The sequence below is a fragment of the Bacillus sp. DU-106 genome (genome assembly GCF_004799705.1).
In the GTDB taxonomy this organism is placed as follows: Bacteria; Bacillota; Bacilli; order Bacillales; family Bacillaceae_G; genus Bacillus_A; species Bacillus_A cereus.
Window position 1 is genome coordinate 3385390 of sequence record NZ_CP026607.1, and the last position, 57671, is coordinate 3443060.

Below are 57671 nucleotides of genomic sequence, written 5' to 3' on the forward strand. Positions count from 1 at the left end.
TATTTTCGCTGGTAATGCACTCCCAGAAGGAGCTCATCCATTAGCTCAGGCATATGCTGGCCATCAATTCGGACATTTTAATATGTTAGGCGACGGTCGTGCTCTTTTAATTGGCGAACAAATTACTCCTTCAGGTGAGCGTTTCGATATTCAACTGAAAGGTTCTGGCCCTACTCCCTATTCACGCCGAGGAGATGGTCGTGCTGCACTCGGTCCGATGCTACGTGAATATATTATTAGCGAAGCAATGTATGCACTCGATATTCCAACTACCCGCAGTTTAGCAGTTGTCACAACCGGTGAACCAACCTATCGTGAAACAAAGTTACCTGGAGCAATTTTAACTAGAGTAGCTAGTAGCCATATTCGCGTCGGTACATTTCAATATGCTGCAGCTCGTGGCTCAATCGAGGATCTTCAATCGCTAGCTGACTATACGATAAAAAGGCATTATCCAGAAATTGAAGCTCATGAAAACCGATATACTGCATTACTACAAGAAGTCATTAAAAGACAAGCCAGTCTTATCGCAAAATGGCAACTTGTTGGATTTATTCACGGCGTAATGAACACTGACAATATAACAATCAGTGGCGAAACAATTGATTACGGTCCTTGTGCATTTATGGACAATTACGACCAAGGAACTGTATTTAGCTCTATTGACACACAAGGTCGTTATGCATATGGAAATCAACCATATATGGCCGCATGGGATCTCGCACGACTAGCTGAATCTTTAATACCAATTCTGCACGAAGATGAAGAAGAAGCATTAAAAATCGCTCAAGACGAAATTTCGAAATTTAGCGTACAGTATGAAAAACAGTGGTTCCTTGGAATGAAAAAGAAATTAGGACTATTTAGCAACGAAGAACAAGAACAAGATCACTCACTTATTGAGCAACTTTTAAAAATGATGGAGAAATATAAAGCGGATTACACAAATACATTCCGTTCATTAACTCTTGATGCTATCGAAAATACAGCTCTATTTGAAAGTCCTGAATTTAAAGAATGGTACAAACTGTGGCAATCTCGATTAGAAAGACAAGAACAATCGAAAGAAAACGCCTACGAGATGATGAAAAATAATAACCCATCAATCATCCCGAGGAACCACCGTGTAGAAGAAGCACTAGAAGCAGCTGTTACAAATGACGACTATAGCGTAATGGAGCAACTTCTTGAAGCTTTATCAAACCCTTATGCGTATTCTACAGATCAAGAAGAATACTGCATTCCGCCTGCGCCTACGAATCGTCCTTATCGTACTTTTTGTGGGACTTGATTGTTTAATATGTAAAAAGGTGCGTTCATATAATTTGTGTGAACGCACCCTTTTTATATCCCCCCACTCAACTAAAACTTTAAAATACACATCCCCCGATGCCATTTCTTTAATCCAAAACAAATTCTACACTATTCCAATAGACTTACTCGTAAGCTTGTTAAACAAATATTGAGAAATATAAAACATTATTTCTAAATATTTTTATTTTTGATACTATATTTTATAAGAATATTCAAAAAGTGAGGGGATTTCATGAACGTTCAACTACAAGGTAATGAACAAATTACAAAATTATTTAATGACTGGTATAGAGCTATGTTACAGCATCAAACTACCCATGCAACAAAAATAAAAAAAGATATTGAAAATACCATCTCTAATTCAGAAGAAGATACAAACCTACAATTGTATTATTCACTTTTTAATTTCAGATACAAAATCTTAACAGATGGTTTAAATATTAATAAAGATGATTTTAATAAAATTGATTCTTTCCCACTTCCAGAGAATGGGCTATTTTCTTATTATTATCATTTTTTTAAGGCTATTCACAATACAATTATTGGAAACTACAATGCAGCAAAACACCTTTTCGAGAACGCTAAAAAGCTGCTAATACACGTATCTGACGAACTAGAGAATGCTGAATTTAACTACCGCTTAGCTGCCTATTATTATCAAACATATCAACCACTAGTAGCAATCCAATCTGCAAATGAAGCTAAAGCGATTTTTTCAAAACATATAAACTGTGAAATTAATGTTGCTTTGTGTGATAACATCTTTGGTTTATCTTGTATTGATTTAAAACAGTTTGAACAAGCTGAAATTAGACTTGATTCAGCATTAAATATTCTACAGAAGTATTCAGAGGAGACTTTATCATTAAGAGTACGACATAATTTAGCTTGGTTATATGCAAGTCAAAACCTTTCAGAGTTAGCAATGCGTCATATTTCAGAGGTTACAACTAAGCAACCAAATCACTTTAAAGCACTTTTTGTTGAAGCACGTGAATACTACAAGCTTGGAGAATATACCCAGGCTAAAGAACTTATAAAAAAAGGATTAAACATCTCAAATAAACTAGAAAACAAAGAGTTTCAATATCGTTTCATGATTTTAAGAGAACTAAATAATAAAACTTCTATAAATGATTTAGAAATGATAATTTTGGAAGGAATTTCTTACTTTAAAACAGAAAACCTTTGGGAATGTATACAAGAGTACACTGATGTTCTAGCAAATATGTTTTATGAAAAAGAAGACCATATAAAAGCTAGTCAATACTTTTACATGGCCAATCAAGCAAGAAAAAAACATGAAGAAAAGGGAGCTTTGATATAATGAAAAAGATTAAATTGAGCATCATTGGCTTAGCTGTTATTAGCATCACAACTCTTGGGTTAAGCTTCACCTCAGAAACACCGAAAACACAGTTAGGATATGTAGCATTAAACATTGGGGACACCCCTGCACCACAAAGACCTGACCTTGTTCAATCTATTGACGTAAGTAAAGACTACAACTCAACAACAACTGAAAAAGCACTTTAAAAAATGAAAGACCTTCAATTAAGAAGGTCTTTTTAAATACGCTTATTTAGAATATTTCCCTTTCATGTAGGCTTTATTTTCTCATCAACTCCGCAATCCTCTTACTCTCCTCACTACCAACTTTCTCAAGTTTCTCCACAACTAAATTCCGTCTCTCTACAGAATGATTTTGACTTAACTTCGCTTTTCCTTCTATTTTATTTATCTTTATTTTGAATCCAACTATTCCCTTACTTAATCCTCCCATATAATTTGGATCTACATCATTAAGTGAGTAGGTGCTCTCTGGATCTTCATATTTATTTACTAAATCTTGAAGAGAATCTACTAATGTCTTCTCATCCTCAACAATTTCTAATTCACCATATACATGCACTGCAACGTAATTCCATGTTGGTACTGCATTGTTTGTTTCATACCATAACGGAGAGATGTAACTATGTGGTCCTTGAAATATAGCTAGTACTTGCTGAGTCCCAATATCTTTCCACTGTTCATTCGGCCGTGCGAAGTGACCATGTAAAGTAAGGGTCTCCCTATTTAATAACAACGGCAAGTGCGTTGCATATGGTTCTCCGTTATGTTGAGAAAATAATGTCCCAAAGCTATTTTGTTCCATTATTTCGTACTTCATCTCTTCATCTTGTATTACGAAATATTTTGGTATGTACATAAGCTCCCTCTTTTCCGCTCTTTTCTATTTTATTTCCTATTATATTTAGTAACCGCATCAATCAACAGGGCCAGTTTGTATTTGTTTTATAATGGCAGCTTTCTATTTCAAAACAATAGGCAGCATGTATTCCATGCTACCTTAGTTTATTTTTTCTAATATATTTGTAATAAATACGGTCTTACCCTCAATATAACTAGATCGTTTTTTCGACTCTCTTGCTAACTCTTCCTTCAAGTTTCCATACTCATTAGCTACTTCAGTATGTTCACGAAGGTAATCTTGAAACGCTATATGCCTTCTCAATTCTTCACTATTTTTATCACACACATATAAATGATGTTCCATCCAAACTGTATTTCCCTCGTTCCATGGAACGAACGTATCCTTTCTTCCAAACGCCTCTCTTCCTTTAAAGCTCCATTCTAACTGATGATAGTATCCTATCGCTTCAAACTTTGTTACTACTTCAGGAAAGATTTCATAATCTTCTATTACGATATCAATATCTAATATTGGTTTTGCTACAAGTCCTTTAATAGATGTACTCCCAACATGTTCAATGGATAAAATGCGGTCTTCCATTACATCGTTAATGAAAGTGTGTAGCTTATTAAATTCACTTTCCCATTGGATGTTATACCCTTCGATAGTAATTCTCTGTTTCAAAGTATCCCTCTCCTCAAAAGCAACTATAACCTCTGAATATGAGTATCCTTAAAATCCGTCTCATATTTCAATCCATATCCAAACATTCGATCCATTCCAATATGTGCTGTCCATATTAAGCCAATCATTATAACGGTATCTATCTTAAAATAGACACCTATTAGAACAATTAATATGGATATGATATATGTATGACATACGTTATATATTTTCGCACCAACGTGATTATTGATCCCATACGCTAACATGGAGAAATCCGGCGCTAAAAGGAATACAAAAAATATAATCCAACTAAACTCATATATTGAATACATATAAATCGTGGCTAAAAATACAACCGTTCCTTCAAAATGTACAATACGTTTTTGCATTATTTATCATTCCTATTTTTCTATATTTATTAATACATTTTCATCGCTGAAAGTATTCTTTGCATTTTTTGACCAGATGGTTGCTAATATTGGCCCTGCAATGTTATGCCATACTGCCGCTAATACACTTGGGAGTGCAGCAGCCGGTCCAAAATGCAAAATACTTTCCAGCTATATTACTTATCGCTTCTAGTACTTTCATCCACTCAGCCCCTATCTTTTAATTGAAACACCTTATTCGGATTCAAAATATTTTGCGGATCAAGAGCTTTCTTTATTTTCTCCATTACAAATAATGCCGCCCCATGTTCTTCTTCTTGATACTTTCGTTTTCCGATTCCAACGCCATGTTCTCCTGTACACGTTCCTCCTCGTTTAAGAGCATACAAAACGATACTTTCGTTTATTTCGTCTGCCTTCTTTACTTCCTCTTTATCATTTGTGTCAATCATTAAGAGTACATGGAAATTCCCATCTCCAACATGACCTAGAATACCGCCAATAAGCCCTACTTTATCTAATACCTCTTTCGCATGTTGAATCGCTCCAGCTAATTCCGAAATTGGCACACATACGTCTGTACTCATTAGCTTTTTACCAGGATAACTATGCACGTAAGAGTACGCTAAGTTATGTCTTGCATCCCACAGTTTATTTCTCGCTGCTGTTTCCATCTCAAATGCAATTTCTATACATTTATGATCAAGAACGATTTCTTTCGTAAATTCAATATCTTGCTTTAACCCTGCTTCATTACCGTGAAACTCTAAAAACAGTGTCGGTTCTTCTCTGTAACTTGTTTCATTGTAATGATTTACTTGTTTCATAGATAATTCATCAACGAGTTCAATTCTCGCGATTGGAATACCTGCCTGTAATATGTTAATTACAGCTTCTACTGCATCATTTATAGTTGGAAACGATGCCCTCGCAGCCATAACATGTTCTGGTATACCGTATACTTTTAAAGTTAACTCCGTGAAACATCCAAGTGTTCCTTCTGAGCCTACGAAAATACCATTTAAATGATAACCTGATGATGACTTCGCCGCTAAATTCCCGGTATGTATTACTTCTCCATCAGCAAGAACGACTTCTAAATCTCGGACTTGATCACGCATTACTCCATACTTTACCGCTGTCGTTCCGCTCGCATTTGTAGCAGCCATTCCTCCTAACGTTGCATCAGCTCCTGGGTCTACACTAAAAAATAATCCATACTTTTTCAATTCTTTATTAAGCTGAGAGCGCGTCACCCCTGGCTGTACTCTCACAAGAAAATCCTTTCCTCTTATTTCAAGTATTTTGTTCATAAGAGAAAAGTCCATTGTAATTCCTTTTTCGTAAGGAATTACATGTCCCTCTAAACTGGACCCTACTCCAAATGGAACGACAGCTGTTCCGTGCTGACTCGCTATTTTCATTATCGCGCTAACTTCTTCGGTCGTTTTTGGAAAAACAACTACATCAGGTAAACTACTAACATGGTAAGATTCATCTTTACTATGTAACTCTCGTACTGTCATATTTATTACTACTCGATCTTCAGGAAGTATGCCTTTTAATTCATTTACTACATGTTCAATTGTTATTTCCATAATCAACTCTCCTTTTTAAATTTAAAACAAGTATACCATCTTTATACAAAATAATTAGAAAAATGAGATTTTTAAACCTAAACATACAAAAAAGAACCTGCAGCACACGCTACAAGTTCTTTTCCACTACATTTTAAACGATTTCTTTATTAACAACATAAACCAAATTAAAGTAACTGCCATCAACGAATGAGAAAATCCTACAATATAAGTTAACCCTTTAAAGTCAGCTCCATTTAACTGAAGAAGCCCTCTCGCTGCTAGCGAACCTAACATTAATGTTAATGCAATGTTATGTAAAACAAACCACTTATTAAACCCTTGCACTTCATGAAACGCGAATACTTTTGCTAATCCTAAAGCAATTAAAAAGAAGAAAAAGCCAAGTACAAGTGTATGTGTATGCAAAAGATTTAACAAAGTAGATCCTAAAATCCCTTTATACTTACCATACTCCCTAGCGAAAATCCCTGATAATAAACCGATAATCAAATACGTAAACGATGCATTATATAATTTCTTCATTATGTACCTCCTTGAGTAGAATGTGTAGTGTGTCATATTTAGTAATAATGATAGTTATATAGTAAAAACTCCTAGTCACCTAGGAGTCATTGTATAAGCATCTCACTCTTTACAATCAATCCTAATTATAAAATATCTCTCTATACAAAACAAACGAACTTTATGTGAACAAACAAAGCTCCATTAAAATATGTTGCACTTTTGTTTTACACAATCCATACTAATTGTTATAACTTTTTAAAGGTGGTGTAATAATTGATAGTTCTTGAAACCGAACGTCTTAACCTTCGTTGGTTTGATATAAAAGACGCTCCTTTTATTCTTGAGTTAGTAAACGATCCTGCATGGATTCAGTTTATCGGTGACAAAGGAGTTAGAAACTTAGAAGATGCAAAAAATTATATTGTAAACGGTCCCATCGATATGTATAACAAACTCGGATTTGGCCTTTACTTAGTAGAACGAAAAGAAGATCTCACTCCACTTGGTATGTGTGGCCTTATTAAAAGAGATTCATTAGAAGATGTTGATATCGGATTTGCCTTTTTAGAGACATTCCGTTCACAAGGATACGGCTACGAGTCAGCTTCTGCGATAATCGAATACGGTGTACAAAAGCTCAACATGAAACGAATTGTAGCAATTACTTCTATAGATAACATCGCCTCAGGAAAGCTTTTAGAAAAAGTAGGATTACGATTTGAGAAAATCATTTCAGATTCAGGAGAAGATTTAAAATTATTTGGGTATAACGCATAGTAAAGAAGGTCGCCGTGAATGGTGACCTTCTTTACTATTTTACTGATCTCGTCATAATACTTTTAGTTCCATTATAGTTTTGCAGTAATTCTTGTGATTACTACTATGCCTTTCATATCACATTTTTTGGAAATTCATAGAAATAAAACTTTCACATTTAAATAAATTATATTAATATATCAAATAAAGGAAGTGAGAATAAATGGAACAACCTCTATTTTTATTAGTTCTTCAATTCATTGCATTCATATTAATCATTTGTATCGTATATGGAATGTTGTACAATACCGTATTAAATTTAAATATGCCTAAATGGACTGCACATATAGTAGCTACGGTCTTTTCCCTTGGTATTACCTATCAAGCTTTTATAAATTTTATTTGAAAAACTTTTGTAGCAATTACTTCTATTGTTGATGCAGTAAAGCTTTTAGAAAAAGCAGGATTGCAATTTGAGAGGGTTATTTCAAGATCAGAAAACGTAACCATTTTTTATAAAGTCTTTCCAGCGCAAAATAGTGAAGAAGTTAGTTCCGCTGAAAGTGTGTTTGCATAAAAAGAAATGAATTTAATTGATGCTACAAAAATTTTATTTTAATTCTGGTTCTATTGTTTGGAATCGTTCTAGGGTACCATTTGTGTGGACTTTAAAAATTTTCATTTGCGCACCAAAATGTTGCGTTAAGTAACATGTATCACCAGTTATTAAATTTCCAATCTTCCAATCAGGTTGATATGTACTTTCCATGGAACTTTCTAAATCCCCAATCATTATTAAATTGATATATAATGAAGATGAACTACTCAACATTTTCGTTAAAGATAGTCTATCAACCTCTAACTACCTAATGAACTCAAGTAAACACATCTTCAGTCATTATAAGAGGTACAAAAGGCACCCTTTCGGGTGATTTTTGTATAAAAATTCTATTTTTTTATATTCGATACCAACCACGAACCTTTTTAAAATAATAATATCATTATGTCTCCTTTTTAGAGATTATTTTTAATTACCTTGAATTTTTTGCACCAGAACCGGAAAATCCCTGACTACTCGAAATATCAACTATCAGGTGCTAATATTCAATAACGCGTACTGAAAATGATTAAACATTTTTATAAACCAGTGGAACATTTAAGAAATCAATTTTTCTCTTATCGAAATTTAATTAGCTTACAGTAATACAGTGGTCATATATTTTTAAGAATAACGGAAGAATATATAGAAATTGCTACAGAAATGTGAAGTTTAATTAATTTAGGAGGAACAAACTTGTTTAATCAGCTTGTAAAAGTTATACCGAATTTATTTACGATTGGAAATTTATTGTGCGGTGTTTTCTCAATCACCTTGAATATGAGTGAATATTTAGGAGCAGCCTCCATTCTCATTTTCTTTTCAGCTGTTTTAGATTTTCTTGATGGAAGAATTGCAAGAAAATTAAAAGTGAACAGTGAGTTTGGCGTAGAATTGGATTCCTTAGCTGATATTGTTAGTTTCGGCGTCGCTCCTGCGCTTTTATTTCATACGATAGCAACACCTTCTATTTTAACTTCTTTGGCATTTATTCTATTCCCAACAATGGGTGCTTTAAGATTAGCTAAATTTAGTATTAAACCAACTATTGGATATTTTAAGGGATTACCTATTCCAGCTGCAGGATTATCATTGGCTGGTATGGCATTGTTTTCATATAGTAATGCATGGATTACTTTAATCCTCGCCCTCTTAATGGTAAGTCCCATTAGGTTTAAAAAATTTTAATGAAGATCACGCCCAACGCCATTAAGGAGCATTTTAAATGGATTTAACGCGTCAATAAGTATAAAAAAGCGGGACAATAATATTAAATTAGATGCCCTTCGAAAAATTAAAACCTTGTATTTATGGCTATTGGGTTAATCCATCGATATGTTATTCTGAAACGTCAGTCCACTTTTAACAGGAGCCCCCTTTATCAAGAGAGCTCCTGTTCTTATTTCTTCTTCTTTTCTGTCGGCTGGCTTTGTTTAGCAAAATTAGATGAATCATCAAAATTCGGTTGCTTTTTACCAGCATTATTACTTCTACCTTTTCCCATATGTAATGCACCTCCCCTCCCCCTTACTATTCCCAATAAAAAAATTCTCTTGCATCCAAGAGAATTTTAAATTGGGTTCTTATTGATAATACCTAAGTACTTCCAACACTGCCATTCCATAAAAGATGGATCCAATGTTAAATTATTTAATGCTAAAACAAATATTACATTTTCATATTTAACTGGATAATCAATTAATAATCCTAATGTATTTCCTGAATCTGCGACAATTATGATTCCCTTTTCTAACACGTCATCTATAACTTCTTTTAATTATTCTTACCTAGCATATAATATTTTCCTACACATTGAGATTGCATGTTGTATAAGGAAGCCCTTCTTCTTTCCATGCAAGAAATCCTCCCTTTAAATTCACTACTTCCTTTATACCAGCTCTTTGTAAAATACTAGCTGCTATAGCGGAACGTAATCCGGTTCGACATTGCAAAACTATTGGAAAATTTTTCGGTATATAATCTAGTTGTTCAAATAGATTACCTAAAGTGATATGTATTGCATCATGAAGGTGTCCTTCCTCCCACTCTTTTTTACTATGCACATCGATAACCTTAACGCTTCTACCTTTTATATGCGGATATAATTCAATCGATGTTTTTTCTTTGTAACTTTCAAATCTATCAAGTCTTTGTATTACTTTTAAGGGTGCAAAAGCAATAATATTATCTAACCCAATAGATTCAAATTCTCTAATAACTGCCTCTACTTTAACCTTTTCCTCATCTAGAATTATTAAAGTTTCTTTTTTATAATCTAATAACCATCCACACCAAGTTGTGAAAGAATTGTTATAAGGTATGTTAATTGACTTCTCGATATGACCTGCAGCAAAACTCTCTACATCCCTTATATCAACTATTTGATAAACGCTCTTCAAAATTTCTTGAAGTTCTTCTACTGTATTAATAGCAGTACTTTTTCTCTTCTTACGAATTGGCGGACCATACTTATTTAAATTCTTCATTAATGAAAAATACTTTGGAGGCTCTGGCTGTGCCGTCAATAAAGTCGATATAAAATCACTTTCTTCATTACACCGAAATGCCCAATTGAACATCTTTTCATAACCTAATGTAGAAGTTGGAATTGCTCCTAATGCTTTTCCACATGCGCTTCCCGCACCATGTGATGGCCATATTTGCAAATAATCAGGAAGTATTTTTATTTTTTGTATAGAATCAAATAATTGTTTCGCTCCTATTTTTGCAGTATCTTTAATACCGACTGCAGTTTCTAATAAATCCGGTCTTCCTATATCTCCTACAAATATAAAATCACCTGTGAATATTCCTATCGGTTTATCATTCGTATAATTATTTTGACTTGTATCAGTTACTAAAAAAGAAATACTTTCAGGCGTATGCCCTGGGGTGTGAATTACATTAAATTTTATATGACCTACTTTAAACTCTGTGCCTTCTCTAACCAATTTGTATCGACCTTCGTTAAGATATTGATATTTCCAATCACAATCTCCTTCATCAGATACATATAAATTTGCATGGTAAAGATTAGAAAGTTCTCTAGACCCAGAAAGAAAATCAGCATGAATATGAGTCTCAGCCGCAGCAATTACTTCCATCCCCTCTTTCTTAGCAAATTCTATATATTGTTCTATATAGCGACTAGGATCAATAACGATTGCTACGCCTTCTTTCTGACAACCGACTAAATAGGAAGCATGTGCTAATTTTTCATCATAAAAATATTTTAAAAGCATAGCTATTCCCTCCAATTAGTTATTTCAAATTAATTTTCAATTTTTGTAACCACTTTTTATCTTCTCCTATAGAATCCCTTTCAACATTAAATTCCAATACATATATGGCAACATATATCTTTTAAGTAAAAACATACTATACCGTTCTTTCGCTTGATTAAATGGAAACGTTTCTTGAGGCTCATGTTCATAGTTAAATTCAGCAAGTATAAGACTTTTATATCCTGTAACAATCGGACATGATGTATATCCATCATATTTAGCCTGTAAATCTCTTCCGCTAAGTACGTCCATAATATTTTGTTTTAAGACGGGTATTTGTTTTCGAATTGCTGCTCCAGTTTTAGAGGTAGGTAAATTGGTACAATCTCCAAGTCCAAAAATATTTTTATATTGCACATGCTGCAAAGTATAAGGGCTTATATCTACCCACCCCTGATGATCACTTATCTCACTCTCTTTAATAAAATTAGGTGGCCCCATTGGCGGAACAACATGTATCATACTATATGGTACGGTTTCTCTTTTTAGTGTTTGCGTATCTTCAAAAATTGCCTCTCTCTTTTCGGCGATAATTTCCACTAGATTTTTATTATAATTCGTTATAATTTGCTTTCTTTCTAGTACTTGTTCTAAAGTATTTGCATATCGTGGAACCTGAAATATGTTATTGTTTGCAGAATAAAATATTACTTTACTTCTGTTTCTTACACCACTATTACAAAAATACTCCTCTGCTAGGTACATAATTTTTTGTGGAGCACCACCGCATTTAATAGGAGTATTAGGGTGGGTAAAAAGCGCATTTCCTCCTTTAAATTTTTCGATTTCTCTCCAAGTAGAATCAACATATGTATAAGAATAATTGCTACATACCCCATTAGTGCCAATAGACTCTTTTAAGCCTTTAATACTGTCCCAATTTATTTGGATACCAGCTGCTACAATAAGAATTTCATACTCAAGTAGCAGTCCGTCATCTAAAAGTATCTTATTTTCAGATGGAAATAACTCAACAACACTTTTAGGGATCCACGTTGCCCCTTTTGGAATAAGCGATTCCTGATTACGCATCGTACTTTCCTTTGAAACAATTCCTCCCCCCACTAAACTCCATAGTGGCTGAAAGTAATGTTTTTTTGATGGATCAATAATTGCTATACTTTCTTTCAATAGGGGTACATTTCGTAATAAATGTGCAGTAGAAGATAGTCCTGCTGTCCCAGCACCAATTACAATAATTTTATAACTATCTCTGGTCTTCATTATCCTCTTCCTATCTAAAATTGATTTTTAAATTAACTAATTAGTAGCCATTTTTTCATCGTAGTAACATGATTATAAGTTAAAAACATCATAATTTTATCTGATTTAAATGAAAATTTTGTTAATTTTACCATCAACATTACTATATGCGTAAATCCCCTATGTTACTTCCATATTTTAGTTTTAATATTAAAACTAAATATTATTATATAAAATAAAAATAATGCATTAAAATACTTTTCATGAATCCGGATAAGTAATGTTTAAAAAACAACATCTAACATCTTAGATGTTAAAATAAACAAATTCACATACTTCACAAATATGAAAAGTATTAAATATCGCTTAAGTTTCGTTACCTTTTTCTGTATATATTGATAAAAATTGTGAAATTTTATCGCATTATGCAAGACATTTAATATTAAATATATTACTTTTACTATGAACTAAATGGTTTATAGGGCTTTTCTAAATAAACAAGGTGCTAAATTAATTCTTAAGAAGCCATTATCATTGCATTTATCTAAAAATTTTAAAAAATACACGCAGATGGATATCATCTTAAATACATATATAATTACCTTTAATTTTTTGACACGATTTCACATAATTCTTAAACTGATTTTTTTGCGTGCATTATGAAAAAAATGCACCGTGTCAGTCTTTAAAAGATTATATATCATAACTTTAAGAGAGGCAGGAAAACTATGAAGATGAAAAGAAAAATCTACTGGTTAAATGCTAGCCAATAGATTTTTCTTTTTTATCTAAGGATTCTTTTAAAAGAACAACAATTTTACTACAGTAATCAAGAACAGGTTTCTAAATTAAGTTACTGGAGAATATATAACTCTGGCGCAATATCCCTACCAGCTTTCATTCCAATAATAACTCCATGATATAACGTCAAAGATGAAATCCCTCAACTTAGGTATTTGACTTTTTAAATTTATACAAATGTCTTAGCTCTATGTACTGTGATATATAGGTCCACATCAATATGTTATTGCATCATATACTGAACAGATAATTTAAATTACTTTTATAAAGGATGATGAGGATGAACCTAGAAGATATACAAAAATCCTATGGCGTAATTGTAAGTTTAGGAGGATTGTGTCAAGTCACCAACCAAATCAAAAGACACAATTTAAGAACATTTTCTGGACCTTTAGATTGGTTTTATTATCCATCACTTTCAGATGTAAACAGATTACTTCAAAATCGATTTAAAAAATTCATGAAGTTGGAAAATATGGTTATAGAAGGTTCAGAAAGTTACGGTCTTATTGAATCAGAATTTGATAATCAAATTAAATGGGCAGAACGAATTACCTACTGTATAAAGGACACTTATTATAATTGTTTTTCAATGCATGATTTTCCTATTAATTCCGAAAAGGATTTGAAATCAACCTATCCTTCTTTTAAAGCTAAATTAGACACTAGAATTAATCGATTCCTTGAAAAAATAAATAGTAGTGAATCCATTTTATTCATTAGAATTTGGGGAAATCGAGATGAAGCGGTTGAATTACAAAACGTATTATCTAAAATTACAAATAAGGATTTTAATATTCTTATTGTTAATTTCAAGGAGGGTATATCTAATATTGTTGAACAAAATTGGGGAATATCGAGGGTTTGTTCAATTGAACTCCCACGTTATCAGGATAGATGGGAAGGTGATGATTCCGATTGGGATGTTATTTTAAACAAAATAACATTAACTTAATAATTTTCTTCTTACTTTTAACATGATTTGGCCCGTAAAATCAAATAGGTGTAGAAAAATAAAATTCCTGTCTAATTGATACACACTTAATTAACAAAACGTTCATATAATAATTCGTAAGTCCTTCTTTATTGAATAAATAGTTCTTTACAAAATTAGTTCCATCACTAGAGCACCTTTATGCGGTGCTCTTTTTTGAATTTATAAAATGTAAAAATAGTTGTTCCATTTTCCTTTAAATGGCTAATTTCCTTTGTTATTCTTCTATTGATTTCTGTATAATCATTTATGCGATCAGCATATTCTGCTTATGTAGTGCATTCACGACTACTTACTTCCATACTTTATCTTATATTTTGTCTTCTTGGATATTTCATTATAAGCTTCTTCAATTCCCTTGATTTCCTTCCCCTTCTTTTATCTTAAGAACAAGCAATTTCTTTCATTAATATTAAATAAACTAAAGCATAGATTTTAAAAGAACCTAATTTACATATAATTCATGATAAACTACAGTGTGTATTCTCCACGTTTAATCAGCATCTGAATTATAAATCTAACATATTTTTTTTAGTTGATTGTCATTATGGTACAACCGTGTATACATTTACCAAACAAACTACATAGTTTAAATTAGTAAAATATATAGAGAGGAAGGAAATAAATCTATGAAAGTCATAATTTTGTGTGGCGGAAAAGGGCTTCGGATGCAAGGAATTTTAGAGGACATTCCCAAACCATTAGTTCGAGTTCAAGGAAAGCCTCTCCTCTTGCATATAATGAATTGGTATAGAAAATATGGACATTCTGATTTCATTTTACCCTTAGGATATAAAGGTGAGAAAATTAAGGAATATTTTATGGACTTTAGCTGGAAAGAGAATGACTTTAGTTTGAATTTTAAAACCAGTCAATATACGCTACTTCAGAAATTAGAAAATTGGAATATACACTTTATAGATACAGGAATTGATACAATGACCGGGGCAAGACTAAAAAAACTTGAATCCTTTGTACAGGGTGAAACCTTTTTATTAACTTATGGTGACGGATTAGCCAATATAGATATTGATCAACTAATAGCATTCCATAAAGAAAAAGGAAAAATTGCTACATTAACTGGAATTAAAAAAAATAGTCAATACGGCCTATTGGCGGTCGAAGATGGAATTGCTATTGATTTTAAAGAAAAACCATTACTTGATGAAGTAATTAATGGCGGTTTTTTTGTATTTAACAAAGAAATATTCAATTATTTAAGTAATAATGATGATTGTGTTCTAGAAGAAGATCCTCTTCGAAATTTAATAAAAGACAATGAGCTCGCCGTCTATGAACACAATGACTTTTGGGCTAGTGTCGATACACCTAAAGATTTAAAAACTGTAAATGAAAGTTGGAATCCAAATAAATTTTAGTGGAGAGGACTGAATAAGCATTGAACTCTAATGATAAAAAAATAAGTTTACCTCGATTGTACATCCCCTCTAATGAGAAAATAGTTAACCCACTTTCAACAGGAATTAAAGCTTCAAATCTCTCCAAAAAAAATACTCAAAAAAGAATTAATCCCCAATTCTATAATCAACAACATGATCTAAATAATCATTTCTGCGTCATTGTAGGTAGTGAGTATGTCTTGAAAATTATTGCTTTACAGCAATCATTAATGCAGTACTCAGAAAAATTCACATTGTGGATTTGTTGTATAGATCCTTTTGCATATTCACTATTAAAAGAAATGAGTTTAATTAATGTAAACCTTTTACAAGTTGAAGAATTAGAAGATCGTGAACTAAAAGCAATTAAGAGAAAAAGAAAAGTAAATGAATATTGTTGGACTTTAAAATCTGTCTTGATAGAATATTTATTGGTCAATTATGATTTACCATCTATTCTATATTGTGATGGTGATTTATGCTTTTTCTCTGACCCTAATATTATTTTTGAGGAATGGGGTGACCATTCTATCTTCCTAACCCCCCAAAGAGATCGTGATTGGGTAGAAAAAATGTACGGAAAATATCAGGCTGGTCTAATTGGATTTAAGAATGATCTCTATGGACTAAAAAGTGTAAGATGGTGGAAAAATAAATGTATAGATTGGTGCAGTGCCGAGGCTGAAGAGGGGAAATTTGGAGACCAAAAGTATTTAGATTATATCCCTATATATTTTCCAAAAGTAAAAATTTCAAATAACTTAGGTATAAATGCTGCGCCTTGGAACTGTATATATAATAACGATTATAAAATTGACAAGACTAAAAATGATATATTTATTGAAAACGACAAACTAGTTGTTTACCATTTTGCATGTATTACTATCTTTACTGAAAATGATTTTGATCTTTGGTCTTTGGGAGAAATTTCAATACCCAATAATATATTAAACCATATTTACACTCCGTATTTAGAGAGAATTCAATTTGTTTTAAAGCAATTAAAGGATAAATTCAATAAAGATACTAAACAATTTTTAAGTAAAAAAGATATAAATAAAGCTCAAACTTTATATAAAGATTCACAATTAAGAAGAAAAATGAATCAATCCAATCATTTTATGAACTTTTCCATGATTATAAGTAAAGAACGATTAATTCAAGGATTGACCTCTTATTATTCCTTAGAAAATTTCAACGCTAAATTTACTGTATGGATCTGTTGTATGGATGATCTAACTTATCAAATATTAGAGAAATTAAAATTAAAGCACGCCATACTAATTCCGGTAAAAGAAATTGAAAATCATGAACTCCTCAGTATAAAAAATGATAGAAGTTTACAAGAGTATTGTTGGACATTAAAAGCGCCCCTATGTCTACATGTCCTAAGTCTTTATCCGGAAGTTGATCACATTATATATTGTGATGCTGATATGTATTTCTTTACAGCACCTAATATCATTCTTGATGAGTGGTGGAAATACTCTGTATTCCTTTGCCCTCAAAGAAGCTCTACTGAAATTGAAAGCATACACGGTATATACCAAGCTGGTTTAGTAGGCTTCAAAAACGATCAAAATAGTAAAGAAATTTTAACATGGTGGAAAGATAAATGCCTAGAATATTGTAATAATCATTATGATGTTGAAATGGATAGATGGGGTGATCAAAAATATTTAAATCACATTCCTAACATCTTTTCTAATATAAAAATCATGACTCATAGAGGTATTGATGCAGCACCTTGGAATGTCATTTTAAATAGCAGTTCTATATCCAAAACAGATAATAAAGTTTTTATTGATCAAGATGAATTAATAGCTTTTCATTTTGGAAGTATGCAAATTATTAATCCAAATGAGTTCGATTTATGGAAACACGAAACTTTAGAATTACCTCCAGCAGTTTTAGATTATATATACATTCCTTATATTGAACAATTGAATAAGACATGTCATACCCTTCATAATACTTTTCAAAAACCTTCCTCCTCTTTATTTGCTGATCAAATTGATACAACAACAATAAAAAATTATTTTAAATACCCCTCCCCTCATCACAATTAAGACTGATACTTTCCTTATTTAAAAATAAATCTATTTATTTCAGCAACTAAAAATACATCTTAATAAAGGATAGATTATCACTATGATTGCTTCATTTAAAAATAAAACTTTCCTTATTACTGGTGGATACGGTTTTATTGGTTCTCACTTGGCACGAAGACTTTTAAATTTACAAGCAAAAATTGTTCTTTTCATAAGAACACCATCAAACTCTTGGAGACTAAAGGATATTCTAAAATATATTGAAACCTATGAAATAGATATACGAGATAAAAAACAAGTACAAGATGCAATAAAGAAAATTAATCCCGATTATATCTTTCACCTGGCAGCCTATGGTGTAAATTCTGCCCATACAGATTACATCCATGCTATAGAAACAAATGTTATAGGGACTTGTAACATTATTCAAGCAGCAAAATTGGTGAATTGTAAAAAAATCATCAATTTTGGGAGTAGTTCTGAATACGGTAACAAGATGGAACCTATTCATGAAAATATGTTACTAACTCCTGTGGATATCTATGGAAGTACCAAAGCTGCTGCTACTATACTCGCCCATCAAATTGCTAGCGAAAACAATATTAATCTTATAACATTAAGACCTTTTGGCATATTCGGAGAAGGCGAAGAGCCGCATAAAATTTTTAGCTATATAATCTTGCGAGTATTACAAAACAAAGATGTAAATTTAACTTTATGTAATCAATTAAGAGATTATTGTTATATAGAAAATGTAATAGATGCCTGTATCCTAGCAGTAGAAAATACTACTGTACAAAATGAAATTTTTAATATTGGGAGCGGCACTATTCACCCCTTGAAACATTATGTAGAATTATTATTCAAACATTTGAAAACCAATTCCAGACCAAATTACGGTGCAATTTCCTCTAGAACAAATGAAAGATGGGTTCCTGAAGCGGATGTGCAAAAAATAAAAAACTCTCTTTCCTGGGAACCTAGAATTAATATTGAAGAAGGAATTATAAAAACTGTTAATTGGTATAAAAATAATAAACATTTATACCTAACCCCCTAAAAATAGGGTACTAAAGGAGGTGGACTAATTGTTAAACCAAAACTTTAATAATGCTTTTTACGGAAAAACAATTTTAATTACTGGACATACTGGTTTTAAAGGTTCTTGGTTATCCCTATGGTTGAATGAATTAGGTGCTACTGTAATCGGATATTCATTAGATCCTAAAAATAAGAATGATAACTTTAACATTACTAACCTTCAAAATAATATAATTGATATTCGTGGAGACATTAGAGATTTTAATAAATTAAATAAGGTTTTTACAGATTATAAACCTGAAATTGTATTCCATTTAGCTGCCCAACCTCTAGTTAATTATTCATATGAATATCCTAGAGAAACATACGAGGTAAACGTTGTAGGAACTATGAATGTACTAGAGGCAATTCGATTACATGAATCAGCTAAAATAGGAATTATGGTGACAAGTGACAAGTGCTATGAAAATAAAGAATGGCCTTGGGGTTATCGTGAAATTGACCCTATGGGCGGCCATGACATATATAGCTCAAGCAAAGGATGCTGTGAACTTTTAATTTCTTCCTATCGAAATTCTTACTTTTCAGAAGAAAACTTTTCTCAACACAAGAAAATAATTGCAAGCGTTCGAGCTGGTAATGTAATTGGTGGTGGTGATTGGTCAATAGATAGAATTATTCCTGATTGTATACGAGCATTAGAATCAAACAAAAACATTATTATTAGAAACCCTACTGCTATTAGACCCTGGCAACATGTACTAGAACCTTTAAGCGGGTATTTACTCCTTACAGAAAAAATTATAAATAATGGTATCCTTTATTCAGGAGCATGGAACTTCGGGCCATCCCTAAGCAATATTGTTCCAGTAGAAAAATTAGTGACCAGTTTACTAGATATTTGGGGCTGCGGGGATTGGACAGCAGAAAATATAGGTCCAATAAATTTTCATGAAGCAAATTTACTAAATCTTGACATTAGCAAAGCAAAATTCAATCTTAATTGGCAGCCAAAATGGTCCCTACAACAGACTTTAGAAAATACAATAGAATGGTATAAACATTATAATTCTTACACCAGTTCTGAGATGATAAATCTATGTATTAGCCAAATCAAACAATATTGTATGCTTTGAACTACTCCCACTTCCCCATACTTGCTGTGAGTTCCTTATGGAGGGAGTCTTCTTGGTTAAAATAATAAAAGATACATTAATTTTTATAGTCTAAATTATAAACCTACTATACCTAAAATTATGTGATTGTCCATTAACAAAGATTTTATTTCTTCGGTTATTTCAAATCAACTATTGACATTATACTTAAGCATAAAGGAATCACATATTTTTCTAGTGATTCCCTTGTTCTGAGAAAATAATGTCTTGCTTTAACGACAATACAGTATATGCGATTATTAATTTATTTGTTCTAGTTATGAAAAAATCTATTCCTGTCAAAAGAGCTTTCTTCAAAGAAAAACTTCCTATTTTCTTCTACTTATCCTACCCGAAAAGTAACTAAGATGAAAATTTTGATAATTATATCTACTATTATAGAATTATCCCCTTCTTGTAGCTATTCCACTAAAGTTCATGCTTATATATTGATTCTCTGATTTATTATCACCAATGTTGATGAATTCATGCATTGCTTATTCTATACACAAATTGCTTTTTGAATTATCTTTTCAGAATAAGTAAAGAAGGCTTTCTCTTTTATGCACTTCCTCCCTACCAGTCTTTAATTTGCCTTTAATCAACAATAAGAACAAATCTTCTATATAGTACATCTTCTATAAAACAAAACCATAAGTAAGATAATTTCACTATTACAAATAATGAGATGTTCTGTTTCACCTTTTTACATTATCTAAAAAAGAACTTGTAGGAATTCTTACAAGTTCTTTTTTGTTTTCTTTATTGTCTTCTTATTTACATACGCAAGATTTATATATTTTATCGGATACATACTATATGTATCCGATAAAATAATTTAAAAATTAATATGTAATTGATCCGTTTTAAGAAAAGGAAATTTCATAAATCTTCAATCACAGTTTCTAAGTTCACCTGATAGAACGTATAAAGACTCATATCATCTTTTGATAATTTTTGGATGTTTTATTCTAAGTATATTCGACACAAATTGATTGTTTTTTATGAATTTTCTTGAAAAATATTGTAATATCACTCCATTTTTTCTTCTATTTTGTTATGATGTTTATAATTAAATTGGATTAGGATTTTTTTAGAAAATGGGGGCGTATATTATGAGTGTTTCAGTAAAGGGAAATGAGCAATTAACCTCTCTATTGAACGACTGGTATCGAGCTATGCTATCTCAACAAGTTATAAAAGCTACTAATCTAAAAAAGAAAATTGATGAAAAAATTAATAAGTTAAGCATTGAGCCGGATCAAGAACATCAGGATCAAAATTTGTTACTATACTATTCACTACTCGAATTTCGTTACAAGGTCTTAACAGATAGCCTTGGTATTCAACAAAATAGTTTTGATACTATTAGCGATTATGATATGCCTACAGATCAATTTCTACAATTCTATTATCATTTTTTCAAATCCATTCATTCCACTTTTATATCTAATTATACTGAGGCAGAGGAACATTATAAACTAGCAGAAAAAATATTGGTAGCTATACCAGATGAAATTGAACATGCTGAATTTTACTATAGAATTGCTACTTTCTATCACCATACCTATAACAATCTCGCTTCTATCGAGTACGCAAATAAATCGAGAGCAATCTTTTCAAAGTACGAAGGTTATGAAGTAAAAACAGCCTTTTGTAATAGTTTGCTAGGTGGTTGCTGCATCTATTTAAAACAGTACGAACAAGCAGAAGAATATCTACATTGCGCAATTGATTTACTACAAAAAAATAGGGAAGAAGATTCCTTGTTATACGTAAAAAATACTATGGGGTGGCTGTATTCTGATCAAAGTATGTCTACTTTAGCTATTCGTCACCTTTCAGAAGTAACAGAGAAAATCCCTACACACTTCAAGGCCATCTTCCTACAAGCTAAGGAACATTATAAGTTAGGAGAACAATCAACGGCCAGCCAACTCATTGATAAGGGACTACAGATTTGTAGAGAAATTCATAACGAAGAATACACACACCACTTCTCTATTTTAAAAAAATTAAACGAAAATATTCCATTGGAAGAATTAGAAAAAATCATTCAAGAAGGAATCTTATACTTTGAGGAAGAAGAATTATGGGAATATGTTGTCGAATACGCCGAATTATTTGCCACAAAATGTAGACAATTAGAGAACCACCAAAAAGTAAGTGACTATTTCCATATTTGTTATCAAGCAAGACAAAAATCAATCGCAAAAGGAGTGTTAAAATAATGAAAAAAATTAGCTTATTATTATCAGGCATTGCTTTTATTGGGGTATTAACGGTGGGAATTTTTCAGTTTTCTAAAACAGATCAGCTTGCTACTCATGGGCATTATCCTGCTCCTTCATATAGTGTTGGCGATTATGGTGGTGCACCACCACAAATTTAATGTAAATGTATTTAAAAACCCTCCAAATGGAGGGTTTTTAAATGGCTTATCTGCCTGTTCAATACGCATAGAGAGTACATATTATACTTATTTACTATGTTATAAGATTTTTCATTTCCACTCTGTAACAAGATTCTAGCATTCTCTCCTAGAATCTCAACTTAAATCTTAAATCCACCAATTAACTCTTGAAGTTCTTCCGCCATCTGTGCTAATTGTATTGCTGAAGAATTTATCTCTTCCATAGAAGCATGTTGTTCCTCAGATGAACCAGCTATCGTTTGCATACTTGAAGAATTTTCTTTTACAGCCATAGCTATTTGATCAATCGATGTATCAACTTTCATTGCATCAGTTGTCATTTTATTTGATAGTTCTACCATACCATGCACTTTTGATACAATATCATTTGCAGATTTTGAAATCTCATAAAAACTTTGTTTTGTATCATTCGCAACCTTAATTCCCGACTGTACTTCTACGCCTACTTCATTCATAGCTTTTACAGTCTCATGTACGTCTGCTTGTATTTCCTTAATTAAACTGCCAATTTCCATTGAAGATTCGGATGATTGCTCCGCCAACTTTCTAACTTCATCAGCAACAATTGCAAACCCTCTCCCCTGTTCCCCAGCTCTAGCTGCTTCAATCGCTGCATTTAATGCTAATAAATTTGTTTGTTCCGCAATATTTTGAATCGCTTCTAATATACTGCCAATTTGCTGTGATTTCTTATCTAATAATTTTATGACATTATCGGATTGAGAAACAGAGTGATGGATAGACTGCATTTGTGTTACAGTTTGTTCTACTAATTGTTCACCTTCATTGGCTTTTTGTTTAGTGTATATGGATGAAGCCGATACTTCAGAAGCATTCTCAGCTACGTATTGAATATTTCGTGTTACCTCACCAATTAATTCAGCTCCAGACTCAACTTCATTATTTTGAACCTCTGCACTGTTCGAGATTTCTTCCATCTCTTTTGTAATTTGTTCTGTCGCAACACTTGCTTGCTCTACACTAGCAGTTAGTTCCTCAGAAGACGCAGCTACATGTCCTGCAGATGTGTTAATTTGAGAAATAATATTACGTAACGACTCTGCCATTGTATTGAAACTACCACCTAATTGACCAAGTTCATCCTTTGAACGAATATCTATTTTCTCGGTTAAATCTCCTTGACTAATTCTTTGAGCTGAAATGACTAATTGTCTTAGTGGAGTAATTATAGATTTGAGTATGAATAGAATTACAATTCCACCTAACAATAATGAAGCACCTATTATAGTGAGCGTTTTATAAAAAATAGGATTGGTAGCTTCTTCAATTTCTTTCGTAGGCATTACGCCAGCTATTTTCCAACCTGTTTTTTTATTTGTCTTAAAGCTTATGTTTCGATCTTCACCATTGAGGCTATAAGTAATTACTCCATCTTCTGTCTTGTACAATTCATCCACTAAAGTTTTATCTAATTTCTCTCCAGGTTTTAGTGATGGATGAACAACTATAGTTTTATCTTGACTAACTATAGATACAAATCCTTGCTTCCCAATTTTTATCATTTTGGATGTTTTTACGATATCTTTAATATTCAAATCTACGCCAATGACACCACTTTTATCTGCATTCTGCTTTGCAATTGCAATTACCATATTTCCTGTAGACTTTGATTTATATGGAGATGAAACAATAATCTCTCCATCTGCTTTTACTGCATCCTTATACCAACTGCTTTCTAGCGGATTAAACCCTTCTGGTATTTTTCCAACAGGTGCATGAATAAATTGATTGTTACTGGATGCCGTATAAATCGTTTCTATCTCTGGATGTAACTGTATATATTGATCAAATTTATTCTGTACATTTTGCGATTGTTCAGGATTATAATCCCCTTGTGTGAGTACCTTTGCAAAATGAGTGATATCTGTATGCTTATTTTCTAATTCATCATCAACAATCTTATCTAAAATACTTATATTATCTTTTGCTGATTGTAGAATTGTTTCATTAAGATCTGTTTTTGATTTATTATAAGATGATACTCCTACGATAAGGCTTGGTATAATTAATATTGCTATAAATGCCATAGACAACTTCGTTTTAAGCTTTATTTGCCCCAATCTTTCTTTTATATTAAACACTAGCTACTTCTCCTTTTCATTTTTACTACTTATATAGTTTATTTAAATTTTTCTCCTTTACTTTTCCACATTCATTTATGGTACCATTCGAAATGAAACCACAATTACATCCTATTATCCATACTTTATAATTTAGAGATTTAATTTTCACAGACAGAGTTTTATCTGTCCTCCTTTCGAATATGTTATTTTTCTAGATTCAGCAATTATTAGACTACGAATTATTCCAAATAAACTTGATGCAACATATACTTCATTTAAAAAATAATTATTGGATTTGTTTGGATAAAAATCTAGTTTAGCGCTAATCCAATCGGATGAAATTCTTACCATAATACATTCACTAAACATAAATAAGTAAATTTATTTCTTTTAATACTTATATTTAACTGCCTTTTAACCATTCTAACTGTATTATTTCATCGTTTTATCTATTTATTACAACCACTTTTGTTTTATTGAATCACTAAACTATAAATTCTAAATAGGAGAATAAAATAAATTAGAGAATTACATTGTAACACATATATATAAGTTGTTAATATTAAAATTTAAAACTTTACTATTTTTCATATGCAATATTACATGCGAAAAGCCATAATTTTTTTGTTATACTATGCATGTGGATTTTTCATCCAAAATCCACCCAAACGCATATTTATGTATATGCCACCCTAATTGATGAAAGTGAGAAGAGTGTTTATCATTTTTCTCACTTTTTTATTTAGGCTCTGTTAATATTGATTATTGATAAAAAGTATTAAATAAGGGAAGACACCTTAGAGTTGGTGCTTCCCTTATTTGTTGATTATTCAAATCTAAAATAGGTATTTTCTAAACCTATTCTTTGCTTTAATGTTCTGCCCAAAGCATAATTATTTGGTAATTCTTTTTCAATGACACAAATAATATAACCTGCTTTTCCTGTTGTTAAATTAGTTAGTTGTAAGTAGTTAGTGTTGTCGTAGATATAAGAAATAATATATTCATAGAAATTATTTTCTTTATCTTCTCTATTCATACCAACATTGTACAACCTAACTCTTGCTCCTACCCAAATTTCCTCATCATCATCAACATTACTTAAAGGCATCCATTTCGAGTTATCCAATATTTCACCCTTTTCTTAATTCATTCGTTTATACACGAATGTTGCTAGACACAAACTATCATAAGCATCCGTCATTTCATTGATTAGACGACCACCAACAGAGAAAAAAGACTCAACATAGCTTTTTACCCATTGAAACACTTGCTCTTTTAGTTATTTTTACATTTTGAATCTACGAAAATGAATTCCCTTATAAAAACTCTAACAGAGAATGTTCCCTCCAAATTTCACCTAGGGAATTATTTGTTTTCCAAAAAACCTACCAACATCTTTATCAACTCATTTTAGAATATTTAAACAATAATTCCATATACATTACCTGCATAAATTATTCATTTTCTTTTATATAAGACCTACCTTTTTACTTTTGGTAGATTATTAGACATTGGATTATTATACATAAACCCCAAAAACATGCGGTATTTTGTAGAATTTTGTCTATCAATATGTATGTACACCCTTTTGTAGTGGATATAGACTGTGAGGTGTAAGGAGATACCTTACAAAATAATAAAAAGGAGATTATAGAATGAGTAGATTAACAAAATTCTCAAAGTTAGTATTTGCAACTTTAATCGCGGGAAGTAGTCTAAGCACCTTTGTTTCGTCACACAGTGTACAAGCTGACACCTTAGATCCTAATTACCAAGACAATGTAAAATTCATACCACCTTCTAGTGCTAGGCCAAAATTGGAACAAAAAACACTATTGTTCCAGAAGCAAAAGTTGTTAAAAACCATTATGTAAAGTACTCTAAAGCACATTTCCAAACTAAAGAAAGTATACCAAAAGAGATTTATTATTCTTCAGAAGGCTTTAAGGGCTATATACAGGCAAGTACCGTTTGGGATATGGGAGATCATTTCGCAACACTATATTCCGGAACCGTTATTCGATGTTAGACTTTTAATCCATTCTCCCCTAATGCTTAAAATGATTAATAACTCACTGCCAATACTGTAATATCTATTGTTCATAAAATAAACCACAAAATCTTTCGATTTCATGGTTTATCAAATATAAAGATAATGCTAAACGAATACTCTAACATTACCTTCCCCAAAGTTAATTATAGAGTATTTTCAAAAAAAAGACACTCTTGTAGTGTCTTTTTTATAGTATTTTAAAAAGAATTCCACCTACTAACACCTTTTTGTTGCGCCTATTCGTTTATTTCAATATGATACTTTTCCATCTCGTATATGCAATAGACAATGATAGCTAAACTCCAACTGACACTATAATAATTATGTGTGTAGAAGTCATAGCCCGCTTTAATACCTTTCTCTATTACAACTAATGTAAATCCTAAAGCCACCCATCTGTTAATTTTCATCTTTATAAACGTTAAAGAGATAATTATTAAAAATAAAATATTTGTAAGATGATTTATCATTAGCTCATATTTTTGAATGGATACTGCCATTATACAAGCAACGATATTAGTCGCAATGCCAAAGGCAATCACCGCTCCCCAAACCCTGTCCGAAAGTCCCACTCCTGAGTCAGTCCCTTCCTAAACAAATATCCCTTTCTTTAATTCGTTCCTACACCCTATTCAAGATATGCTAAATTATCCTTGTCTGATGAATATCTATTTATCTTTTCATATAGAGCAAACAAAATTTCTACTCATAATTTTTTCTTTATTAGACAAACTATGTCTAAGCCGTTTGAACTAGCGGCTTCACTCTTCTGGTAATGGGATAGCACAATTTATTGAATTGACTAACTCATTCAACCCACTGGCACCGGCAGGCAACAAAATAGTTGTCTGCCATTTTCATGTATACTTTTTCTAATTTCATTTCAAACCAAGTGTGTGCTGTACTGATTTCAAAAGGACAGAATTTCATTTTTTAAAATGTAAAAAAGATAAGGTCCTGTCTACTTTTGGTATAGGACTTTTTCTTTTCACACATACTATTTTTGAACCTGTTTACCAATACGTGTCCTAATGGTGTCTTGAATTCCTCCTAAAAAGGGTTGCAGATACGACTGCATGCCCTTTTATTTACGTTGCTTCTCTATATTGAATAAAATAATTAAAAACTAAAAATGTAATATTACATATTTTTTCTGTTCAGATTATGTTAGGATTTACTTCGTAGTCGAATTATAGTTTCGTATCTAATTCAGCAATATGTGAACTGTTTACTTAAAGAAAAGACACCCAAAAGGTGTCTTTTCTTTTAATCTAAAAAACATTTTTTCTTTTCAGTAAGATCCAATTATCCCTCTAACCTAAACCTCATAATTAAAGGGAATTTAATCATGGTACTCAAGAGTTTTCATACATTTCAATATACCTATAACTTAATTTAAAATCACATTTCCAGCACTATATTTGCTTTCCTACAGATTTTCTGTCTTGTTCTTAATTCTGTCAAAATCCTCATGTAGCTATACAAAGAATATATGCTACTATGATATTAAGAAACTATGCGTTCCCTTAACCCTGTATCCGGCCCTGTATTTATTACAGGGTCTTTGTTTATTTTATTTACTTTTATTGGCTTATAAGGGTTAATACACAACCAATTTCAATTAAAATTGTTTAAATGTTAGTTAGAATTTGAAATAATATATCTATTAACTTTTTTAACAAATGTAATCTAATATTAAATTTCTAAATCTATACTGTACTATACACCAGTTAACACTATATAAATAGTATTAACTATCTTAATTGAATATTAGTAATAGTAAGTATAAATATTATCAATTTACTACATCTTACATTTATGTAAAAATAAATACATGTTAAGCTTTTTCAAAATCTTTCCCCTAATAAAGATTTGAAGTAGCATTTCATGATTCTCCTTACTGTTAATATGCCTTGAAAAAGAACCCTATAGGGTTCTTTTTCTTCTCATTATAACCTCAGTAAGTCCATGCAAAAAGGACTGCTAATTATTTGCAGCCCTTTTACACGTTAATATACACTTGTATTACATGCTTAAAACTTTATTGTATTAGGTATTTATACCAACTAAACATGCCATTATCATTTAGATATATAACACTTCAAAGTTTAGAAGTATACAATAACAAAGCTTTCCCAACTTCCAGCTACATAACTAGTAGCTGTTAATTCTCTATCACCATTTGCTGATATATATCTACCATTACTTAGTGCTTGTAATACATATATCCTATTGTCTCCACCATTATATAAGATAAACTTTTCCCATGCACCAATTGATGTACGATCTGCTACTACTCTACCATTTGGCTCAAACAAAACATACTTCCCATTACTTTTAGTTTTTAAAGCGTACGTATATAATTCCCCAGTCGGAATTAATTCGAATTTCTCCCATTCATTAACTGCATTACGATTTGCTATTATATTTCCCGAAGGCTCAGCCGAAACATATTGTAAATTTGCTGCCTGTATAGTAACTGTCCAACTTCCATTTTACTTTAAAGGTTTAAACAATTGTGACCACATTTGTTTGAACCTCCACATTTTTTTCTAAGCTATTCTCTAAAAATCTTATTTTTCGTTGTAAATAAACCTGATTGGTACTCTTTATGCAAAAGAAAAGATGGAATCTTCTATTCAACTCCACCTTTTTTCGAAATAAAAAGCATCTAATTCTATTTGAATTAGATGCTTACATTTAGTCCTTAGGCCTAATATTCTAAACTATTTACGCGTTTGTAAATCTTTTTTATTACATCCCAGAGTGAATTATCTTGACGCATCGGTTTACCCTCTTCATCCCATTTTATTTTTCCTGTTCCCAATTCATAATTCATCCCTGTCCATGTGTCTTCACGGAATGCATAGAATGATTTATGCCACCCTTTTTGGTTAAAGATAGAAATAAGATTTTGCATGTATTGGGTAGCACCTGGAACAGTACGGTTAATTCCAAACTCCTCTGCAATAATTCGATTAGATGGTACATGATTTTTCTTAGACCATTGTTGGATTGGCTTCAAAAACTTCTCTAATCCCTGCTTATTCCACATTACAGGTTTCTCTAAGTCTCCTACTTTTACTAATCCTGGATATTGATATTCTTTATTTTTCTTTTCACCTTGACTCGTTAATTCATATGGTTCATACATATGAAATGCGTAAAGCGTTTTTTTATCTTTTACTGGCTTTAAGTATTTAAAGGCCCATGGAGTAGCATATAAACCTGAATCTAAAATAACCGGTGTTTCTTGGTCTACTTCACGAATGGAGTTAATCACCTTTTCATAAAATCTGTTTAAATCCGCTGTCGTTCCCTCCACTTTTGCATACCATTTCTCGTAATCTTCCGTCCAAAAATCATTATATCTATTATTTTTAGCTGTTTCTGGATGTGGTTCATTTATAATATTATAACCAACCACCGCGGCGTTATCTTTTAGTTCCAGAGCGAGGTCCTTCCAAAATTGACTTGCTTGTTCTTGATACTTCTCTTCTTCCCATATTCTGTCGTCATTCTTATTATTATTAAATTGGCGCCATCGATCACCAGGTAAGGATAACATTGTAAGAACGACTTTCATTCCTTGTGATTGTGCGGCATCTAAATCCGCCTTTAATTTTTCTAGATCTTCCTTTACTAATCCCTGGTAGTTATCTGCATTACCTATCAGAAAATCCTTTCCAGAAGTATCTGGTTTATCCTCAAATAGAAAATCTTTATCTTTTTCCCATTTATCAGGTGCTAAACGTACATATTCAATATTAGCTTCTTTTGCACTTTTATAGTTTTCAGGTAATGACGTACTATTCATGAAATTAGTACCCTTTCTTTTCGAATCCCAAAAACTAATTTTTGAATCGCCCTTGTGGTATGTATCAGCTCTTACATTCATTTCCTGTACTCCAAAACTCATCATGCCTAATAACGCAACAATTGGCAAAACTTTTTTCACAACTTTTCCTTCTTTCTCTTTATATTTAACACACATAACATACCTTTGTTTTGTTACAGGAATATGGCAATTCCCCCAAAAAACCTTTTATGTTTATAAAGTAGAAGTTCATTTATACTAAAAAAAGAAGGAGATACTTACAAAGTTGTTTCATTGTCTAATAAACAAAAAAGGAATCCTTTACGGATTCCTTTTTGCCTTGCACTCTTTTTCAAATAGTGCATCTTTGCACCCAATTTTATTATAACCTATGATTCACATAAGATAAATAAGATTAATTGAAATTCACTTCTATATTTTCATAAAACATCATAATTACTTATAATTTTACAGATAAAATAGCATGTTTTTAATACTCATCCCTTGAACATTCCTTTAGTTGTTCCATAGCAATCTTTTGCGCATGTTCCTTACTATCTATCAAAGTCAATCCTTGTGATATATAACTCCAAAATTCATATCCACAATCCTCCATCCACCTATACGCTTCTGTTGTGTAAAGACCATCCTTCCTTTTAGAGATTTGAACCTTATAGTTTTTACTTGGAGAAAAAAACTCTTGTATAACCCGCTCCATTTATGCAATATCCCCCTAAAATAAGAGCTAGGCTTTTTCACCTAACCCTACTAATATATTTACCCTTGTTTAATCAATCTCATACGAACATCTTCGTCTGCACTATAAAGTTGTAACATATTTAAATCATAATTTTGTACCTGATATTTAAAACTCTCAGTTCTTTGAGTCTTATGACCATTCTCAGTTACGCTTGTTAGTTTTAATGTTAATTGTAAAGAAGGTACGTCTAACTCGTATGTTCCTTTCATTAGACTATCTCTACTTGAGAAATCCCCATACTTATAAAAAGCAAATGTCATATCATCTTTTAAATCGAGTATTGTTTTGACTCCTTCTCCTAAATCAATACCATACTTACCTACAATAGACCTTTCATTTTTAATATACCTAGATGTATTAGAATCGTTTATTCCTAACTCTTCATCAGTACCAACTATCCCTTTGAACATACCTGTTTCAGCTTGGCTCTTGTCTAATTCTAATTGACTTGAGTTATGTGAAGATGATTTTGGAACAAAAATTGATGAAACGTCTTCACTAGACGAATCAGAAGAACTTTCTACTTTTTTTGATTCATTCTTTAGTTTTTCAAACACTGGTATCCAAATACGATTACCTTCTGATAGCTTACTGTCTGCCTTTTCAAGTACTTCCTTATCAGCTTCCATTGAGAAGTCTGTTTTCTTGAATACCTTTTCTACTTCTTCAAAAGATTCCCTATACTTACTGACTGCTTTAAGAACTTCTTTGTGATCTTCCTTGTATTTAGAAGAGGCATCTATAGACTCTATCTTATCCAGTACTTTCATATAGTCTTTAATGGAAACTAAGACTTCTTTCCTTGATTTACTACCTTTTTGGTAGTATTTTATTGAATCTTTATAAAAACTTAACCGCTTCACTAAATCTTTCTCCATGTCTAACATGTATTGTGGGTATTCCTCTTCTAAAACTCGAATCCTTTAAATATCTTTCTCGTTATCTTTTAAGCTAGCAGACTTTTTATCTTGTTCAGTAGCTTTTGCTTTGCTTCTATCTTTGGTGAACCTTGAGTCGTAGCACAACCACCTAATAATATAACCGGAATCGCTAACTTCATTATTTTCTTCGATTTCATACGTCATACCCCTTTAGTAATCGTTGTTATTTTCTTCTTTGCTTACCTTTTTAGGATTTAATTTATGAATATGGAATTCACCTTCTGTATCATCATTTAAATTCCTTTCTACTTCTTATCTGCTTTACGTTTCGCATCGGGGAAATCTTTGTCTATTTCATCAAAAATTGGTTTCCATGTACTCAGTACGTCTATAATTATATTATTTGCTTTCTCGAATTCTTCAGATAGTTTATTATCATTATATAAAGAATATAAGATTCCACAAGACCAGATAAGCAGAGCAGAAAGCAATAATGGAACCTTCTCATCCTTTTGAATCGCAAGTATTTTTGGTGCCCATTCACCAACTACAACATATAAGAAATTTGCAACTATATATTAACGATTTCGGAAAGATTACTAAATAACGTTATTATTTTTTACTTATGAGTTTTCTCATAGTTTTATTTTTCCGGCAATCTTTCAACTAAATTCATATTACATTGAAAGACATAGAAATTAGCTTTAATCCTTCTCTCCCTAAACTTTCCAAAATAGAAGGTTGCATATTCACGGTGAAAAGGTTTTATTAAGAATGTAAGTTACCTCGCAAGTTTGTATTTTCACATCTCCCGTGAATTTGGACTTGTTTAATCCTATCTATCTTACCTAATTATTTAAATTCCTCCCTAAAAGAAAAAGGCAGCCGCCCCAGGCTGTCTTTTTCTTTTATAAAATACAATAGAATAACAACAAATGTATTTATTGAATAGTAAACAATTATATTGGAGTATTAATCCCAAAATCCGTGTAGTTAAAAATACAAGGGCAAAGGTCCTTACTCTAGTAAAAATTTAAAAATTAAACTTTAAGAAGGATATAATATTTAAATTAAATTTTGTTACTTTAAATTGTTCTAACTGGTATAATTTATAAGATCATTTAAATTAAGGAGGAACATAAGTAATGATAGAGCTCGTCACTGCATTTTTCTTACTAATTATTCATTCTATTGTTTATCTTTTTTCAAGTGGAGAAACTAAGAAAATTGCAAAAAAACACATAAAAGAGATTATGAATAGCCCTGATGGAGTAATAATATTAATCCTAGCTCTGATACTTCTAAGCGGTGGGTTATATTTAATATTCGTATGATTATAGGCTCTGGTAATAAAGTTGACCCAACAAAAACACCTAATTGTGAAGAAACTAGATTACAGGAAGAGAAAAATGATTCTGAAAGAAAACGTTTAAGAAAATTTGCAATTTAAATAGGAAACAAGTTTCCAAAATTCGAAAACTTAGTTTATGATACTGGTAATCCGAATTGTGATAAAAGTAAAAGGTCTGTAAGCCCACATTAAATAATACAAACCTAATAAAAATGAAAAAATTAAATGCATAAAATCCGTTTCTAAAATAGAAACGGATTTTTAAATTCATAAATCTTTAAGACAATATTTTGGTTATGCTCCCTTCTCTTTTTAAAGCACTTCTAATTCTTCATGTCGGTAAGGCAATTCAATCTCGCGTAAGATTGGTACCTGATCCCCTGCTGTTTTTAAAAGTGTTTTTACATATACAGTTTGAATTGGTTGGAAAATATCTGTTGAAAAATCAAACTTCTCCGTTAGTCCTTCATCAAAGTACAATTCATGTTTTACAGTGTAATCATTAAATGATGGACATCCAACGGGTACTGTTACCTTTGGCGTGTTTACATTTGTAAAACGACGATCTGTTCCTTCTAAAGAGAACTTTGTTGTGAATTCCGCAGTATCTTGGGAATATTCACGGTATTCAACAACGATGTCTTGGAATCCATACATAAAAATTCGTTTGTTATCATGCTTAAACCAGTAAGGTTGTTTTACTTTAATTTGTAATTCTGTTACTTGTCTTCTTGGGAATGAGAATACTAACTTACCAGATTCAACAATCTCTTCTGGAATTTCTGTATTGTTTACCTTTTTAATTGGGTAGGTTTCAATACGCCTCCACTCTCCATTTTGATTCTTATATTGAATATCAAGAATACTCATAGAGTACTCCGGAGATGGATGAATAGTAATTGTGTTTGTATAAATGTTATTAGAAATATTTTGTGGAATTTTCACATGAATTAATCCATACACTTCTGTTACGCATTTGTTTTCATTAGATTCAGATTGACGAACCCAAAATGAGTTCTTATCTCCATCAAATGCTTTAGTAATACCACTAGAATCTACTGCATAGAACTTGCGTTGTTTTGTTTCTTCATCAATTGGCTCTACATCTGAGGACTCAAATACACTTACTTCTAGGTTGCTAGGTAATATGTATTCCCCTAAGTCATTCTTATAAGCAATCTTATCATGAGATCTAACAACAACTGGGGTAACAATTCCGTGAAGTGTATCTATATTAATGGGATTATTTGCATTTGAGGAAATAATATTGCTTGCATGATAGAAGGACCGAGTTAGGATACTCTCTCCGTCTACACTATTATTTTGGTAATCCTTTTCTAGCTCATACACCCGTCCTTCTAACTTCTTTAGACGGTTTTGTAAGAAGTAATTTTCACGTAAAATATGATCCATATTTTCAGAGATTATGCCATCATGACTATTAACAATATCAAACAAATTTGTAATATCAGTCTGGATGTCATTACGTAGTTTATTAAACTCTTCAGAAGAGCTAGGCCCCTTGTTTAGATTCGGATTTCTTAATGTAATCGGGCGCATGTACTCACCTTCCCTATCGTATCGAATTAATTTTTTCTTCTAGTTCATCAACATTTGGTTTAATAACCATGTCGATAGATGAAGCTTGAATTGGTGTTTCATTAAAGTAATATATCTCAAGATCTTTTATTTCAACATTTTCCGCCTTTAACTCTTTCGGTTTTTCATGAACGTTTATATTAATTGATACCGATTCAGCATATTGGAAACGTAACACGTAATCGATAGTGATAAATTCATTACTTTTCGCTAAAGGAACCTTCCTTGTGTCACCATTCTTATCTGGTCCCATACGCATATTGTTCGAACCAAAGGAAAAGTCTGAAGCACCACCTGTACTTCTTACCTTCATTCGAATATAAAGCTTGTCTCCTGGTTCTACATAAAGAGTACTAAACATTCCTACTGGATCTAGCAATCCATTTGAAGAGAGCTTAATTGCGTCACTCACTGCTGTTTTTGTACAGCCATTTAAAGGGCTCCAACTATCTAATTCAGGAATAGGAACTGTTCGTGAGTAATCAATTTTTTGAAGTGTGGAAGCCGTAAATAAACTCGACTTTCCTACTTCCTGATCACCTGTCATGATAGAAATGAAATTATTGTACATTTCTTTTTTGTGTCCATCTTTATGTGTTGCTTCATTTCCTTCTGTAATGTTTCCTAATAATAAAAGGTCGTGGGCAGATTCAAGAACAAAATTCGTATATTGGGAAAGCTCAGTAACACCACGGTAACGAGAATTGGCTTTATGGAAAGAAGGTTTATATTTCTTTTCTATTTTCATCTCTTTGCCATCCCTTTCATTTATTTAAGCTTTAGATAGGTATTTTTCTTTAATACAGTTGTGTAAATTACCAACACATACGTTTTGTCATTTCTAATTGGGACAGTACTTACCTATTTTTATTCTGAGACTTGTAACAAGTATGTCTTAGCATTTCTTTACCCATTGATAACTCTTCACTAACTAAATTGTAATGTATATCGACGTAATACAGGTGTTGTATACTGCCCTACTGAGAATTGTTTCATAACGATTTTTAATTGAATATTTCGGTGCTCTACTTCATCCACATAGTCATAGTAAAAATCATATGTTACACCCGGTAGTGAATGATTAACCACAATATAAACCTTTCCATCTTTCTCATAAAGGGCGTACTTAGACCAATCGTTGTTCTTTGTGTTATATCGTAAGTCGAATACAGATACCTTTTCCAGGAACTGACTTGAAGAATAACAATGAGTACTTACACGAATCGGATCAAATCCTAAATCAATCGTACAGTCCTTATTCAAATTCTGTACATACACCAACACAGTTAGATCATTCCATCCCTGTTTAAATTTGTAGTTTACATTAGTTTGAGAAGAAGGGATTCCTTCAAATAACTTTTCTCCATTTAAGAAGATGGCAATCGGTTCTGTAGATGATGGGATTGTAGAAAGCACTTGTTCTTTTCCTTCATAGAAAATACCCATTCCATAATACAGTTGCGTATGTTGTGTGAATTGTTCATCTTGTAAAATCAGTCCTCGATTCCCTTCCTTGATTGGTATTACATTTCGAACGATATCATTTGATGGCTTCTTCCAATCATCGAGAGAAGGGATATGGGTTTCACCAAAATTCTCGACTGTCTTCTGAACACTCCAAGCATCTTTACCCATATATAAACGCTCTGTTCGCGGAACGATTTTACGCTTCTCAATAGAACCTAATGAGTAGAATGCGACTCCATTTGCTTGCAGTTCAATAATCTCAGATTCTTGGCCACCGACATTCTTTCTAATGCCCAAGTTTGTTGGACTAGCATGAACAACATATTTAAAATCAATTAGGTTAGGTGCTTGTGCAGTATCCCTGTTAACAGGCGAAATCTGTTTCCAGCTCTCTTCCCTATCATCTACTCGTACAAAGTACTCGATATCCGTACCGTCCGGAATCTCTTCTTCTGTAACCAATGATACTTTCCCAATAGAGAATGTCTCATCTGTTTTTGGCGTAAGAAATTTTGTAACAACCTCTCCTCTTTCTGGATAACTTAATTGGAAAAATTGAATTTTTTTAACTCCAAACAAGTACTGATATGAATAACCTTCAGGATGGACAATTTCTTTATCACTTTCCTGTTTGCGAATCCAAATTCGCATATTCTTCATTTCTGTTGTCGGGAAATAAAAAGATACATTATTCCCCGTCTGCTTACCATCTGGATAATATGGTAAGTGGAAATAATTCAGTTCATCTAGCGTGAATTCAATATACACAGTAGCACTTTTAATTGTATGTAGGCTTAAATCAATTCGATTCAATACCTGTTTATCATTAAATTTGATATCTATATATCCATCAGCTGGCCCTTCCGTTTTAGACAACCATACTTCTTGGAATGTTTCATTTGTATTTACATTTAATGCTTGTTCAATCTTCCCTGAAATGGGAATCTTCTTAAATGTACTTACAGAACTCTTTGGCATAACGAACTTAATTTCACTAGCAGGATTAATTAAAAATGAGGTATTCTCCTGTTTTTTAAGTGTTATTTGATGATTTTTTATATCGATAGATACATTGTCTTCTGAATCAATTTTAGATAGGTCATCCAATGTATCAAAGATACTAGCTAAGTAACCTGTCTTTCCATATAGCAAAATTTTCTCTTTTAATTCCGACTCTAATCTTCTAGCTTCATACTCTAATCGATTCTTTTCTACTTCAAACCAATGAAACTTTCCCTTTAGCTGGTTATGAACAGCAATTGTATTTTCGTAAAGAATCATCAAATCTTTTTGAATTTTTTCAACAACTTCATTAAAAAAATCAGACTCAGCTAATTCACCATTACGAATACGCTTAAATGTATACTCAGGAGCACTTAATTCTTGATCTCTTAATAGTTTATTTAAACGAGAAGCGAATTCCTTGGATGTAGGAAGATTTCCCTTTCTCAGTTCTTCTTGAAGGATTTGGTTTACCGCTACAGTAAAACGTTTTTGACGAATATTGATAGACATCCCCTACACCCCTTTCTGTTCGGTAAGAATTTTTAAAGCGAAGTCTTCAACGAGTGGTGTTGTATGAAGAAGAGGTATTTCATCTTCTGTTGTTTTCTCCGGTCTCTTCATAATGATTTTTAACCTTACTTGCTTTGGAAGTTCTTTTAATTGAAGGTTTTGTTTGTAAAGAGCAAACGCATTTTCAATATCAGATTCGTTATCATTAACTGAAAGCACCTTTGCAGGGAACTTATCGTTTACTGGTTGCTGATGTTGTGGGGAGATTCTATGCCAGTCTATATCATCGAAAGAAACAAAGTATTGAATCCAATCATTGGATTCACTTACCTTCTCTTTGTATATAGCAGGAACTTTTTCATTTGCATATAGAAGTACTTTCTTAATACCATCTTCAAATAGAAATGGTTTGCTAATATATTCACTCGTGTCAGCGAATTCGAAACTCATAATGTCGATGTCTCGAACTCCTATAGCGTAACGCCAACCTTCAACAGCTTCTAATACCTTTTTAATCTCATAGTCGCTATTAATAGTATGGATGCCGTATTTTTCATCAACAATGTTACTAGGCACCTCCTGTTTGCGAATACGTGTAAATGAAGTAGAATCTTTTTTTCTTCTATAGAATGCTTCTTGTCCTAATAATTCTTTATAAGAATTTGGTTGTTCTAGTACGAATTCAATATATTTTGCTTCTCTTGATGGGAAGCTCCAAACACCTTGGCCAGAAAATTTTGTTTTAGCAAAGTTTTCACTACCATCGAATAAATCCTCAGCTCGATAGCTTTGAGGTGTTTTATTGATTTCTTGGTTTAATACAAATTGGTCTTTTTCGAAAAGACCTTGGTATTCAATACCGTCATTAGACGTTCGAATAGAATATACATTAACTGTACCTGGGCTACCTGCAGCATGATAAGGATTTAAATTAATCCAGTTGATTGTCTCGTTCTTAGGTAATTGAACAACAATCTTTACACGTAGTAAGTCACCATGTTCCTTTCCCTTTGCCCATTCAACGTCGTAATAGAATGATTGTTTCTTATAACTTTCTGGGATATTTACCATTTCATATTCAAATACAGTATCCGGGTTTCCGTCGATTAATGCTTTTGGATCATCATTCTTAATTTGAGAAGAAACATACTGGTAATTTTCGAAATCTGAATCTGATTGAACTTTACGAGATAGAAAATAAGTTCCTGCAATTCCATTACCTTGAATAGCTCGAACTTTACTTCCTATGCTTCTATTTAAAGCATTTGTACGACGCAGTGTTAATACGCCTTCTTGTGTATGAATCATGCTTCTGTTCTCTACTGGAGTTAAAGCAGAATCCACATTATCGTAATTCGTAAACGATTCTTTTAAATAAACCGTGTTAGGGGTTGTTTCTTCAGTTAACATTTGAAGGTCTGATACGACCCCATTAATACTGCGCACGATAGATAAGATTCTATCTTTCTCACTCTGAGAATAATTAAAATAATCTACCAGGTATGTAGCAATGGTATTTAGTTCTGAGAATAAGATACCTAAGTCTTTCTCCATTTCCTTGTTGTTATCATAGTAATCCTCAAGAAAAGGTAGTTCTCCATACACAACTTTACGTGCCTGGAATAAAGGCTTACCTATACAAGATTGATACCTGTAAAAGATTTCATCTGCTAATTGAGATACTTCTTCTTTTGTAGCAGAACTACTTAATCGTATTTTCGCTTGCTCCAAAAGATATTCTCTTTGTTTCTCTAATATTTTAGATTCAATAACAGGGGCATTCATTCTTGCACCTCCCTACTTCATGACTTTAAATTTTAATTGGTAACTATCGACCATTGGCGTTACTACTAGTTCATCACCAACGTTTTTACGCAAAATAACTTTTAATCGAAAGTTTGTCACTAAGTAATCGTAGTGTACAACCACTGTAGCATTACCATGATTTGTTGCTTCATTATAATAAAGGTCCGATCGATTAAAGCTTTCTGTAAAAATAAGTTTATTCTTCTCTTGCTTATACTCAAATGTATTGTAAACAGAATCCGGAACAATGCTGTACTTATTTAAAAACACATCTTTGTTAGTTTTATAATCTGTAAGGTTTTTTGTTGTAAATTCATTTTTGCTTGAATAAGAGATTGGGAAGAACTCTTTTTGTGTCTTTCCCCCTTCTACTACAATTGAACCATTCGTTAAAAATACATCAATTGGTCTGTAATCACTTGTATTCGGATCATAACTCTCTTCACTGTTCACTTGTTTATAATCAACATATGGATACTTAGACAGCTTAATTGTATTGTTATAATCAGTTCCATTTGGGAAAGACTCCACTTTACGAACCCTTTTAGAAAATCGATCTCCTACCTTAACTGTCCAGGGGTCAAATAGGTTTGCGTTTGGTACATAATCAATAGTGTAAATTGAACTATTATCATGAGGCACAGCCAACTGAATAGCAGCTCCTCTTTCTGTAAAGTACCAGTCACTCCTATTCATTAAAATATTATTGCGGTATACTCTTGTATTATCTTCATCACTAATGTTTGCATGGAATCGAAGTCCCGCACTTGAGCCACGGAAGAATAGCTTTTCACACTTCACATTCCTTGTACCTTCAGGAAGGATTGAAACCCAATCATTAAGTGAAGGATTTTCTTCTAATGAGATGTAGTATTCAATAGAAGTGACTCGATCTGTTGCCATCCCATTTAGCTCATTAAACAGCGGATGGTCTTCAAAGGTAGATAATGAAACCTCTACAATATTCCCCTCTACTTCAATTGGTTTTGTAACAAAAATTCCAGCTTGTTCATACAGAGAATGATTTAATTGAATGTTCTTTATTCCATACTGGTAAACATATTCTGTTGAACTATTTGTACGATTACTTGAACCAATCCCTTCTACGATTGGAGGAAGCGGTCCAGGTGTTGTGCTACTTGTAGTACTTTGACTTTGTAGTAAAGTTGTTTTTGGTTTACTTGCACTTTCAAAACTGTTAACCATCTAAATCCTCCTTTCTATCGTTGTTGGCTATCTAAAGATTTTTTTGCTTGTTCAAAATCACTACGGTATAAATTCATAGGGTCCGATGAAATAGATGAGTGACTTACATTAATGTTTTGGTAACTATCTAAGATTTCTTGATGCAGCTGAATACCAGATTTATAAGAGAATAATTGGTCTACATATTCTCCAACTGCAGACTCATAAATAGATTGGCTTCTTGTTGAAGCTTGATCCCATAGCTCTGCTTTCATTACTTCTTCTTCCTTCATTGTTTGGTCTAGTAATGTGTAAGACTCTTGCTTAATGATTAAATAGAATGTCTTTGCAAATACAGGAGAGAAATGGAGATAGATCGATTCATTTGTTTGAACTGCTCTTGAAAGAGGAATTTCGTAAGTAGTCGATTCTTCATTCTGGTCAACTTGATACATCAATGAAAGTAACTCGATTGGATACTCTGTAAAGAAATCAATGAACAAATGATTTACGGTTTTAGGCTTGTCTAACGTGATTTTTAGCTTGGCCATAACACCTTTTCCGCTGACCTTTTCTGTTTCATCTACTACATCTGTTTCTAACGCGGAGAAGAAATTATAAAACTCATTTACTTCTTTAAGGGCGATTTCCGTTAAATCAATATAGGTCAAGCTAGTACCTGTAAAGTCTGTTTCAAAATCATACCCATATGAAACAATTTTCTTTCCCGCGAATTCCCAAGAATAAGGATAGTATTCGATTTTATAAAGTAATCGTTTTAATACTTCCGTTAATCTTGGTCCAGCTTCTACAATCGGGCGATCATCAAGCTCAGCATGTTCATAATCACTATTAGGAGCAACTAGATAGATACTAAAATGCTCTTGTCGATTGTATGGGTGCATAAATGTCATTTCCCATAGTCCTTCAAATTCAGATATGGATAATGAATAATGTTGTTCAATATAAATGGGAGTAGGCATTCTCTTTCCTCCTTTCTATAGTTTTTTTATTTCCGTATAAGCAGGTGCATTCGTTTTAACTGCTTGCGCCCAATACGTTTCAAGTGAATCATCTATTGCATGTTCCAATGGATGGTTTTTATCTGAAATGCTATTTGGTGCTTGATACATAACTTCAATCTTTGCAGTTGTCGCCCCATTTGAATTTTGCATTGTGTTCTCCACTTCTCTGATAGGTAGTGATAAATAGTGTTGATGAAAACTACGATTCAATGATGCGCTTTGTAAAGATTTACCGTCGCGGTCTAAGAATAAATGTGCATATTGATCATGATCTGTTTCCATGTACAAACTCTTTTCTTTTTCTTCAAAACCGTATGTCTTTACGACTAAACCATCTTCTCCTTTTGCTTTTAGGTTTAATTCCTCAACACGAATAGAAAGTGAGTCCACTTCTCTTTTTACATCATCTAATGTTCCTCGAAGAATTCTGTCGTAATTCGCAATTACTTTCTCAATAATAAGATGTGAGTTATAAAGTCTCTTTAAATCCAAAGCTACATTCGAGTGAATTTGGTTAAAATGTTCGGCATCTACTTTTTCACCCGTTGTCGTAAGAGTCGTAACCTTTTCTTTTCTTTTTGCAAGTTGTTGAATAAGTGCTTCGAACTCTTCTTTTGTTATGACTTTTACATCAAACAAATCCATATTTTCTTGTAATAGCTGCTCTACTTCTTTACGATCATAATTAGGTAGAACAGATAAATAATTATTCAAATATTCCATACCTACACCTCCTTATGTTGGATATAAACCCAAGGACCTGCCTGTTCACTATATCGATTTCGTATCCGAATAGCAGGACAAGCACTATCGATGGCTGTTTGTTGAATATAAATCCATTCTCCTTTTTCGTTTCTTATTCTCATAGGAGATTTACCTATCTCTAAAGCAGAAGCTAAGATTTCTTCAATTCTTCCATATTGCTTTTCGCTGTAATGAAAATGTCCATATTGATTTGTCTTAGTGGTTCGTTTCATAACAGGTTCCGCTTTCACTTGGAATGCATTTGCTTTTGGAGTTTCCTGTCTGGTCTCTTCTTGAATATAAACCCAAGGGGATTTTTCGTCTGTTGTAATAGAACGAATTCGGATTCGTACCTGTGTCATTCAGAAACACCTCCAAAATATAATAAGAGGGAGCTATTGCTCCCTCATGAACGTAACCATTCGTATATGACCAGTCAATATATAAGTTATTGTTATGCTACGACTTCAGCTTCTACTATTTCTTTTGTCGGAACCGCAGGTGGCGCAGGGGGTGCTGCATGTCGCATCATTTCTTCCTGAAGCTGCTGCTCTTCGATAGCTTTTTGTTTTAGAAGTGTTTTGTATTTAACATTTTCACTGATTAACGTAGTAATTGTTGTTTCATATTCTTTGATTAGTAGATTTACATCTAAATTTGTTGTATTCCCTTGTTGATTCATTTTGTCTTTCCTCCTATTGAATATTTGGAACATATTATTTTCTGAACAAATCATAAGGACTACTTATTAAAATATCAAGCTAGTTGTGTTGGTTTTTCGTCCCACTGAATAGCATTTACTTCTTCAATAGTTGTACATGCCTCTATTCGTGGCTGAAGTACATTTCTTAGTTTAGATATTTTCGCATCCTTTTCTTGGTACGCTACAAATGCAACACTCATAAACTGCTCTCTATTTAAAGTAACTCTATGGGGTGTATCACCTTTCCATGCAGTCCACTCAACTTCTGTCATAAGACCTTCATTAAATAATGCTAAACTACCAATGAAATTAGACTGTGCTTCTGTATCAAAAGAGAATGTATATGTCTCTGAACCAACAGAAGCATCAAAGTAGCCTAAGATATCTTTATTGCATGCATCATTTAGTTGATTAAATTTAACTGCCTTAACATCCTTTAAAACAACTTCCATATCTGCACCCTCAACCCACTCATTTAAAGTTTCATCAAATCGGGGTTTGTAATAACTTTCTTTCCAGCAAAACTTAATAATTCTTCTTCCTGCAGATAAAGCTTTTTCTATTTTGTCCTCTGACATTAAGTAGTGCTCAATCACATAACCTTCCTCATCTACTTCCCAACATGGTAATCCCATATCTATAGAGGTAAGTGGAAAATCATTAACAGGTTCTTCTATAATAGGCTCCCCTATAATTCCTACTTCACCTACGACTTCAATATTTTCTAAACTTCCCATAAACAACCCCCCTTTTATTGTCGAGCTAGAAACCTAACTCCATTTAGAGAACAGAACTCATGAGCGCCACCCTGCATTACAACAGTTCCATCTGCATTTATATCAAGACGGGAGTTACCATTAACACCATTAATAGCATTAAAGATAAGTGTTGTTTTTGGTCTAAATCCAGTAGGCAATTGAAATGCAGACCCAGTAGTACCGCTATTACCTCTTAACAATCCCTGTAACACAACAAATCCTGCAACGTCTTTTGTATAAGCAACCGGACCAAAGGCACCGTAATCCTGCCAACCATTCGTAAATGCTGTAACTTGTGTAAATGGCCTACTTGTTGCTTCCGTGTATCCACCACCATTCGCACCAGTCCAAACTATTAAAGGAATAGAACCATTTTTATCGCTCACACTCCAGGAAGCATCGGTTGAATGTGTAGCTGCATCTCTAACCTTGATGTTCCCAAATGAATCCATCATCATTCCTGATGCGTTTAAAAAGTAAATTCCTCTACCTCCAGCAATATTAAGGTTTCCATAGTTTGTTACGTTACCAGCACCGTCTACTTTCCACCTAACAACATCACCAGTTCCGTGAATTTCCAATCCATTATCTGCGCCAGCACCTGTTCCACCAGTACGAAGTCTTGCGATATTATTAAGGAAGTTTAATGAGATTGATGCTGCGGTATTACCAGGGTTAGTTGCAGCAAAACCACCTGTTGCAGCAACTTCACCGTTTGCTCTTACCGTAGCTCTTCTTGCACCATTTCGAGCGAACTGTAAATCCCCTGTAGCGTTTGAAAGATTATCTGGTGAAACTACAATTTTCCAATTGTTTGTAGGGTCTTTCCATTCTATCCCTTCTCCACCACCTGGATCAGTGATTGTAATATGGTTTACGTTTTCGATGTTCGTATTACCCATGTCAATTATTCCACCAACAATTAAGTTTCCAGTAATTTTTACATTACCACCAACATAAAGTTTTTCCGTAGTTCCTGCAAAACCATTAATACCTACCCCTCTTTGACGGATAGATAATGCAGGTGTAAATGTAGGAATAGTAACTTTTAGGGTAACATCATTTGAACCATTTAATATGTAACCTATTGAATCACGAACTACAACAGAAATTGTCGCAGTATACGAATCAGCAAGAGTTGTACTACTTGTTACTGTGTAAGACTCTGTTCCGGAAATTATAGTTGAAGTTCCTTTTGTATATCCTGATGGCATTGTTGAGGTATTTGTAGCTCCTGCTAATGAAGTATTAGGAGTAATACTAACTTTGAAGGTTGCTTTACCAACTATACGAGATAGTTCACTTGAAGTAACACTTGGCTTTTTGTAGTAGTGAAGATCTACTTTTTGGGTTTTTGCAGAAAGTTTCGATGCGTTACCTATTGTTTTAGCTTCTATAAAGAAGGAAACATTTTTCTTACTAGTTAATAAACCGACTTCAGTGTGGTTGAGAGTTGCTATAGTTGCGGAAGTAACAATACCTGTATTTTTAAGAACCCATAATGCTTCTCCTTCTTCCATTATTATGTCATAGCTACAATTTCGGCCAAGCATGTCCTTGATTGAGCCGGCAATCGAAAGTGAAAGTGGTTTATATTCAGGGAAGATATAGTTTACTGAATTTATTGAGTAGTAAGAAGTGGCTGCTATAGATACACTAGGAGTTCCATTTACAGGAGCGTCTATTCCTAAATTGAGTGGAATAGCTACTGTTTCAGTTCTCGATGAGCCTTTACCATTTGTAGCAGTTACCTGTAAATCAATGGTTCCTTTGTAGGGGTTAGTATCTGAATGGGCAGCCCCATTTAATGCTGCGGCCTTTAGATTGTCTAGCGTCATATAAGTACCGCCCGTACCATTGTTTGCATTGATTGTAATGTTCCCTGGAGAAACATTAGTAGTTCCATTAATAGTTGTGTACTTACTTGATATCCCACTAATGGTGTAACTTATTGAAGAACCCAAATTGTCAGAAGCAGCTCCAAGTGTTACAACAAAGGTTCTTGTATTGTAAGTAACATTAGCACTAGAAGTTAATGACGGTGATTTTAATTCATTTTTATTTACTGTTGGAGAGTAAATAAACCCAGACATCATTTCGTCTGTTCCTACACGGTTCTTTGCCAGCACAGCATATCGAACCGAGTTTGCACCTGCTCCTGGAGCATCATTAATAGACGTACCACTTATAGCACTATTTACGATGGTCCAGTTTTGACCATTAATACTTCTTTGTAGCTCATAAACAAGAGTTCCGTTTGCACCTGATGCGCTTGGCCAGCTAATATTAAAGGAGCCTGTCCCAAGATTTTCTCTATAATAAGAAGAAACCACTGTTGAACCATCCCTAATGGTAACAGAGCCACCTAATGAGGGAGTCGTAGCATAAACGGAAACAGGTACGGTTCCTGATTTACCTCCGACATAACCTGTTGTACTACTTGATGTTCCACCAAGTTGTGACGTTGCTGAGAATGTGTATGACAAGCTAGATGTTGCCGCTGATATTCCAGATACAGTTACGCTGATTGTGCTAAATTTAGCTCCTGCCCCTTTTGGGAATTTACCTAAAGCAGCAAAAGAAGCAGTAGTACCACCTATATTAATCTTAGGATAAACAAGTGCGTTAAAATAATCGTAAGTTTGGTTATCTAACCTAGCCCAACATGTAAAGCTATATGTAACTGAATTTGCAGAACGACTTGTCTGTTCTGCATAAACTGTATAAAGCATGGTCGGGTATGAACCCGACGCCAACGCTGAAAATAACTCCATATGTTTTACTCCTCTCTTAATTTATTTATCTACTAAATGAATACATAGTCTATACCCTTATTGCCGGAATCTGTAGACTTTTTCATACGTAAGACGTTCGTAATCTCAATATCGTCCCTAGCAATAAAACTACCATCTACTCTAACCGATGTATCACCAGTTACGTTTTTAAATATGAAATCATCACCAGATGAACCATCTGATACAAATTCTAAAGCTGTCGTTCCCTTTAATGAGAAGCTTTTCATTCTGATTGTATTGTTTTTGTAATCAATTCCGAAATCGTTCGCTCCGAAATCGAGTTTTTGATTAGTGATATCTATCGTTAAGAAGTTACCGAAAGTCGTTTTTGTATTTAATTCTACTGCAGATTCTCCAAGAACAACTTTCTGAATCTTTGAATCATCAGTAAGGATGATTTTTGCATCACCTTTTATTAAATTACTATCTTGAATTGAGATATTTCCTACCACTACTTCACCAGAGAATGTTCCTGTGAAGTATCCTTTAGTCGCTTCTAAAGTACCATCTGAGAATACTTTGAATGGAGCAGTAGATTTATTGGGGCCTGCCCAGAACCTTAAATCTTTACCAGTTCCGCCAATACTACTTAATAATCCACCAGTAACAATAAAAGAATCTGTTGGTGCATTGTAGTACCCTAATTCAATATCTCCACGGAAAGTAGCAGCATTGAATTCAGCAGAACCATCGGCATCGATCTTCCAACCTTTTTTCTGTCTTTCATATCCAATAGATTGAGAGGTACCAGATGTAGATAGGTTACCATTTGTATCAATATGGAAGGTCTGTTGACCTGAATCATTGTATACTTGGACATCTCTAAAGTTGGCGTATTTTGCTTGAATTGTTCCTGTTTTAATGTAGTTACCGTCAATAACCGTAACTCCATTTGTGTCGTCTTTAGTAAATAGGTTCGACATAAAATTCTTTTCATCTGATAAAGGTCTGTAGTTCCCATCCATATCTAGATAAAGCGGCTTTGCAGGGTCATAACCCGGTTGGTCAGAGTTACTAATCTTGTTTCCTTTTGAATCAAGTGCCCATCCAGAAGCAAAATCAGAGAAGGTTACTTTACCTTTTAAGTTGATATTTTTACTTACTACATCAATAGCTCCTGGTGTGACAGACATAGAAGAAGCAATATCAAGTGCTTTAATGTCTCCATTTGGAGTTACTACTTTTCCTATTAATCCATCAGTATCTTCATTAGCAGGAGTCCAGCCTGTTATTTTGTCTCCCTCTTCTATTTTGATACCAGTAAACCAATAAGTTCCTAGCGTACCTCCAGCACTTTTACCGATTTCCACACGTGCATTACTAGATTTAGCAGCAAAAGTAAAGAATAGTTTAACCCATTGATTCTTACCAACATTTTCTGATTTCATTGTTACAGAAGGATAACCTGAACCGTCATATATTTGAAGAACAGGTTGTCCAGATGCTGATTTAGCATAACAGGAAACTGTATAAGTATTGCCAGTAACAACGGAAACGGTTTGATTCAGCCCTTGGTTGTTTGCTGTCGTTGTAAACTTAACTGCTTTATCAAAACCAGGCAAGTCAGTAATATCCTCGATTTGTCTTACAGAAGGAGATCCCCAGTTGTTCCAGTTTGTCGCATCTGCCGTAGCAAAACGAGAGTTTAATAAGATATTTCGCCCACCATCATTCTTTGATGGATCATACCCTGGAGCAAACATAGAACTACTATTAATAGAAACTTTACCGTTAACAGTGACTTCCCCTTCATCGGTAATTTCTAATGTAACAGTACCGCTATTGTTCGTTACTCTTAAGCGTCTTGCATCTACAGACTCTGCTTTTACAGAATTGGTTTTAAGTTTTCCTCCATCAATTACTGTTTCACCATTTTCGATAGTTGTGATTTCGTAAGCATCGATTTCTTGCTGAGTAGGCTCCCTGAAAACAAGTCGATCAAAGATAATGTTCTTAACTTTGTTTGTTGTTGAACCTGAATAGTTAGCAAGAAGGAAACCTTGCATAGTATTATATCCCGTTAAATTATCATGCGGCCTTTTCATTACTGCCCGAACTGTATACCATTTACCTAAAGTCGGATTCGGCTCTATATCTGAAAGATGAATCGTAGTTCGGTATGGATTCATCCCACTCCAATCCAACAGTACACAAGCTCCAGTTATTGCACCACTTACCAACATGAAATCTAATTCGACAACATAATGCTGCCGGTTTGGTAGATTATTTATGAAGAAGCTTGGAAGTATAGTTGCACCTATTTGTGCAGTATCACTTCCAACATTAAACCTCATTGCACTTCCTGTTCTTGTTAGAGTTGTTTCTTTTGAAACTGTTGAACTGCTCCATGAACCAAGTCCAGCAGGAAATGATCCTGTCCAGTCGGAGAATGTTGGGTTATTTACTACGTAACCTTGCTTTAATGCATTGTTTGCATTATTCGCAGCATCGTCCCATTTCCCTTTGTTATCTGTAACAGTGTAGTCTGCATCTCCCACATCAAACACGGTTGCATAAGCTAATTGCCAAACTACTGGCGCTTCTGGTGTAGCTGTAGCTCCACCTGCTAAAAAGAAGTGTCCTCCACTTGAAAAAGTCCCAGTAGTTCCACAAGTAACAAGACGAATATACTCTTCAAACTTACCTGTTCCTTTGTTCGATGTTAAGATTCTGTCCGTATATCCAGTTCCCATTGAATTAGTTGCTGTATTTAGGGTGTATCCTACTGGTATCTTAGCAATAATTCGTACTAAGAACTTCGCACCTGCTCTTGAGTTAATAAGTTGTTGGAATCCACCATGACTTGGAGCTGCTGCTCCTGTTGTTTTAATTTCTAATACAGAAGAAGAGGTTGTTGGTGCATCAACTGGTGCAGCGATTCTAGTCACTGTAACTGCTCCGCCAGCGCTATTATTGTTGTAGACTACAACATTATTCATACCGTTTTTGAATATCGGATCGGTATATATCATTCTTCCGGTTGAAATGGCTTGAGCTAACTCCCTATTTAAATCATTTGTAGTTTCTGCAATAGCTCTTTTTACTTTCTCTGCTTCATCGAAATACTTATTAAGCTGTGTTTTAAACAGATTCCTAGCAGCAGCTGAAGCAAATGCGTATGTGGTATTCATGTTAGCTAAAACTTCTGAGGCAATTTTCGGGGATACACTATCTAAGTTATTGTAAGCAGTTGTGTATGCTGCTGTAGAAACACTTGGGATTACTTGACCTTGCGGAAGTACTTGAGCGTATTCAGCTTTAATAGCTTCCCAATCTCGGCTTAAAGTTTGTTTTTCTAAAGGTGTGATTTTCATATCACTTGTCATTTCAGCAAGTACATTCTTAGCATCGTCTGCTTTCTTATCTGCATCTGCAATTACCTTGTCAATATCAGCCTGAGCCAAGCTCCAAGATGTTGCTACGTTTCCTTCTTCGATTTTTAATGAGTTAACACGAATCCATGCGTAACCATTAGTACCTGTTAATTCTCGTTTTGTGCTACCAGCAATTAAGATGTACGCGTTATCGTCGTCTCGATCGGCTGTGAACGTTAGTCTAACACTATAATAATTCGTTAAACTTCCATCAGCGATTGGTGCGAATTTAGGGAAGTCAGTTGTCTTGATATCACCTAAGCGACGATTACCACCTGCTACTGTATACATTAAGTACATGTAATCCAGTACATCACCTAATTCGCTTGTTGCTACATTCATAGAAAGTGTATATTCCCGTCCACTTTTAACTGCGAACTTTCTTCCGGCACTTGCCATACCAACTTTAGAACCTATTGGAACAGGCAATTGCGTAGTTCCGTTTCGTGTATCCATAAACAATGCTTTTCCTGTTGGTAATTGAGGTTGTGCATAATGACCAATAGACCCAATACTTCCCCAACGATTCCAACCTGAAGCATCTTTGAAGTCGGTTCCAGTCAGCATTTGGCTACCGCCGACTCTTATTCCAGTAATTAAATCGTTTATATCTTGAGTTGCTAAACTCCAATCTGTCGCTTTGTTCCCTCGTTCTAACTGAACTCCAGTTACAAAGCCAGCTGTAGCAGCATATTTACTATCTTGACCAAAATAAATACTAATAGAATTAGCTTTTGCAACAAAGGTATGAACTACTCTGAACCATGTATTAAGTTCCTTCGTTCCGTTTGTATATGACCACTTAACATCTGAGTTCCCTTCTTGTACCCTTGCCATTCCGTCTTTAGTTAATTTAAACCAAGCAGAAGCAGTGTATGTCTCACCAGTAGTTACTGCAACATTATCAAGCGCATAACCATAGTCTCCAGTGACTGTTGAATCAAATTGGAATCCAGTTGTAAAACCTGCTAAGTCAACAGGTACACCTACAGTTCTTGTCCCAGAAGAAGATCCCCAATCTCTCCATGAACCTTTTGTTTTAAATAAAGAGTTTGGAACAATGTTGTTTCCACCAACGGAGATGCTATCGATAATTGATTGAGTCTTTTCATCGACATCTTCAGGAGCAAATGTAAAATCAGTCACACTGTTTCCTAATTCACCTTTAACATTTCTCATTTGGAACGTTACAGGGCTTCCACTGTTATTAACAAGACCAAAATTAGAATTGTCATATAAATCGTTAGTTGCTGAATCTTTGTTTTTCCACATGAACCAGCACTTAGTCCATGTATTCGCCTTAATGTTTCGACCTGAGTTTTTCCTTAGTGCAACATCATCATTGTCATTTGGAGTGTTTGACGTACCAACAAAAAAGTTATTAGTGTCATTATTCCATGTAATATCAATTGGTGAATACACTTCGAAACTAAGAGTCAACCAACTTCCGATTGGAACAATAGTAGTGTCACCACTCACTTTTAGTCCTGCACCCCATGCACCACCTGCACCATTATTTGCAGTCAAAGTCCAAGTATTTGTGGCTTCATCGTATGAAGAACTTGCTGTATTAACAGGCACTACCTGTTTCTTTCTAACGATGTTTCGTCCACCGATCTTCAGATTGTCGATTTTGTCATTAGCATTATTTGCTGACTTATTAATCGCATCATTAATCGCTTTTTTGATTTTTTCAGATTCATTGAAATAAGCACTTATCTTTGTTCTAAATGCATCTCTCGCAGATGCGGAAGCGAATGTATAAGTGGTTGTCATAGTAGCTAATACTTCGGCTGCTATTTTCGGAGTAACGCCATCTAGGTTTGTATAAGATGTCGTATAAGTAGAAGTTGTAACACCAAGAGCAGTTGCTTGTGCTAAAACTTGTGCGTATTCTGCTTTAATGGCTTCCCATTCTCTACTTAGTGTTGTTTTCTCTGACGGAGTAACCTTTAAGTCATTTGTTAGATCATCAATACCTGCTTTACCAGCTGCAGCATTATCTTTGATTGTGCTTGCATCTGTTCCGGCTATTTTAGAATCAGAACTAATAACTAATCCGTTTGCATAGATTTTACCGTCTAGGTTTGTATAGAACATCTTGTTCCATGTACCTGCATTGTTCTTCTCAATAGAGATACCTTCAGTTGCATTCAGGATTGTTCTAAAAAGACCATCACCCCTTAAAACAACGATACCTTTATCAGTATTTATAGTAACACCGTTGTAGTCTTCTCCTGGTCTAATACTGTTTGCTAGATATGTAGATGTTGCAACTGCTAATCTTGAAAGCTTTTCATAATAAGCATCCCATTTAGCTGTCCATGTAACAGGATCAATTGTTGTATCCCCTGTTAACCAAGGTCTCGGAGTTAATGACTCTAAATATGTTTTTAAATCAATGTAGGCTGTTTCAAAAGCTGTATAATCCGCATGAGTTATTGGAATACCTGAAGCTCTAGCTTCTGCTCTTGCTAAATAAACTTGTCCGCCCTTTGCCTTATCAATCGTTTCAAGAGTAGGAAGAGTTTGTCCAGAAAGAACATCACCTGTGATTTCCATTAGAATTAATTTAATATTTGCTTTTTCGCCTGAAGAAATGATACCGTCACTTCCTGCTTTATCAGCAAAATCTTTTAGTTTTTCTACGTCTTGATAAAATGATGGATCTAATGAGGAAATAGATAATGATTGTTCAACCCAATTAGTCCCGTCCCAACTACTTAATGTATTAGGATCTTTAGTTGTGTCAATCCAAAGTGCTCCTAATGAAGGGTCAGCGGGCGGTACATCTGATACAATCGCATCGTTAATATCAACAAGTGATATGTGCCCAGTTGCTAATACTTCCATATTCTTCCCTTCTTTCTGTTTTATGTTTTATTAAAAAAAGTAATAGACTACTTTGTTTTACCCAATCAAAGTAATCTATTACATTATGGAATCGCAACACCTAATTATTAATAATCTCACATAGAAATGTTGCTCTTTGTTTTAAATCCTGTCTGGTAATTGGCACTTCTTTTAATCCTGCATGTGCTTGATTCCAAGGAATATCCTCATTACCATCTTTATCTACTCTTCTCCATAGAAACTGATTGTTTTGTAATTGGCTTGTTACGTCAGTAGAACCTTTGTACACCTGAGCCTTTAATGTCGTTGAAACAACACCTTGTTTAAAGAACATTCCATTTGTACTTATTATTTCTACACGATAAGGAGTTCGTTTTTCTATTTCTTGAAGAAGCTCACCGGGGCTATAACCTGGTTCAAACTGTGTACCTGGTCCAATCTGAACCATACCAGCTTTGATCCTTCCAGTAGTTATCTGTTCCGCATGTAATTCTCCTGTATAGAAACCATCTTCAGTCATAAATGAACCGTCACCAGTCCACTCAGTTACGATGTTTCCTTTTTGGAGCATTGGTCTACAGAAATAAGAATCTCCGTTTTTAGGATGATAGATTCGTAAACGAACTCTTGTCGTTCCTGCAGGAGCAGTTTCTGTAACACTAATACGTTGCCATATATCATTTCCTGTTAATATAGATGTGGTGATTTTTGATGTGATACGAGCTGAGTCGTTGTGGTATTCGACTTCCACTCTAGGATGTCCACCATCATAAGCGGAGAGATTTTTTGTGAGGACATATACAGAAGCAGAGTAGTTTTCTCCTACACTTGCGGGAATAAACTTAGAATATGCACTTGAATTTTGCAGAGGTTTTCCAGTGGTAAATAAGTGAAGACTATTTGTAGTATTTAAACGAACAATTTCATTTACTTCATAAGTGCTAAAGTTTGAATCAAGAATCCAATCTATTGTCCCTCTTCTAAATGTTGCATTGGATACTAAGTTTCTACTCGTCATCTGAATAGAACCAGCAGTTACTTTGTTGGCACTTAACGTTTTGATGTGAGCATCTGTGATACTAGCTTGTGCGATTTCAGCTTCACCAATAGCACCTTTCTCAATAACTCCACTACCTGCAACAATAGAGTTTGCTTGTAAGTGATTAGCATTAACAGATTTCGCTGCTAACTCTCTTGCAGTAATAGATTCCGCTACCAACTTATCAGCGGTTACTGTATTGGCTGCAATATGCTTTTTACCATCAACTGCTCCTTCTTGGATTTTCGGATTCGTAATGGCCCCGTCTGTAATACCTTCTGAGTAAACACCCTTTTCATCGTACAGAACAGTTACTCCATCAGCACCACGAACACGTAACCCATAAAGGGATCCATCAGCATTAACATCACCAATAGATACACGCTCAACAGGTGTTTCTTGATTATCAAAAACTTGTAATCTATTACCTGTAATTCTTAAATGACCATTTGTTCCTTGTAGGGTAACTTGCCCAGTATCAATAGTACCTGCAACAATCTTATTAGCTACTAAGCTAACAATCTTTGCATCTGTGATACTACCGTCAGCAATTTGAGCAGAGTCAACTGTACCTTCACCAATAATCGCTCCATCAATAAAAGCATGTTTGATACTTGCGTTAATTGCTTCAATTACAGAAGCTTGTAATCTATCGAAGTCCGCACTACCTGCTGAGATTTCTAAAGCTTCAATTAATCCGGCTGAAATGTTTTCAGCTTTTAAAGCACCAATTTGTGCAGCATCGATTTTAGCTTGTCCTGCATAAAGGTTAATAGCTTCAACAACCATACCTTTAATATGACTTGCAGTTAACGTACCAATCTTTGCAGAGTCAATTACAGCAGTTTCAATGGACGCGTTAATTGCTTCAATTACAGCTGCCTTAATATGGTCTGCATCAAGTTGTCCGATCTTTGCTGAATCAATTACAGCTTCCCCTGCATACAAGTTAACAGCTTCAATAACTGCCCCCTTGATTTTATCTGCTGATAGTTCACCAATAACTGCATTATTAATTTTTGCTTGTCCAGCAGAAATGTTTGAAGCATAAATATTGATTGCATCGATAACATTTGCTGCAATGTGCTCTGCAGATAACTCACCAATAACAGCTGTATTGATTTTAGCTGTACCAATATAAGCATTAATTGCTTCAATGATATTGGTCTTGATTGCTTCAATGTTCAGTACCCCTGATTTAATAGATCCTGCGTCAATGTAGTCAATAACGCCACCATGTAAAAAGTTGTTTCCTGCTATTGCATCATAACCACCAGGACCATTCTTAGATACAGCAGCAGGTGAGTTGTTGATTGCCCTAATAACAGTATCCTTGATTGAATCCGGAGTTGCACCGCTTCCAGTTAATCCAGCAATTTTAGAATAGTGAATTAGATGATTATTGTCATTAATTGCATCAACAAGAGTTTCAATACCTTCAGAACCATAAATGGCACTTGCGAAATCAATTGCACTACCAGGGATTTGTTTATCTTGCCATGTGTAGATTGAAGGATTTAACCCTACCCCTTTTATGTAGCATTCGTTTTTTACTTTATCGAATACAAGACTTCCTTTAGAGAAAGAACGTGATGTAGCAGTTGCTTCTTCTACGTAGACTGGATTCTGCGCTTTCCATTTCCCTAACTCAAATCCATGAAGATATCTTTCTACCTTTTCATTTAAAGCATATCGACTCTGAGGAACGAGACTGTATCCATCTAAGTTGTACAGTGTAGATAACATTTTCCCGTATAGATAAAGCTTGTTGTTATCATTACTTGCATCTGCTGTATCTTCAACGAAAATCTGAATTCCTCTTTCTTTTTGAGCTTTGTTTAAATTGAAAACAACGGAAGGAATTACCGTGGAATTATTTTTAGCACCATTTAAAACAAAAACATCCTGCGCCAGATAGATGTCGTCTTTTAATGTTTTAAGGTCTACTTGTTGAGGATTGTTTTTATGAGGCTTATTAAATAATGTGGTTTCTATTTCACCAGTGATAACTGCTGCCATTCCTCTTTCATGAATATATTGAAGAATTTGGTTTTGTTGCGATCTGTTCCATCCGCTTTCAAATCCAAAACTAGATAGTAACACTCCATGAAAACCTTTAGATTCGAACCATGTTATATCAGCCTCAATGTTATTTAAAACAACATTAGGATAGTTGATAATACCATATAGCATCGTTCCATTCTTCTTAATTTCATCTACAAAGAAATTAAAGTTAGTAGATTCTTCTTTATTAATCATGACATGGGGAATGTAACTAAAGGCATTGATTCGTTTTTCGATAGAATCATACGTGTTAATAGATGCACCTCTATAACCAACGAATAACGGGCTACCAAAATCAGATATGGTTGCCTTATCTACTTTTTTATTAAGCTCATTTGAAACTGTGCTTCCTAGTTCCTTAAAGTTAATGACACGTTCTATTCGTTCAATAGATTCCTGAAGTTCATTAACATCTTCAGACATGACGTAATCTCCATTGGGATCTCCGTCATACTGTGCATCCTTCTTACGGACAAACTCAGAATAAGGCACTGGGAAAATTAATTCCTTTTTCATACATTCACCTACTTTGTCTTTAGTATGTTTCTTTTATAACCATTACAAATTACTTTTGCCATAAAAACGGGACGGAATTATCCGCCCCATTAATTAATAATTACTTCCTATTTTTGGTTGCTTTTCTATAATTCCATTTCGCCCATCACACTTCACCCATTTGCGTAAGTTTTGATCATAGATTTCAACTTCGAAATGGGTAAGATTTGGATCATCAACATAACTCCACTGTACGTGGGTTGTATTAGTATCCTTGTCGTAATACTGGAATACTCCTAATGGATAATTCAAACCAATCACTCCCATTCAATAATGCAGTGCGTTCCAAAAGCAACATACTTATCAATAACTTCTTTTGCATATTCTTCTGATAAGTTACCACCGTATTCGGTTAATATGGATTTAGGAAGGGTGACAATTAGGACGCCATTTCGGTAGAATGCTTTTCCATCCCAATTACCAATGTCCCAATAACGCTGTCTTCCTTGCACTCTCTCATCAATTATCTTAGTTGATAGCGATTCAGAAATGCCACCACCACGAGTACGTGCATCCATAACAACTACATCTTTAACACTCGTATGCTCTCTTACTTGGACTTTAGCAAGAAGAAGATACATAGGGTTTGACTGCTGAATGCTTCTCCACTCTTCCCTACTGAAACAGTGACGGATTGAGTTTCCGTTTTCAGAATCAGGAACAATGTAAATATGGATAAGCTTATTGAGAAGCTTTGAAGATGGAACTTTCTTGTACTCTACCTTTTGAACACCATTCACATAAGTTGTCATCGGAAGAGTTGAGTAATGTCCTACTGATGGATTGAGGTCTAAATGAAGGAATGTTCGAAGTGTTTCACTATAGAAGCCCTTGTATTCGTAGAAGTTATCAAAAT

At 33.6% G+C, this 57671-nt stretch carries 44 protein-coding genes and 3 pseudogenes (2 of these 47 only partly in view); 15 read left to right on the plus strand and 32 right to left on the minus strand.

Features of this window, described 5'->3' with window-relative positions; genetic code table 11:
- From C3Y97_RS17295 to C3Y97_RS17305, 3 genes are all read left to right on the plus strand, one after another.
- Positions 1-1291 carry the 3' portion of a protein adenylyltransferase SelO gene (locus C3Y97_RS17295; protein ID WP_000164920.1) on the plus strand. The gene continues 182 nt to the left of window position 1, outside the view, so only the last 1291 of its 1473 coding nucleotides appear in the window; its start codon lies off the left edge, out of view; the stop codon is at positions 1289-1291.
- Between the two features lie 255 nt (positions 1292-1546).
- Positions 1547-2641, plus strand: a complete 1095-nt coding sequence (locus C3Y97_RS17300; RefSeq protein ID WP_016125000.1) for a response regulator aspartate phosphatase — start codon at positions 1547-1549, stop codon at positions 2639-2641.
- Positions 2641-2850: a hypothetical protein gene (locus C3Y97_RS17305; protein ID WP_000721430.1), complete on the plus strand. Its 210-nt coding sequence runs from the start codon at positions 2641-2643 to the stop codon at positions 2848-2850. The genes C3Y97_RS17300 and C3Y97_RS17305 overlap by 1 nt, the downstream gene beginning before the upstream one ends.
- 73 nt (positions 2851-2923) lie before the next feature.
- Here the strand turns inward: C3Y97_RS17305 and C3Y97_RS17310 are convergent, their stop codons facing one another.
- The 6 genes and pseudogenes from C3Y97_RS17310 to C3Y97_RS17335 form a co-directional block, all read right to left on the minus strand.
- A complete protein-coding gene (locus C3Y97_RS17310; RefSeq protein WP_000275841.1) occupies positions 2924-3523 on the minus strand; it encodes an FMN-binding negative transcriptional regulator in 600 nt (199 codons plus the stop codon).
- Between the two features lie 141 nt (positions 3524-3664).
- Positions 3665-4192 (minus strand): GrpB family protein, encoded by a 528-nt coding sequence (locus C3Y97_RS17315; RefSeq protein WP_098212542.1) that lies wholly within the window; start codon positions 4190-4192, stop codon positions 3665-3667.
- Between the two features lie 23 nt (positions 4193-4215).
- Complete coding sequence (locus tag C3Y97_RS17320) at positions 4216-4563, minus strand: DUF4260 domain-containing protein (RefSeq protein ID WP_098212541.1); 348 nt, start codon at positions 4561-4563, stop codon at positions 4216-4218.
- 12 nt (positions 4564-4575) lie between these two features.
- Positions 4576-4719, minus strand: a pseudogene (locus C3Y97_RS17325) (bile acid:sodium symporter family protein); the annotation flags it as partial.
- A gap of 50 nt (positions 4720-4769) precedes the next feature.
- Positions 4770-6161 carry an FAD-binding oxidoreductase gene (locus C3Y97_RS17330; RefSeq protein WP_071741077.1) on the minus strand — a complete coding sequence of 464 codons (1392 nt, stop codon included), beginning with the start codon at positions 6159-6161 and terminating at the stop codon, positions 4770-4772.
- 126 nt (positions 6162-6287) lie between these two features.
- On the minus strand, positions 6288-6686 hold the full coding sequence (locus C3Y97_RS17335) for a DUF2871 family protein (protein ID WP_000737896.1): 399 nt from the start codon (positions 6684-6686) through the stop codon (positions 6288-6290).
- 255 nt (positions 6687-6941) lie between these two features.
- On the opposite strand from C3Y97_RS17335, the gene C3Y97_RS17340 reads away from it, so the two are divergent.
- Together C3Y97_RS17340 and C3Y97_RS17345 are read left to right on the plus strand one after the other, a co-directional pair.
- Positions 6942-7445, plus strand: coding sequence for a GNAT family N-acetyltransferase (locus C3Y97_RS17340; protein ID WP_000636203.1), 504 nt, complete (start codon positions 6942-6944; stop codon positions 7443-7445).
- Between the two features lie 202 nt (positions 7446-7647).
- The gene (locus C3Y97_RS17345) at positions 7648-7830 is read left to right on the plus strand and encodes a hypothetical protein (protein WP_000437513.1); all 183 of its coding nucleotides are present in this window, start codon (positions 7648-7650) and stop codon (positions 7828-7830) included.
- Between the two features lie 204 nt (positions 7831-8034).
- Here the strand turns inward: C3Y97_RS17345 and C3Y97_RS17350 are convergent, their stop codons facing one another.
- Positions 8035-8217 (minus strand): DUF5065 family protein, encoded by a 183-nt coding sequence (locus C3Y97_RS17350; protein ID WP_002041581.1) that lies wholly within the window; start codon positions 8215-8217, stop codon positions 8035-8037.
- A 501-nt stretch (positions 8218-8718) separates the two neighbouring features.
- On the opposite strand from C3Y97_RS17350, the gene pssA reads away from it, so the two are divergent.
- On the plus strand, positions 8719-9210 hold the full coding sequence (gene pssA, locus C3Y97_RS17355) for a CDP-diacylglycerol--serine O-phosphatidyltransferase (RefSeq protein WP_000483080.1): 492 nt from the start codon (positions 8719-8721) through the stop codon (positions 9208-9210).
- 617 nt (positions 9211-9827) lie between these two features.
- Here pssA and C3Y97_RS17365 read toward each other — a convergent pair.
- Together C3Y97_RS17365 and C3Y97_RS17370 are read right to left on the minus strand one after the other, a co-directional pair.
- On the minus strand, positions 9828-11264 hold the full coding sequence (locus tag C3Y97_RS17365) for an MBL fold metallo-hydrolase (protein WP_136363561.1): 1437 nt from the start codon (positions 11262-11264) through the stop codon (positions 9828-9830).
- Between the two features lie 66 nt (positions 11265-11330).
- On the minus strand, positions 11331-12530 hold the full coding sequence (locus tag C3Y97_RS17370) for an FAD/NAD(P)-binding oxidoreductase (protein WP_000857313.1): 1200 nt from the start codon (positions 12528-12530) through the stop codon (positions 11331-11333).
- Between the two features lie 1060 nt (positions 12531-13590).
- On the opposite strand from C3Y97_RS17370, the gene C3Y97_RS17375 reads away from it, so the two are divergent.
- The 7 genes from C3Y97_RS17375 (at position 13591) to C3Y97_RS27885 (ending at position 22342) form a co-directional block, all read left to right on the plus strand.
- The gene (locus tag C3Y97_RS17375; RefSeq protein ID WP_001047153.1) at positions 13591-14265 is read left to right on the plus strand and encodes a papain-like cysteine peptidase; all 675 of its coding nucleotides are present in this window, start codon (positions 13591-13593) and stop codon (positions 14263-14265) included.
- Between the two features lie 668 nt (positions 14266-14933).
- A complete protein-coding gene (locus C3Y97_RS17380) occupies positions 14934-15683 on the plus strand; it encodes a sugar phosphate nucleotidyltransferase (RefSeq protein ID WP_000864434.1) in 750 nt (249 codons plus the stop codon).
- A 20-nt stretch (positions 15684-15703) separates the two neighbouring features.
- Positions 15704-17773 (plus strand): glycosyl transferase, encoded by a 2070-nt coding sequence (locus C3Y97_RS17385; RefSeq protein WP_001087527.1) that lies wholly within the window; start codon positions 15704-15706, stop codon positions 17771-17773.
- Positions 17774-17855: 82 nt separating this feature from the next.
- A complete protein-coding gene (locus tag C3Y97_RS17390) occupies positions 17856-18815 on the plus strand; it encodes an NAD-dependent epimerase/dehydratase family protein (protein ID WP_000561952.1) in 960 nt (319 codons plus the stop codon).
- Between the two features lie 28 nt (positions 18816-18843).
- Positions 18844-19932 carry a CDP-glucose 4,6-dehydratase gene (gene rfbG / locus C3Y97_RS17395; RefSeq protein WP_000934347.1) on the plus strand — a complete coding sequence of 363 codons (1089 nt, stop codon included), beginning with the start codon at positions 18844-18846 and terminating at the stop codon, positions 19930-19932.
- Between the two features lie 1133 nt (positions 19933-21065).
- Positions 21066-22181, plus strand: coding sequence for a Rap family tetratricopeptide repeat protein (locus C3Y97_RS17400; protein WP_000116953.1), 1116 nt, complete (start codon positions 21066-21068; stop codon positions 22179-22181).
- A complete protein-coding gene (locus tag C3Y97_RS27885) occupies positions 22181-22342 on the plus strand; it encodes a hypothetical protein (RefSeq protein WP_000724107.1) in 162 nt (53 codons plus the stop codon). The genes C3Y97_RS17400 and C3Y97_RS27885 overlap by 1 nt, the downstream gene beginning before the upstream one ends.
- 161 nt (positions 22343-22503) lie before the next feature.
- Here the strand turns inward: C3Y97_RS27885 and C3Y97_RS17405 are convergent, their stop codons facing one another.
- Both C3Y97_RS17405 and C3Y97_RS17415 read right to left on the minus strand, forming a co-directional pair.
- On the minus strand, positions 22504-24486 hold the full coding sequence (locus C3Y97_RS17405) for a methyl-accepting chemotaxis protein (protein ID WP_000481869.1): 1983 nt from the start codon (positions 24484-24486) through the stop codon (positions 22504-22506).
- Between the two features lie 808 nt (positions 24487-25294).
- Positions 25295-25579 (minus strand): hypothetical protein, encoded by a 285-nt coding sequence (locus tag C3Y97_RS17415; protein WP_002024558.1) that lies wholly within the window; start codon positions 25577-25579, stop codon positions 25295-25297.
- 547 nt (positions 25580-26126) lie between these two features.
- On the opposite strand from C3Y97_RS17415, the pseudogene C3Y97_RS17420 reads away from it, so the two are divergent.
- Positions 26127-26500: pseudogene (locus C3Y97_RS17420) on the plus strand (hypothetical protein).
- A 260-nt stretch (positions 26501-26760) separates the two neighbouring features.
- Here C3Y97_RS17420 and C3Y97_RS17425 read toward each other — a convergent pair.
- The 6 genes and pseudogenes from C3Y97_RS17425 to C3Y97_RS28275 form a co-directional block, all read right to left on the minus strand.
- Positions 26761-27096, minus strand: coding sequence for a hypothetical protein (locus C3Y97_RS17425; RefSeq protein ID WP_136363562.1), 336 nt, complete (start codon positions 27094-27096; stop codon positions 26761-26763).
- Between the two features lie 1536 nt (positions 27097-28632).
- Positions 28633-29019 (minus strand): annotated as a pseudogene (locus C3Y97_RS17430) (fascin domain-containing protein); the annotation flags it as partial.
- A gap of 218 nt (positions 29020-29237) precedes the next feature.
- Positions 29238-30518 carry a glycoside hydrolase family 5 protein gene (locus tag C3Y97_RS17435; protein WP_136363564.1) on the minus strand — a complete coding sequence of 427 codons (1281 nt, stop codon included), beginning with the start codon at positions 30516-30518 and terminating at the stop codon, positions 29238-29240.
- 313 nt (positions 30519-30831) lie between these two features.
- Positions 30832-31059: a hypothetical protein gene (locus C3Y97_RS17440; protein ID WP_136363565.1), complete on the minus strand. Its 228-nt coding sequence runs from the start codon at positions 31057-31059 to the stop codon at positions 30832-30834.
- A 59-nt stretch (positions 31060-31118) separates the two neighbouring features.
- Positions 31119-31964, minus strand: a complete 846-nt coding sequence (locus tag C3Y97_RS28180; RefSeq protein WP_240691049.1) for a DUF3994 domain-containing protein — start codon at positions 31962-31964, stop codon at positions 31119-31121.
- 83 nt (positions 31965-32047) lie between these two features.
- Positions 32048-32179, minus strand: coding sequence for a hypothetical protein (locus C3Y97_RS28275; RefSeq protein WP_271044407.1), 132 nt, complete (start codon positions 32177-32179; stop codon positions 32048-32050).
- Positions 32180-33127: 948 nt separating this feature from the next.
- Between C3Y97_RS28275 and C3Y97_RS28185 the strand changes: the two genes are divergently transcribed.
- On the plus strand, positions 33128-33316 hold the full coding sequence (locus C3Y97_RS28185; RefSeq protein WP_136363566.1) for a hypothetical protein: 189 nt from the start codon (positions 33128-33130) through the stop codon (positions 33314-33316).
- A 329-nt stretch (positions 33317-33645) separates the two neighbouring features.
- On the opposite strand, the gene C3Y97_RS17460 is transcribed toward C3Y97_RS28185, so the two are convergent.
- The 15 genes from C3Y97_RS17460 to C3Y97_RS17530 all read right to left on the minus strand — a co-directional run.
- Entirely contained in the window at positions 33646-34893 is a 1248-nt protein-coding gene (locus C3Y97_RS17460; protein ID WP_025966510.1) for a hypothetical protein, read from the minus strand.
- Positions 34894-34906: 13 nt separating this feature from the next.
- On the minus strand, positions 34907-35680 hold the full coding sequence (locus C3Y97_RS17465; protein ID WP_136363567.1) for a hypothetical protein: 774 nt from the start codon (positions 35678-35680) through the stop codon (positions 34907-34909).
- A 179-nt stretch (positions 35681-35859) separates the two neighbouring features.
- The gene (locus C3Y97_RS17470) at positions 35860-37914 is read right to left on the minus strand and encodes a hypothetical protein (protein WP_136363568.1); all 2055 of its coding nucleotides are present in this window, start codon (positions 37912-37914) and stop codon (positions 35860-35862) included.
- Between the two features lie 3 nt (positions 37915-37917).
- Complete coding sequence (locus tag C3Y97_RS17475; RefSeq protein WP_000993510.1) at positions 37918-39699, minus strand: hypothetical protein; 1782 nt, start codon at positions 39697-39699, stop codon at positions 37918-37920.
- A gap of 12 nt (positions 39700-39711) precedes the next feature.
- Positions 39712-40926 (minus strand): hypothetical protein, encoded by a 1215-nt coding sequence (locus C3Y97_RS17480; RefSeq protein WP_136363569.1) that lies wholly within the window; start codon positions 40924-40926, stop codon positions 39712-39714.
- 14 nt (positions 40927-40940) lie between these two features.
- Positions 40941-41888: a hypothetical protein gene (locus tag C3Y97_RS17485; protein WP_136363570.1), complete on the minus strand. Its 948-nt coding sequence runs from the start codon at positions 41886-41888 to the stop codon at positions 40941-40943.
- Positions 41889-41903: 15 nt separating this feature from the next.
- A complete protein-coding gene (locus C3Y97_RS17490) occupies positions 41904-42653 on the minus strand; it encodes a hypothetical protein (RefSeq protein WP_136363571.1) in 750 nt (249 codons plus the stop codon).
- A gap of 2 nt (positions 42654-42655) precedes the next feature.
- The gene (locus tag C3Y97_RS17495) at positions 42656-43036 is read right to left on the minus strand and encodes a hypothetical protein (RefSeq protein ID WP_136363572.1); all 381 of its coding nucleotides are present in this window, start codon (positions 43034-43036) and stop codon (positions 42656-42658) included.
- 92 nt (positions 43037-43128) lie between these two features.
- Complete coding sequence (locus C3Y97_RS17500; protein ID WP_136363573.1) at positions 43129-43356, minus strand: hypothetical protein; 228 nt, start codon at positions 43354-43356, stop codon at positions 43129-43131.
- Positions 43357-43430: 74 nt separating this feature from the next.
- A complete protein-coding gene (locus C3Y97_RS17505) occupies positions 43431-44114 on the minus strand; it encodes a DUF4376 domain-containing protein (RefSeq protein WP_000535028.1) in 684 nt (227 codons plus the stop codon).
- Positions 44115-44128: 14 nt separating this feature from the next.
- Complete coding sequence (locus C3Y97_RS17510) at positions 44129-46891, minus strand: beta strand repeat-containing protein (RefSeq protein WP_240691050.1); 2763 nt, start codon at positions 46889-46891, stop codon at positions 44129-44131.
- Between the two features lie 50 nt (positions 46892-46941).
- Positions 46942-53157, minus strand: a complete 6216-nt coding sequence (locus C3Y97_RS17515) for a phage head spike fiber domain-containing protein (protein WP_136363574.1) — start codon at positions 53155-53157, stop codon at positions 46942-46944.
- 100 nt (positions 53158-53257) lie between these two features.
- A complete protein-coding gene (locus tag C3Y97_RS17520) occupies positions 53258-56776 on the minus strand; it encodes an autotransporter outer membrane beta-barrel domain-containing protein (RefSeq protein ID WP_136363575.1) in 3519 nt (1172 codons plus the stop codon).
- A 93-nt stretch (positions 56777-56869) separates the two neighbouring features.
- Positions 56870-57067 carry a hypothetical protein gene (locus C3Y97_RS17525; RefSeq protein ID WP_001108868.1) on the minus strand — a complete coding sequence of 66 codons (198 nt, stop codon included), beginning with the start codon at positions 57065-57067 and terminating at the stop codon, positions 56870-56872.
- 5 nt (positions 57068-57072) lie between these two features.
- On the minus strand, positions 57073-57671 hold the final stretch of the coding sequence (locus C3Y97_RS17530) for a hypothetical protein (RefSeq protein ID WP_136363576.1). Its footprint extends 3916 nt past the window's final position; the window shows 599 of its 4515 coding nt (coding positions 3917-4515); its start codon lies off the right edge, out of view; it ends in the stop codon at positions 57073-57075.

What these genes read in the sequence shown, in the direction of transcription:
- C3Y97_RS17465 (WP_136363567.1), bottom strand. Translation starts at nt 35,680, where the DNA reads ATGAAAATAGAAAAGAAATATAAACCTTCTTTCCATAAAGCCAATTCT.
- C3Y97_RS17480 (WP_136363569.1), bottom strand. Translation starts at nt 40,926, where the DNA reads ATGGTTAACAGTTTTGAAAGTGCAAGTAAACCAAAAACAACTTTACTA.
- C3Y97_RS17475 (WP_000993510.1), bottom strand. Translation starts at nt 39,699, where the DNA reads ATGAATGCCCCTGTTATTGAATCTAAAATATTAGAGAAACAAAGAGAA.
- C3Y97_RS17375 (WP_001047153.1), top strand. Translation starts at nt 13,591, where the DNA reads ATGAACCTAGAAGATATACAAAAATCCTATGGCGTAATTGTAAGTTTA.
- C3Y97_RS17485 (WP_136363570.1), bottom strand. Translation starts at nt 41,888, where the DNA reads ATGCCTACTCCCATTTATATTGAACAACATTATTCATTATCCATATCT.
- C3Y97_RS27885 (WP_000724107.1), top strand. Translation starts at nt 22,181, where the DNA reads ATGAAAAAAATTAGCTTATTATTATCAGGCATTGCTTTTATTGGGGTA.
- C3Y97_RS17460 (WP_025966510.1), bottom strand. Translation starts at nt 34,893, where the DNA reads ATGCGCCCGATTACATTAAGAAATCCGAATCTAAACAAGGGGCCTAGC.
- C3Y97_RS17335 (WP_000737896.1), bottom strand. Translation starts at nt 6,686, where the DNA reads ATGAAGAAATTATATAATGCATCGTTTACGTATTTGATTATCGGTTTA.
- C3Y97_RS17520 (WP_136363575.1), bottom strand. Translation starts at nt 56,776, where the DNA reads ATGAAAAAGGAATTAATTTTCCCAGTGCCTTATTCTGAGTTTGTCCGT.
- C3Y97_RS17330 (WP_071741077.1), bottom strand. Translation starts at nt 6,161, where the DNA reads ATGGAAATAACAATTGAACATGTAGTAAATGAATTAAAAGGCATACTT.
- C3Y97_RS17435 (WP_136363564.1), bottom strand. Translation starts at nt 30,518, where the DNA reads ATGTGTGTTAAATATAAAGAGAAAGAAGGAAAAGTTGTGAAAAAAGTT.
- C3Y97_RS17495 (WP_136363572.1), bottom strand. Translation starts at nt 43,036, where the DNA reads ATGACACAGGTACGAATCCGAATTCGTTCTATTACAACAGACGAAAAA.
- C3Y97_RS17415 (WP_002024558.1), bottom strand. Translation starts at nt 25,579, where the DNA reads ATGCCTTTAAGTAATGTTGATGATGATGAGGAAATTTGGGTAGGAGCA.
- C3Y97_RS17505 (WP_000535028.1), bottom strand. Translation starts at nt 44,114, where the DNA reads ATGGGAAGTTTAGAAAATATTGAAGTCGTAGGTGAAGTAGGAATTATA.
- C3Y97_RS17380 (WP_000864434.1), top strand. Translation starts at nt 14,934, where the DNA reads ATGAAAGTCATAATTTTGTGTGGCGGAAAAGGGCTTCGGATGCAAGGA.
- C3Y97_RS17500 (WP_136363573.1), bottom strand. Translation starts at nt 43,356, where the DNA reads ATGAATCAACAAGGGAATACAACAAATTTAGATGTAAATCTACTAATC.
- C3Y97_RS17310 (WP_000275841.1), bottom strand. Translation starts at nt 3,523, where the DNA reads ATGTACATACCAAAATATTTCGTAATACAAGATGAAGAGATGAAGTAC.
- C3Y97_RS17350 (WP_002041581.1), bottom strand. Translation starts at nt 8,217, where the DNA reads ATGATTGGGGATTTAGAAAGTTCCATGGAAAGTACATATCAACCTGAT.
- C3Y97_RS17320 (WP_098212541.1), bottom strand. Translation starts at nt 4,563, where the DNA reads ATGCAAAAACGTATTGTACATTTTGAAGGAACGGTTGTATTTTTAGCC.
- C3Y97_RS17440 (WP_136363565.1), bottom strand. Translation starts at nt 31,059, where the DNA reads ATGGAGCGGGTTATACAAGAGTTTTTTTCTCCAAGTAAAAACTATAAG.
- C3Y97_RS17365 (WP_136363561.1), bottom strand. Translation starts at nt 11,264, where the DNA reads ATGCTTTTAAAATATTTTTATGATGAAAAATTAGCACATGCTTCCTAT.
- C3Y97_RS17300 (WP_016125000.1), top strand. Translation starts at nt 1,547, where the DNA reads ATGAACGTTCAACTACAAGGTAATGAACAAATTACAAAATTATTTAAT.
- C3Y97_RS17515 (WP_136363574.1), bottom strand. Translation starts at nt 53,157, where the DNA reads ATGGAAGTATTAGCAACTGGGCACATATCACTTGTTGATATTAACGAT.
- C3Y97_RS17490 (WP_136363571.1), bottom strand. Translation starts at nt 42,653, where the DNA reads ATGGAATATTTGAATAATTATTTATCTGTTCTACCTAATTATGATCGT.
- C3Y97_RS17390 (WP_000561952.1), top strand. Translation starts at nt 17,856, where the DNA reads ATGATTGCTTCATTTAAAAATAAAACTTTCCTTATTACTGGTGGATAC.
- C3Y97_RS17305 (WP_000721430.1), top strand. Translation starts at nt 2,641, where the DNA reads ATGAAAAAGATTAAATTGAGCATCATTGGCTTAGCTGTTATTAGCATC.
- C3Y97_RS17370 (WP_000857313.1), bottom strand. Translation starts at nt 12,530, where the DNA reads ATGAAGACCAGAGATAGTTATAAAATTATTGTAATTGGTGCTGGGACA.
- C3Y97_RS17345 (WP_000437513.1), top strand. Translation starts at nt 7,648, where the DNA reads ATGGAACAACCTCTATTTTTATTAGTTCTTCAATTCATTGCATTCATA.
- C3Y97_RS28185 (WP_136363566.1), top strand. Translation starts at nt 33,128, where the DNA reads ATGATAGAGCTCGTCACTGCATTTTTCTTACTAATTATTCATTCTATT.
- C3Y97_RS17400 (WP_000116953.1), top strand. Translation starts at nt 21,066, where the DNA reads ATGAGTGTTTCAGTAAAGGGAAATGAGCAATTAACCTCTCTATTGAAC.
- C3Y97_RS17470 (WP_136363568.1), bottom strand. Translation starts at nt 37,914, where the DNA reads ATGTCTATCAATATTCGTCAAAAACGTTTTACTGTAGCGGTAAACCAA.
- C3Y97_RS28275 (WP_271044407.1), bottom strand. Translation starts at nt 32,179, where the DNA reads ATGAAATCGAAGAAAATAATGAAGTTAGCGATTCCGGTTATATTATTA.